This window comes from Serratia sp. TSA_198.1 (assembly GCF_052686505.1).
This window is the reverse complement of the sequence record NZ_JBQZFP010000007.1, coordinates 171441-229111: the sequence shown is the minus strand read 5'-3', so window position 1 is coordinate 229111 and position 57671 is coordinate 171441. Positions and strand designations below refer to the sequence as shown.

Below are 57671 nucleotides of genomic sequence, written 5' to 3'. Positions count from 1 at the left end.
TTGCCGCCAACGCGGCGGGTATCGCGCCGCTTACTCCCCGCAGAGCGCCGGAGAGCGCCAGCTCCCCGAGGAACTCATAGCGCGCCAGCTGATCGGCCGGCAACTGTTCGGAGGCGGCGAGGATTGCCAGGGCAATAGGCAGATCGTAACGGCCGCCCTCTTTGGGAAGATCGGCTGGAGCCAGGTTGACGGTGATGCGTCGGGCGGGAAAGGTGAAACCGTTGTTGATCAACGCGCTGCGTACTCGATCGCGGGCCTCTTTCACCGTGGTTTCCGGCAGGCCGACCATCGTCAGGCCGGGTAACCCGTTACTGATATGTACTTCGACCGTCACCGAAGGGGCCTGAACGCCCATCGTTGCCCGGGTATAGATAACCGCCAGTGACATATTGCTCTCCTTTCTGAAGGCAACATGATGCGGGATTCGCGCCCTCGGAGCGCGGCAACATTGAAGAGTTTACGTAAAGGTTCGCAAGTTAGATCTTTTATTTCAAACAGATATAAATATTTTGCGAAGCGCATCGCAAGTGATGGCAATACCCCTTAACAATTACGCGAACGCTGCAACACATTAGCGGGCTAGCCCTGTTGCAGACGGAGGTTGGATGGGTGTATTTAACAATTAGTTAAAATAAAAGCCCTTTAATTAACAAACCCAGACCGCCGACGCGTTCCGCCACGGCAGCCGCTAAATCTCACGACTTCGTAAGCTAGAGTAGGGATAACATTATGTTTGGTTGGACCCCGCAGCAACGCAATGCGGCTATCGCCAGCTTTTCAAGCTGGACGCTCGATGCGTTTGATTTCTTCGTGCTGGTGTTTTTGCTCAGCGATATCGCGCAATCTTTCCATGTCGGCATGGAAGAGGTGACGCTGGCGATCCTGCTGACGCTGGCAGTACGTCCGATCGGCGCGCTGATCTTTGGCCGCGCGGCGGAAAAATACGGCCGCAAACCGATTTTGATGCTGAACATCGTGTTCTTCTCGGTGTTTGAGCTGCTGTCTGCAGCGGCCCCGTCGCTGACGGTATTTTTGCTGTTACGGCTATTGTACGGCGTGGCGATGGGCGGGATCTGGGGCGTGGCGTCATCGCTGGCGATGGAAACCATCCCGGACCGTTCACGCGGCCTGATGTCGGGGATTTTCCAGGCGGGTTATCCGTTTGGTTATTTGTTGGCGGCAGTGGTGTACGGTCTGCTGTTTGAGGTGGTGGGGTGGCGTGGCATGTTTGTTATCGGCGCAGCGCCGATTTTGCTGTTGCCGTTTATTTACTATTGCGTACAGGAATCACCGGTGTGGCTGGCGGCGCGTGAACGCAAGGAAAGCAGCGCGTTGTTGCCGGTGCTGAAGAGCCATTGGAAACTGTGCGGCTATCTGGTGCTGCTGATGGCCGCGTTTAATTTCTTCTCGCACGGCACCCAGGATATGTATCCGGTGTTTCTGAAAGTTCAGCATGGTTTCGATGCTAAAACCGTCAGCATCATCGCTATTAGCTACAATATCGCGTCAATTATCGGCGGGGTTTTCTTCGGTGCGCTGTCGGAAAAAATCGGCCGCAGGAAAGCGATTATCATCGCTGCGCTGCTGGCCTTGCCGGTGATCCCGCTATGGGCGTTTTCCAGCGGTTCGCTGATGCTCGGGATTGGCGCATTTTTGATGCAATTCATGGTGCAGGGCGCCTGGGGCGTGGTTCCGAGCTATCTCACCGAGCTGGTACCGGCCAATACCCGTGCGGTGCTGCCGGGGTTCGTTTACCAGTTGGGCAATCTGATTGCGTCGGTGAACGCGACATTGCAGGCAACGATTGCCGCTCACAATGGCCACAACTATGGGCTGGCGATGGCGATCATTGCTGGCACGGTGGCGATTGTTATCGCACTGTTGGTGTTCTTCGGCAAGGATACGCGCGGCAAGGCAATCTCTGGTGAGGTGAAAACCCCAAGCCTGCATGCTAACGTTTGAAATCGCGGTAGTTTGCGTGAGGTATGACCAGATTGCGTCGAATAATAACGCAAAAAAAGTGTTGTCATGTCGAGCGTGACTATGGTACCTCTGTAGGCATTAGTTCGAAACGAGCACAGTGAACAAACCTATTATGAAAGCCTTTGCCCAAGTGATTAGCCTAGTCGTGATTAGCGTGGTGGTGATTATTATCCCACCGTGCGGGGCTGCACTTGGACGAAGAAAGGCTTAGAAAACAAGCCGGAATCGCAAGAGAACCCCCGCACCGTAAGGTCCGGGGGTTTTTTATTGGCATAAGAAAAGTGAAGCAAGGATAAGAGAATGAATAACAGAACAAAATTCTGTAGTTGTCGAAGTAAGGCGAGGAAATAACCATGAATGGGGCTCAGTGGGTAGTACAAGCGTTGCGTGCACAGGGAGTTGATACGGTATTCGGCTATCCGGGTGGCGCAATCATGCCGGTTTACGATGCATTGTATGACGGCGGGGTGGAACACCTGCTGTGCCGCCACGAACAAGGCGCCGCAATGGCCGCCATCGGCTATGCCCGTTCAACCGGCAAAGTCGGCGTTTGTATCGCTACCTCCGGCCCTGGCGCCACCAATCTGATCACCGGCCTGGCCGATGCGCTGCTGGACTCTGTGCCGGTCGTGGCTATCACCGGTCAGGTAGGTTCTGCGCTGATCGGCACCGATGCTTTTCAGGAGATCGATGTTCTCGGCCTGTCTCTGGCCTGCACCAAACACAGCTTCCTGGTGGAATCACTGGACGCGCTGCCGGGCATCATGGCGGAAGCCTTCGCCATCGCCGGCAGCGGTCGCCCAGGCCCGGTGCTGATCGATATCCCGAAAGACATCCAGCTGGCACAGGGTGATCTGCATCCTCACCTGATGCCGGTAGTGGAAGAACTGAATTACCCGGCGGCAGAGCTGGTGCAAGCCGCGGAGTTGTTGGCGCAGGCGCACAAACCGATGCTGTACGTTGGCGGTGGAGTTGGCATGGCGCAGGCGGTGCCGGCGTTGCGCGAGTTTATCGCCGTGACTCAGATGCCAAGCGTCGCCACGTTGAAAGGGCTGGGCGCGCCAGACGCGGAACATGCCTATTATCTCGGCATGCTGGGCATGCATGGAACCAAGGCCGCCAACCTGGCGGTGCAGGAATGCGATTTGCTGATCGCCGTCGGCGCGCGTTTTGACGATCGCGTGACCGGCAAACTGAACGCGTTCGCACCGCACGCCAAGGTGATCCACATGGATATCGACCCGGCGGAGATGAGCAAGCTGCGTCAGGCGCACGTGGCATTGCAGGGCGATTTGAAAGCTTTGCTGCCGGCTCTGCAACAGCCGTTGAATATCAGCGCCTGGCAGCAGCGGGTTGTGGAGCTGAAAGAAACCCATACCTGGCGTTACGATCACCCAGGCCAGCCGATCTATGCGCCGCTGCTGTTGAAACAGTTATCCGAGCGCAAACCGGCCAATACTGTGGTTACCACCGACGTGGGCCAGCACCAGATGTGGACCGCGCAGCACATGACCTTTGAACGTCCTGAAAATTTCATCACGTCCAGCGGCCTGGGCACCATGGGGTTCGGCGTGCCGGCCGCGGTGGGGGCCCAAATGGCGCGGCCGCAGGATACGGTGATCTGCGTGTCGGGCGACGGTTCCTTCATGATGAACGTGCAAGAGCTGGGTACCATAAAACGAAAACAGCTGCCGCTGAAAATCGTTTTACTGGATAACCAGCGTTTAGGCATGGTTCGACAGTGGCAGCAGCTGTTTTTTGACGGTCGTTACAGTGAAACCAACCTGTCCGATAACCCCGATTTCCTGATGTTGGCCAATGCCTTCGGTATTCCCGGCCAGCGCATTACCCGCAAAGACCAGGTGGCAGACGCTCTCGACGCCTTACTCAACAGCGAAGGGCCTTATCTGCTGCATGTGTCCATTGATGAACTCGAAAACGTCTGGCCGCTGGTACCGCCGGGCGCCGGCAACGAAACCATGTTGGAGAAAATGTCATGATGCAGCATCAACTCTCGATCCAGGCACGTTTTCGTCCTGAAATGTTAGAGCGCGTATTGCGCGTCGTGCGTCATCGCGGCTTTCAGGTTTGTGCTATGAATATGGTTTCAGCGGTGAATACCGACAACATCAATATTGAATTGACCGTTGCCAGCCAGCGCCCGGTGGATCTACTGTCATCACAGTTAAGCAAACTGATGGACGTCTCCTGCGTTGAGATCCAGCAACCAACATCACAACAAATACGCGCCTAAGGCGCGAGAAGGATAAAGAATAATGACGAAGAAAGCCGATTACATTTGGTTCAATGGTGAGATGGTTCCCTGGGCTGACGCCAAAGTGCACGTGATGTCGCATGCGTTGCACTACGGCACTTCGGTGTTTGAAGGAGTCCGCTGCTACGACTCCCATAAAGGCCCGGTGGTATTCCGCCACCGCGAACATATGCAGCGTCTGCACGACTCGGCAAAAATCTATCGCATGCCGGTATCGCACAGCGTCGATGAGCTGATGGAAGCCTGCCGTGCCACGCTGCGTAAAAACAATTTGGTCAGTGCTTATATTCGTCCGCTGGTGTTTGTTGGCGATGTCGGCATGGGGGTTAACCCGCCAGCCGGTTACAATACCGACGTGATTATCGCGGCGTTTCCTTGGGGCGCGTATCTGGGTGAAGAAGCGCTGGAGCAAGGCATCGATGCGATGGTTTCTTCCTGGCAGCGCGTAGCGCCCAACACCATTCCTACCGCGGCCAAGGCTGGCGGTAACTACCTTTCCTCCCTGCTGGTGGGCAGCGAAGCGCGCCGCCACGGTTATCAGGAAGGGATTGCGCTTGACGTGCACGGTTATATTTCCGAAGGGGCGGGCGAGAACCTGTTCGAAGTGAAAGACGGCGTGCTGTTTACCCCGCCGTTCACCTCTTCCGCGCTGCCGGGCATCACCCGTGACGCCATTATCAAACTGGCGAAAGACATGGGCTTCGAAGTGCGTGAGCAGGTATTGTCGCGCGAGTCGTTGTACCTGGCCGACGAAGTGTTCATGTCTGGCACCGCAGCGGAAATCACCCCGGTGCGCAGCGTTGACGGCATCCAGGTCGGTATCGGCAAATGCGGCCCGGTGACCAAACAGATCCAACAGGCATTCTTTGGCCTGTTTACCGGCAAGACCGAAGACAAGTACGGTTGGCTGGATCCGGTAAATCCATAATTTACCCGTCGCCTTTCAACCTGCAGCGTTGTTAGCTGCACTCGCTCACCCCAGTGACTTACTAAAGTAAGCGCCTGGGGATGAGTGAGCTGGCCGCCTGGCTGCAGATTGAAATTCATAGGGTAAATCGACAGACAGATAAGAATATCCAGGCGGTTCGTTCGCCGCCTGTAATAAATACATTTGGAGTGAAGAGCATGCCTAAGTACCGTTCCGCCACCACCACCCACGGCCGCAACATGGCGGGTGCCCGCGCATTATGGCGCGCGACCGGAATGACCGACGACGATTTTGGCAAACCGATTATTGCGGTGGTCAACTCATTTACCCAGTTCGTGCCGGGCCACGTGCACTTGCGCGATTTGGGCAAACTGGTTGCAGAGCAGATCGAAGCCTCCGGCGGCGTCGCCAAAGAGTTCAACACCATTGCGGTGGATGACGGTATCGCCATGGGCCACGGCGGTATGCTCTATTCCCTGCCGTCGCGCGAACTGATCGCCGATTCGGTTGAATACATGGTGAATGCCCACTGCGCCGATGCGATGGTGTGTATCTCCAACTGCGACAAAATCACCCCGGGGATGCTGATGGCGTCACTGCGCCTCAATATTCCGGTGATTTTCGTTTCAGGCGGCCCAATGGAAGCCGGCAAGACCAAGCTGTCCGACAAGATCATCAAGCTGGACCTGATCGATGCGATGATCCAGGGTGCCAACCCGAACGTCAGCGACGCCGACAGCGCGCAAATCGAACGTTCCGCCTGCCCGACCTGCGGCTCCTGTTCCGGCATGTTCACCGCCAACTCGATGAACTGCCTGACCGAAGCGCTGGGCCTGTCTCAGCCGGGTAACGGCTCGCTGCTGGCGACCCACGCGGACCGTAAGGATCTGTTCCTCAACGCCGGCAAGCGCATCGTTGCGCTGACCAAACGTTACTATGAGCAGGACGACGAAAGCGCGCTGCCGCGCAGCATCGCCAACAAGGCGGCATTCGAAAACGCCATGACGCTGGATATCGCCATGGGCGGCTCGACCAACACCGTACTTCACCTGCTGGCAGCGGCCCAGGAAGGCGAGATTGACTTCACCATGGCAGATATCGATCGCCTGTCGCGCAAGGTGCCTCACCTGTGCAAAGTGGCGCCAAGCACTCAGAAATACCATATGGAAGACGTGCACCGCGCCGGCGGCGTACTGGCTATTCTCGGCGAGTTGGACCGCGCGGGGCTGATGAACCGCGACGTCGATAACATCCTGGGCCTGAAGCTGCCGGAAACGCTGGAACAGTACGACATCATGCTGACCAAAGATGAAGCCGTGAAGAAAATGTTCCGCGCCGGCCCGGCGGGTATCCGCACCACTCAGGCGTTCTCGCAGGATTGCCGCTGGGATACGCTGGACGACGACCGCGCAGAAGGTTGTATCCGCTCGCTGGAAAATGCGTTCAGCCTGGAAGGCGGATTGGCCGTGCTGTACGGCAACATGGCGCTGGACGGCAGCATCGTTAAAACTGCCGGCGTCGACAAAGATAACCTGACCTTCCGTGGCCCGGCGAAAGTCTACGAAAGCCAGGATACGGCGGTGGAAGCGATTCTCGGCGGTAAAGTGGTTGCCGGCGACGTGGTGGTCATCCGCTACGAAGGGCCAAAAGGCGGGCCGGGCATGCAGGAAATGCTGTACCCGACGACCTACCTGAAATCCATGGGGCTGGGCAAAGCCTGTGCGCTGATTACCGATGGGCGCTTCTCCGGCGGCACCTCGGGCCTGTCTATCGGCCACGTTTCTCCGGAAGCGGGCAGTGGTGGCCTGATTGCGCTGATCGAAGATGGCGACATGATCGACATCGACATTCCAAAACGCAGCATGGTGCTGGACGTTACAGACAGCGAACTGGCGGCACGCCGCGAGGTTGAGCTGGCGCGTGGCGATCGCGCCTGGACACCGAAAAATCGTGAGCGTCAGGTTTCTTACGCCCTGCGCGCCTACGCCACGCTGGCGACCAGTGCCGACAAAGGCGCGGTGCGCGACAAGAGCAAGCTGGGAGGCTAAGCATCATGGCGGAATCACAACCCCTATCCGACGCCCCCGGCGGCGCGGAGTATCTGCGAGCGGTGCTCCGCTCGCCGGTTTACGAGGTGGCTCAGGTCACCCCGTTACAGGCCATGAGCAAAATCTCTTCGCGACTGGGTAATACCATTCTGGTGAAGCGTGAAGATCGTCAGCCGGTGCACAGCTTCAAGCTGCGCGGAGCCTATGCGATGATCGCCAGTCTGAACGAAGAACAAAAGGCGCGCGGCGTGGTGACGGCTTCCGCCGGTAACCATGCGCAGGGCGTAGCCTACTCCGGCAAACGGCTGGGGATCAAAACGTTGATCGTGATGCCGGTATCCACCGCAGACATCAAAGTGGATGCGGTGCGCGGTTTCGGTGGCGAAGTGCTGTTGCATGGCGCCAACTTTGATGAAGCCAAGGCGCGGGCGATTGAGCTGTCGCAGAAACAGGGCATGACCTTCGTACCGCCGTTCGATCATCCCACGGTGATTGCCGGGCAGGGCACGTTGGCGATGGAGCTGCTGCAGCAGGACGCGCATCTTGACCGGGTGTTCGTGCCGGTTGGCGGTGGTGGCCTGGCGGCCGGCGTGGCGGTGCTGATTAAGCAACTGATGCCGCAAATCAAAGTGATTGGCGTGGAGGCGGAAGATTCCGCCTGCCTGCGGGCGGCGCTGGATGCCGGGCACCCGGTGGATCTGGCACGCGTCGGGTTGTTCGCCGAGGGTGTGGCGGTGAAGCGCATCGGCGATGAAACCTTCCGCCTGTGCCGGGAATACCTGGACGATGTGATCACCGTCGACAGCGACGCTATCTGTGCGGCGGTAAAGGATTTGTTCGAAGACGTGCGTGCCATTGCCGAGCCTTCCGGCGCGCTGGCGCTGGCCGGGCTGAAAAAGTACGTGCAGCAGCACAATATTCAGGGCGAGCGCCTGGCGCACGTACTGTCTGGCGCTAACCTGAACTTCCACGGATTGCGTTACGTGTCCGAACGCTGCGAATTGGGTGAACAGCGTGAAGCCCTGCTGGCGGTGACTATTCCAGAGCAGAAAGGCAGCTTCCTGAAGTTTTGCCAACTGCTGGGCGGCCGTTCGGTGACCGAGTTCAACTACCGCTATGCCGATGCGGATAACGCCTGCATTTTCGTCGGTGTTCGTCTGACGCGCGGTCATGCGGAACGGCTGGAGATCATCGACGAGCTGAATGCCGACGGTTATCAGGTGGTAGATCTGTCCGATGACGAAATGGCCAAGCTGCACGTGCGTTACATGGTGGGCGGGCGTCCTTCGAAGCCGCTGCGCGAACGTCTGTACAGCTTTGAATTCCCGGAGTCGCCGGGTGCGCTGCTGAAGTTCCTGCAGACCTTGGGTACTCACTGGAATATCTCGCTGTTCCATTATCGCAGCCACGGCACCGATTTTGGCCGCGTGCTGGCGGGCTTCGAGCTGTCGCAGACCGAACCCGAGTTTGAGCAGCACTTGCAGGCGCTGGGCTACGATTGCCACGATGAAACCGATAACCCGGCGTTCCGCTTTTTCTTGCAGGGCTAAGGGAATCGACAAGGACGGCGTATGACAGACAGTTTTACCGGTTTCAGCCAACAGGGGCTGAATTTTCTCCAACAGGTGCGTATCGAGAACGACAAAGACTGGTTTGAAGCCAATCGTAACGTTTACGAGCGGGAGCTGTTGACGCCGTTCCGTACGCTGGTGGCCGAGCTGAGCCCGGCCATGCTGACGATCGATCCGCAGTTTGAAACCCGGCCGGCGATCGGTAAAACGCTGTCGCGGCTCCACCGCGATACGCGTTTCTCTCATGACAAATCGCGCTATCGCAGCCGCATGTGGCTGACGTTTAAACGGCCGAGTAAAGACTGGAAAGACGCGCCGGTGTATTTCTTTGAACTGGGGCCGGATATGTTGCGCTATGGGCTGGGCTATTACAGCGCCAACAAGCCGACGATGGACCTGTTCCGCCATACGCTGCTGCGCCGGCCGCAGCCGTTTTTAGAGGTGGCGGCCTGCTGTCGGCCACCGTTCGAGCTGGTGGGGGAAAGCTACAAACGCCCGCTGGTGAAAGAGCAGGTGGCGGAGCTCGCCACCTGGTACAACCGCAAATCTTTCGCGGTGATGGTCAGCGACAGCCAGGTAGAGAAGTTGTTCAGCGCCGGTTTGGTGCAGACGCTGACACAAGGTTTCCAACAGCTTGAGCCGCTGTATCACTGGCTGATGCAGGTGGAGACGATGAAGCAAATCGATCCGGCTGATTTATGAATACCCGCCGTCTTTCAAGCTGCAGCCTGTTGGCTGCAACTTGAAATCCATAGGGTATTTTGATTTTTATCTTTCACACGGCAACAAATCCGCTGTCGTTTAAAGTAAACGCCAAAAAGCTTCGATCAGTGGATCGCCGAGGCGCTTTTTCTGTACGCAAACGCCCAGTTCAAAGGGTTCGACCATCGAAATATTTTCCAGCTGCGAGATGCGGTTACGCACCGGTTCCGGGCTGTTGTCTACCACCACGCCGGGGATCAGCGCAATGCCGCAACCCAGCGCTACCATCGAAACGATGGCCTCGTGGCCGCCGACGGTGGCGTAAATCAGCGGGTTGGCGATGCGTTGGCGGCGGAACCACAGTTCGATGCGTTTTCGTGACGGCCCGTGCTCCGGCAGGATAAACGGAATGGTGGCCCAGTCGGGCTTCTCGGCAAACGCCTGGCTGCGGACCGCGCAGGGGAGTGCTGGCGCAATCAGCACCAGCGGGATTTCGCCGATTTTAGTGAACGCTACGCTGGTGGGCAGGGTTTCTGGCCGGCCGGCAATGCCGAGGTCAGCCTCGTTGGACTGCACCTTGTCGACCGCGTCGGCAGCGTCACCGGTGGTCAGTTTGATTTCCACCAGCGGATGCTGCGCTCGGAACCTGTCGAGGATTGGCGGCAGATGGCTGTAGGCGGCGGTAACCGAGCAAAACAGCCGCAATTCGCCGCTCAGCGAAGGGCCGTGCTGGCCCAGCGAATGTTTCAACTGCTGGTATTGCAACAGGGTATGCTGGGCAAACTCTTTCAGCTGTTCACCGGCATCGGTGAGCTGCACGGTGCGGTTATCGCGCAAAAACAGCGGTTGCCCGAGGATCTCCTCCAGCCGTTGGATCTGGCGGGATAGCGTCGACGGGCTGACGTGCATCGCTTTGGCGGTGCGGCCAAAATGCTGGCTTTCCGCCAGATGGAGGAACAGTTTTAAATCACGCAAATCCATATCGGTACGCTCGCAGCAAGAGTGTTGCATAAATTGCAATATCACATTCGTAATATATCAATTTAAGCAACGCGTTTCCTGTTATACATTGAGTTTAACGAATCTCCGCACAGACAGGGCGGGGAATGAAAATAACATCGATAAGCTAAATCGACACAACATCTAACTGGAGTACCACCATGGCTAACTATTTCAACACATTGAACCTGCGTCAGCAGTTGGCGCAATTGGGTAAGTGTCGTTTCATGGCACGCGACGAATTTGCGGATGAAGCCGGCTACCTGAAAGGCAAAAAAGTGGTGATCGTCGGCTGTGGCGCACAGGGCCTGAACCAGGGTCTGAACATGCGTGACTCGGGCCTGGACGTTGCCTATGCCCTGCGTAAAGAAGCCATCGACGAGAAGCGCCCTTCATGGCGTAAAGCGACCGAGAACGGCTTCAAAGTGGGCACCTACGAAGATCTGATCCCGCAGGCGGACCTGGTGGTTAACCTGACGCCGGACAAACAGCACACCTCAGTGGTTCGCGCAGTACAGCCGCTGATGAAAGACGGCGCGGCGCTGGGCTACTCCCATGGCTTCAATATCGTTGAAGTGGGCGAGCAGGTACGTAAAGACATCACCGTAGTGATGGTGGCGCCGAAATGCCCGGGCACTGAAGTGCGCGAAGAATACAAACGCGGTTTCGGCGTGCCGACCCTGATTGCGGTTCACCCGGAAAACGACCCGAAAGGCGAAGGCATGGCGATCGCCAAGGCCTGGGCAGCAGCGACTGGCGGTCACCGTGCCGGCGTCCTGGAGTCCTCCTTCGTTGCCGAAGTGAAATCCGACCTGATGGGTGAGCAAACCATTCTGTGCGGCATGTTGCAGGCGGGTTCGCTGCTGTGCTTCGACAAACTGGTTGCTGAAGGCACCGAGCCGGCGTACGCAGAGAAACTGATTCAGTTCGGCTGGGAAACCATCACCGAAGCGCTGAAGCAGGGCGGCATCACCCTGATGATGGATCGCCTGTCCAACCCGGCCAAGCTGCGTGCTTATGCGCTGTCCGAGCAACTGAAAGAGATCATGGCACCGCTGTTCCAAAAACACATGGACGACATCATCTCCGGCGCCTTCTCCAGCGGCATGATGGCCGACTGGGCAGAAGACGACGTAAAACTGCTGAACTGGCGTGAAGAGACCGGCAAATCGGCTTTCGAGAATGCGCCGCAGTTCGAAGGCAAAATCAGCGAGCAGGAATACTTTGATAACGGCGTGCTGATGGTCGCTATGGTGAAAGCAGGCGTTGAGCTGGCGTTCGAAACCATGGTTGACGCAGGCATCATCGAAGAGTCCGCTTACTACGAATCACTGCACGAACTGCCGCTGATCGCCAACACCATCGCGCGTAAGCGTCTGTATGAAATGAACGTGGTTATCTCTGATACCGCCGAATACGGTAACTACCTGTTCGCTAACGCCGCAGTGCCGTTGCTGAAAGAGTTTATGACAACTCTGCAGGCAGGTGATTTGGGTAAATCCGTGGCCGGTACTTCTGTAGACAACGCGCAACTGCGTGACGTGAACGAAGCGGTGCGCAATCACCCAATCGAATCCGTTGGCCGCAAACTGCGTGGTTATATGACTGATATGAAACGTATCGCGGTAGCAGGCTAAATACCCGTCGTCTTTCAAGCTGTAGCGTTGTTACCTGCACTATCACACCCCAGTCACTGACTAAAGTAAGTACCTGGGGATGAGATAGCTTGGTGCCTGGCTACAACTTGAAGTCTATAGGGTATTAAGATGGGTTTTCGAGTCCAATAAAAAGGCCAGCATCATTGCTGGCCTTTCGCATTTTTACGGTGACGGAATTATTGCGGCATGGCTGCGAGTGGAATAATCGCCCCGCGATATTGAATCACCGTGCTGGCAGTCAGGTGGCCACGCTGTGCCGCCTGTACCGCGTCGCCGCCGGTTAAACGTACCGCCAGGTAACCGGCGCTGAAGGAATCCCCTGCGGCGGTGGTATCCACCACCTTCTCTTTCGGCAGCTGCACCGCCGGAATCTCAAGCTCGGTGCCTTCGGCGCTGAATACCAGGCAGGCGTCTGCGCCGCGTTTGATCACAATCTCCGTCACGCCCAATGCCTGCGTGCGGCGGACCACCTGTTCCACCGGCTGGTTGCCCCACAGCAGGTCTTCATCGTCCAGGGTCAGGAAGGCGATGTCGGTACAGGCCAGCACATCGCGATAAACCTGTTGGGTTTCCTCACGGTTCTGCCACAGGCGCGGCCGATAGTTATTGTCGAAAATCACTTTCCCGCCGTTGGCGCGGCACTGGCGCAGCAACGCCAGCAATCGGGTGCGGCTGGCTGGGTTGAGAATGGCCACGCTGATGCCGCTGAGGTACAGATAATCGAAGTGGGCCAGGTGCTCGCACAGGCTCTCCGCTTGCGCCCCTTCCAGCCAGTAGCGTGCGGCGGCGTCGTTGCGCCAGTAATAGAAGGTGCGCTCGCCGGTATCATCGGTTTCGATCACATACAACCCCGGCAGCTTGTTTTCCAGTCGTTGGATCAGATCGGTTTTAACCTTTTCCTGTTGCCAGGCCTGCAGCATTTCCTGGCTGAAGCTGTCGGTGCCGAGGGCGGTGACGTAATGCACCTGCAGCGCGGTTTCCGACACCTGGCGGGCGATGTAAACGGCGGTATTTAAGGTATCGCCGCCAAATCCGCGGCTGAGCTCCGCGCCTTTTTGCGACAGTTCAATCATGCATTCGCCGATCACGGCAAGATTCTGGGTGGTCATAGTCAACGGCCCTGGCTGGAAGAAGAAAACGAAGGGATGCGCAACGCCTTCAGTCTCAACGCAAGGGCGGGGGGAGTCAATAAAAATAAAACATCGTTTTAATTAATTTATGATCGCTATCGGGAAATGGAAAAGTTTCCCGATGCGACGCGAGCTGCCGGCCGTTATTTAGCGGCTGCGCGCAGGTCGGTGACGCTGTGGCCGCCGATGCCCCAATTGTCGGTTTCTACTTCATCAATGACCACCACGGTGGTCGCCGGGTTTTTCCCCAGCGTATCCACCAACAGTTGCGTCACGCCGGCGATCAGCTGTTTCTTTTGCTCCGGCGTCGCGCCTTCGCGGGTAATTTTGATATTTACGTAGGGCATGTCTTTTCCTCTGTTATTGATCTGTTATCAATGTAAAAGGCTTTCGCTATCGCTTAAAGCTTTATCGCATCTTGCCGATAAACTAAGAGCAGCACTACCGCAGCCTGAGCGTTTTCATTCTCCTTCGATGGCGATAGTACCCATGACAACCAAGACGAACTCTGGTCTGCTGGCGCCATTCCTTGCCGTCTGCATGCGCGTAAAAACGCAACGTTACTGGCGACAATGTCAGCGCTTGTACACCTTTCAGCCTATCTACCGCACCTCCGGCGCTTTGCTGGCGATAGAGCTGTTAACGGTGGTGTATCACCCCAGCGCGCCGGATAAGCCGCAGTCGCCGGAGCGCTATTTCGCCGCCCTCGACGTTCGCTCGCGCCTGCGGATCATTCAGGAACAACTCAGCTTCCTGCAAGGCTGGCAGCCGCATTTTATCCGCCATGCGTTGATGGTGTCGGTCAATATCGACGGTATTGCGCTGCAGGCGTTGCAGCGACATGCTGAGTTGCAAAGGCAGATTACCGCGATGCCCTATCTGCGCTTTGAGCTGGTGGAGCACGCCGGGATGGCGCTGGGCTGTCCGTTGCAGCAAATTACGGGTGCGGAGCGGTTGTGGCTGGATGATTTCGGCAGCGGCTTGGCGAACTTCTGTGCCATCAGCACCTGGCGTTACCAATACATTAAAGTGGCGCGTGAGTTATTCACCCTGCTGAAGCAGACGGAAGACGGCATCGAGTTGCTTTTCACCCTGATCAAAATAATGAACCAGCTCAGCGAAGGGGTGATCGTCGAAGGGGTGGAAACCGAGCAGGAATGGTTGCTGGTGCAGCGTTCCGGCGCATTGGCTGCGCAAGGTTACTACCTTTCCCGCCCGGCCCGTTTTGAAACGCTGCAAACCTTGCCTGTGTTGTTTTCCTCGCCGCCCGCCTGACTCTCTGCCCGCCTAAAGCGTGAACTCTTGCCTATCCTCGGCTAGGCTTGGTAAAGCCTGCTTATCAATTTTACTGGCAGATTACCGTGTTCAGGGAGCCGATATGACAAGAACGGGAAAAGCTTTCAGCTGGGTTGGCGGCATCGTGCTGCTGGTGATTGCCGTGCTGGTGATCTTTGTGATGACCTTCGACTGGAACCGCCTTAAACCGACCATCAATGACAAGGTGTCTGCCGAGTTGCAGCGGCCGTTCGCGATCCGCGGCGAGCTGGGCGTGGACTGGGCGCGTGAGAAAGATGAGGGTGGCTGGCGTGCCTGGGTGCCGTGGCCGCACATTCATGCCGAAGACATTGTGTTGGGCAATCCCAAAAATATTCCCGGCGACAGCATGGCCCAACTGCAACGCGTCGATGCCAGCATCGCGCCGCTGGCGCTGCTCGGCAAAGAGGTGTTGATTCCGCGTATCTGGCTGAAACAACCGAACGCCACCTTGCAACGGCTGGCGAACGGCGACAATAACTGGACCTTCAACCTGGCCGGCGATCCCAAACAACCGACGTCCAACTGGTCGGTGAATATTCATGACGTCGTCTTCGATCGCGGTCAGATTGATGTTAAAGACGCTACGCTGAAGGCAGATTTCCGTGCGCTGATTGACCCGCTTGGCAAGCCGCTGCCGTTCAGCGAGGTCACAGGAAAAAAAGACGCCGGCAGTGCGATCACCCCCGACTATGTTTTTGGCTGGAAGGTGAAGGGCAAATACAACGGCGAGCCGCTGTCGGGCAGCGGCAAGATGGGCGGCATGCTGTCGCTGCAGAATGCCGAGGTGCCTTTCCCGCTGCAAGCCGACGTGCGCTCTGGCGCAGCCCGGGTGGTGGTGGTTGGCACGCTGTCCGATCCGATGAACCTCGGCGGGTTGGATCTGCGGGTAAAATTATCCGGCGATAGCCTGGGCAATCTGTATGGCCTGACTGGCGTTCTGCTGCCGAATACCCCGCCGTACTCTACCGATGGGCACCTGATCGCCCGGTTGCACGAGAAAGGCGGCGCGATGTTCCAGTACCAGAAGTTCGACGGCAAAATCGGCGACAGCGATATCCACGGCAATTTGAAATATGTCGCCAGTAAACCGCGGCCCAAACTGAGCGGTGAAGTGCTGTCGAAACAGCTGCGCCTGGCCGATTTGGCGCCGTTGATTGGTGCGGATTCCAATACGGAAAAAGCCGGTCGTGGGGAGAAGAGCCGTCAGCCTGCCGACAAGGTGTTACCGGTTGAGAAATTTGACACCAAAAGCTGGAACCTGATGGATGCGGACGTGAAATTTACCGCGAAACGCATCGAGCGCGGCAATTCGCTGCCGCTGAGCGATCTCTCTACCCATTTGCAGTTGGATAACGGTGTGATCCTGATGGACCCGCTGCGATTCGGCGTGGCCGGCGGCAACCTCAACGCCACCCTTCGTCTGGACGGCGGTAAAAACCCGATGCAGGGCCGGGTGGATATGCATGCGCGTAAATTCCAGCTTCAGCAGCTGTTGCCTAACGTGGCGTCGATGAAGCGCAGCCTGGGGCAGATGAACGGGGATGCCAAACTGACCGGCAGCGGTAATTCGGTGGCCGATCTGTTGGCAACCAGCAGCGGTGAACTGCGCATGGTGGTTAACAACGGCGTGATCAGCCGCGGACTGATGGAGATCCTCGGTCTGAATGTGGGCAACTATCTGGTGGCGAAGCTGTTTGGTGACGACGTCGTGGGCATCAACTGTGCGGCGGCGGATGTCGGTATTCGCAATGGCGTCGCCGCGCCGCGGCTGTTCGTGTTTGACACCGAGAACGCCATTATCAATATCAGCGGCAACACCAATTTGGCTACCGAGCGGCTGGATCTGTCCATCGATCCGGAAAGTAAGGGCATGCGCGTGCTGACGCTGCGTTCACCCTTGTATGTGAAAGGGACCTTCAAGAACCCGGATGCCGGCGTTAAAGCCGGCCCGCTGATTGCGCGCGGTGCGGCTGCGGTGGCGCTGGGCGTGGTGCTGACGCCGGCGGCAGCCTTGCTGGCGTTGGTTTCTCCGAGCGAAGGCGGCGATGAAAACCAATGCGGGCAAATCCTGCAAAAGATGAAGCAAAAGAAATGATCTGTATGGCCCGCCGAGCGGGCCATCTTTAATTCAACACCCGGCAGTCGTGATCCTGAATTTCTTCCGCCGAGGCCAGAGTAAAGGGCAGCAGGCTGCGTTCGGTGGCCAGCAGCAGGAAGTCGCCACCTGGGAGTGCGGTCATCGCCAGGCCAAAGCTGCCCATGCGGCCATTGGCGCGTGGGATGCCCTCGGCCAGCAGGCGGAAAGCACCTTGTCTGGCCAATTCGTCAGGAGCGACCCGGCGCACCAGATAATCATGACCCAGCAGGCCACCGGGCAGCGGTTGCCATTGTTCGGTGTAATCCGCCGCAAACTGCGCCAACTGCGTTTTTACCGCCGGCAGCAGGCAGGAAATATGAATGTGCAGCTGATTCTGGCTGCGGCCATACTCGGAATTAATCGCCAGCGAAATATCAGCGTCATCAATCTCTTTGCCATATTTATCCGCCATAAAATGGCGCGCCGCCCAGGCCTGCGCAAAGAAGTTCGGGGTGGTGGCTTCCAGCACCGTCGGGCTTTCAATACCGGTAATTTTAGCGCTTGGCATCAACAGATATTGCAACGGCCCGTTGCGATCCTTAAACACGACAAAACCGGCCTGTGTGTCAACCTGTGCGCAGGGCGCCGGGTTATTGTGCGCCTGCTGGTTGGGCAAACACTGTTGGCTGACGATGCGCCAAAGCGCGTCCGGGTGGGATGATTTCAGCCCGAACCAGGCACCCAATGCAAGGGCGGCAACGATCAGGGGAACAAGGTACCAATACAGCCTGCGGCGCAGAGACATCATCGATTTCCGTTCAACGGGAGGAGCGCACAGCATAGTCTGAATTTATGACAGGAGACAAAGCGGGAAGTGCGGCCCCGCCGGGGGGCCGCAAAACAAGGGTTACAGCGACATATCCCGGGTCTCTTTCATCAGCAGCAAGGCGATCAGCGTGAGGCTGGCCATCGCTGCCAGATACAGACCGACGTAGAACAGACCGTAGTGGGTTGCCAGCCAGGTGGCGATATAAGGCGCCACGGCGGCCCCGAGGATTGACGCCACGTTGTAGGAGAAGGACGCGCCGGTATAACGCACTTCGGTCGGGAACAGCTCCGGCAGCAGCGCCCCCATCGGGCCGAAGGTCAGGCCCATGATGCTCAGACCGCACAGCAGGAAGCCCATCACCAGCACCTGATTGCCGGAGCCCAACAGGCTTGGGAACAGGAAGGCGAAAGCGATCATCAGCAGGGTAATGGCGATCATGGTCTTGCGGCGGCCAAAGGCATCCGCCAACAGGCCGGCAATCGGCACCATCACGCCAAAACCGATTACCGCCACCATCAGCATCCACAGGAAGGTATTGCGTGAGTAGCCTAACCCCAGCGGCTGCGCCGTGGTGCCGTAGGTCATCGAGTAAACCGTCATCAGGTAGAACAGGGTATAGGTCGCCAGCATGATGAAGGTACCGAGTATGGTCGCCTTCCAATGCTTGCTCAGCAGGGTGCCGAGCGGGATTTTTACCTGTTTGCCGGCTTTCGCCACCTTGGCGAACACCGGAGTTTCATGCAGTGATACGCGGACATACAGGCCGATCAGCACCAGAGCTGCGGACAGGATAAACGGCACGCGCCAGCCCCATTCCATAAACTGCTGGTCTGTCAGCAGCCAGGAGAGCAGCAGGAAGGTCCCGTTGGCGAAGAAGAAGCCGATAGGCGCACCCAATTGTGGGAACGAGCCGTACAGCGCGCGCTTTCTAGCAGGAGCATTCTCGGTAGCCAGTAAAGCCGCGCCGCCCCATTCACCGCCCAGACCAAGCCCCTGGCCAAAACGCGCCAGCGCCAGCAGGAGCGGCGCAAAGATGCCAATGGTGTCATAGCTCGGCAGCAGGCCGATCAGCACGGTAGAAATCCCCATGGTGAGCAGCGAGGCGACCAGCGTCACCTTGCGGCCCACGCGATCGCCGAAGTGACCGAACAGCGCCGAACCAATCGGGCGTGCAATAAAGGCGACGGCGAAGGTGGCCAGTGATTGCAACGTGGCCGTGGTCGGGTCGCCCTGCGGGAAGAAGATATGCGGGAATACGATCACCGCGGCGGTGGCGTAAATATAGAAATCGAAAAACTCGATGGCGGTACCGACCAGCGAGGCGACAATCACTTTTCCGCGTGAGTTTACCGGTGTTGACGCCTCGTCGGCGTCCAGAGTTGGTGCGATGGATGCTTGCATAGTGTTTCTTATTTTTTGAATTTGTAAAAATCCATCTTAGTCATAGCAAAATGCCTTTTCAATGATGAAACTTTGTACAATGCCGTCATTAACCGGTTAAAAAGCTTAATGTTTCAGTACTGTAACTCCCTTTAGGTTTTAACGTTGCAAAATGAATAATATACAGATTTAATTGCTGTAAAAATCGTAAAGAAAAGTTAGTCGGTAGTTTGTTATGCTGGTTTTGAGACAGCGAAAGGTTTGATTTTGGTGGTGTGTGCTGGGTTTTTAGTATTATCTCAGAATAAAACGCCGGCCATCGAATGATGGCCGGTATGATTGCATTGCTTCAGGGGGCAGGCTGCTCGGACGTCGGCAGGGTTTTATCTTCTTTATACTGCGCGGTGGCGATCCAGGCGGCGCAGAACAGCGTCAGGCGGGCAAAGAAATAGAAGAACGCCATCAGCCCAATCACCGAGCCAAAGGCGGCGCCGGAAGGGGACTTGGCCACCTGCGGCAGCGTCATGGTCATCACAAACTTAATCACTTCGAAGCCGATGGCGGCGAGCAGCGTCCCGCGCAGCAACGCCTTTTTCTTTGGCTTATGGCGTGGCAGCATCCAGAAGATCCACAGGAACAGCAGGTAGTTGGCGAGAATGGAGATCGACAACGCAATCAGCGTCATCGCAGGCCGCAGCCATTCTATGCCTTCCAGGCCCAACGCGCTGACGATGGCCGCCTGTGCCGAACCGGCGATGGAGGTCAGCGTCAGGGTAATAATCAGCGCCACCACCAGGCCGGTTAGCGAGATAAAGTCGCGGGTATATTTGAAATAGAGCTTTTCCTGATCCTGCGGATTACGTTCCCACACGTCACGCGACTGCGCCCGGATCGCCTCACGCAGGTTGCCCATCCAACTGATCCCCGAATACAGCGCCAGCGCCAGGCCTGTCAGCCCCACCGTAGTGCGCTGCTGAATGGCGGTATTAACGGTATTTTTCAGCGTGCTGGCCAGCGTAGGATCGCTGATGCTGCCGACAATTTTATTGATCAACCCGGCCAGCAGGTCAGGATTGGACGCCAGTACAAAGCCGACGGCGGCGAACGACACCATCAGAATCGGAATCAGTGAGAGAAACGAAAAATAGGTGATGGCGGCGCCAAACTGGCTGCCCAGACGATCGTTAAAGCGCTCGGTGGCGCGCAGCAGATGAGCGATGCTAGGCCAGGCCTGAATGCGCTCGACCAGCCGTGAAAAACCGGAAATGTGCCGGTCAATTTTTCCGTGGCCGGTTTTGATACCGATCAGGGGTTTTTGCGGCATTTCATTGTGGGGCTGACGGGGTTCTTTATCTGATCCTGTAGGCATTACGTCACGATTTCCTTAACGATAAATAGGCTGTCTCAGTCTTGATTATAGCCAAAATGCTCGCCGATTGGCCGTCGGGGGCGGCAACCGGGCAATTTGTGAGCTTATCGGCGCTGGACCGGTGGCCAACGGCGTGAGGTATGGAGAACCCGGAGAATCTGCAGATGGCTGTGGGTAAGACGGTAAATCAGCAGGTAGCGGTGTCTGATAACGATTTCATGCGTTGACGCAATTCGGCCCCTTTTGTATAGCTTTGGATGTTGGCAGGCACGCTCCGCCGCCGCCTCAAACTCATCATCCAGTGCTATTGCAGCGGTCGGATTATCCTTTGCAATGTATTCCATAATTGCCTCACGATCTTCCAACGCCATTGGTTTCCATTCCAACTGCATGGCATATCCTTAATTTATTTGCGTAATGCAGCCTTCTTTTTGGCGAATAACGCCTGAGCATCGTCGTGAGAGAGGGCTGGCCGTGAGTCGTCCATCGAGGCCTGAACCTGTTCGCGCAGCCACTCTTCATAAGCGGCAGCCTGATGCGCTCGTTTCAAGGCCACAGAGCGGTCCGGGCGCAGGGTCGCGTCTGTACTATGGGGATCGTAATTTTCGGCATTGACCTCGAAGCGGGCAATCCCGATCTCCTGCAGATAAGTGACCAGTGTTTCCAACCGTTTGAATACCCTTATTTGTTTGCTGCGTTGTGCTGCCAATGGGCGCTCTGCCTGGCCAAAGGACACTTTTAACGCCCACCCACCCGGTTGCCCGATAACCTGAGCACCGTTGATTTCGCCTGCCGCTGCCAACCGGCACAGAGCGGCATGTTCAATAGTATCGGCCATCATTCCGTTTCCTTTTTTCATCGTTCCTTGAGTATTGCAATTAACTATTAATTGCACAACAGGTTCTCTCTGGATACGGCTCTGTTATCGCTAACCCGATAGGTAAAATTCTTATGTCAACCGCGCAGCCAGAGCGGCTTTTTTCATTCGCCGACCGCCAATTTTTATCTATTTCATCACCAAGAAAGCGTTTACTCATGAGGTGGCGCTGCGGTGGTTCAACCGCAGCGTTACTGCAGCCGTAGGGGCTGGAACGGTTTCACCTGTTATCAATAGATAAAATGGAAGGTCATATGAAATTACTTAATCATCCCACCTGTCGTCCGTTTACCGAAGCGGGCACTTTGACACAGATTTCCGCCTACTATGAGGAAGAGCGGCACATCATGTGGATGCTGCTGCGCGCCGAGCCGCGGCCTTGCTTCAATCAGGCGCTGATCGAGGACATCATGACGTTGGCGCAGGCGGCGAAAGAGTCGTCGCTGCAGTTTGATTTTTGGGTGACCGGTTCGCTGGTGCCGAACATGTTCAACGTCGGCGGCGATCTGCAATTCTTTGCCGAAGCGATTAAAAACCGCAAACGTGAAGCAATGATGGCTTACGCGCGCGCCTGCATTGATTGTGTGCACGCGGCGGCGCGCGGGTTCGATACCGGAGCGGTTAGCATTGCGATGGTGGAGGGCAGCGCGCTGGGCGGGGGGTTTGAAGCGGCGCTGGCGCACCATTTCGTTCTGGCGCAGAACAATGCGCGCATGGGCTTCCCGGAAATTGCCTTTAATCTGTTCCCCGGCATGGGCGGTTATTCGCTGGTGGCGCGCAAAGCGGGCATGCGCTTGGCCGAGGAGCTTATCTGGAGCGGCGAGTCGCACACCGCCGAATGGTTTGAAAGCCGCGGCCTGGTCGATCAACTTTTCCAGCCCGGTGACGCCTATATAGCCACCCGTACCTTTATCGATACCATCCGGCCCAAGCTGAACGGCATGCGCGCCATGCTGCGCGCTCGCCAGAGGGTATTGCAGCTTACGCGTTCGGAGTTGATGGACATCACCGAAGATTGGGTGCATTCGGCTTTCACTATCGAGGAGAAAGACCGTGCCTATATTGAACGTTTGGTCATGCTGCAGGATCGTCATACGCTGAACCTGCGCCGTGCCGGCTAATGTAAACCTGCCCGCATCACGCTGAGGGTGGTGACGGGCAATAAGACCGCAGCCAATGTTCCAGCTGTTCCGGGAGCATTGGCCGCGCAAACAGGAACCCCTGTTTCTCGTCCACGCCAACCTCATCCAGGAACCTGTTCTCGCTTTCTGTCTCAACGCCTTCGGCGATCACCCGGAATTTCAGCGCCTCGGCCGCCGCGACGATGGCGCGCACCAGCGATTGCGAAACCGGATTGAAATTCACGCCGCGCACAAAGCTTTTATCCAACTTAATGGCATCCAGCGGGATACGCGCCAGTTGCGCCAGCGAGGAGTAGCCGGTGCCAAAATCATCGAGATGAACTTGCGCGCCCAGTTCACGCAGCCGGGTGATGACCGCGCGTGCGCGTCTCTCATCCTCAATCAGGCTGCTTTCCGTCAGTTCGAAGTCCAGCAGGCACGGCGTCAACTGGTTGTGCTGCAACACGTCGATAAGATCTTCCACGATGGAATCATCGACCAACTGCCGAGCGGAAAGATTTACGGCGACCCGCAGCGCCAGCCCTTGCAGCTGCCACTGGGCGGCCTGTTTGGCCGCAGTCTGCAGCACCCATCGACCGAGCGGGCCGATCAGCCCGGATTCTTCAGCGTAAGAGATAAACTGTAACGGCGGGATCAGACCGCGTTCGGGCGAGTCCCAACGTACCAGGGCTTCCACGCTGTGCACCATGCCGCTGAGCGCATCGATTTTCGGTTGGTAATAAACCACCAGTTGATTCTGCTCCAGACCCTTGCGCAGGTTGGTGTCCAGCCACATATATTCAGCGACGCGTTTGTTCATTTCCGGCGAGAATACGGTAAAGGTGCGTTTGCCGCGCTCTTTGGCGACGTACATGGCGGTATCGGCGCTGCGGATCAGGCCGTCGAGATCGTTACCGTGTTCCGGGCACAGCGCGATGCCAATCGAACAACCGGTATAGACTTCGATAAGGCCGATGCGGAAGGGCGTTTTCAATCGGTCGATAATACGCTGGGCCAGCTGTTGCAGCACCTCGCGGTCGGCCTGTTGGGCCAGCACCAGGAATTCATCGCCCCCAAGACGGGCCAGAACCTGATCGGGCTCCAGACAGCCGAGCACCGCCAGCGACACCTCAACCAGCAAACGGTCACCGAACATATGCCCGTAGGCGTCGTTCACCTTTTTGAAATTATCGAGATCGAGGTACACCAGCCCAACGTTGCTGTCACCGCGTTCCGCGATCGCCTGGATGATTTTGTCCTGAATGGCGTTGCGGTTGGGCAGGCCAGTGATGATATCGGTATTGGCCAGCACCCGCAGGCGTTCCTGGGCGCGGCGTTCTTCGGTGATGTCCGTACCGGAACAAATCAGGAAGACTTCGTTTTTCCCGCTACCGCTGTGGACGAATTTGTTGCGGAACAAAAACAGCCGCTCGCCTTTTACCGTTTTGACCCAACGTTCCACCTCGTAGGACGAACCATTACGGAAAAAACCGGCGATATTTCGCCGCGAGGCCGCCGCTTCTTCCGGGCTCATAAACAGCTGAAAGACGTTTTTGCCAATGACATCATGTTCATGCAGACCGGTGTATTCTTCGCTCAGACGGTTGAAACGCTGGATGCGGCCATGCTGATCGACAATCACAATCACCGAATTGGCTTCCGATACCACCTGCTCGGCAAAGGAAAGCCCATGCACCAGGTCACGGGCGACCGACTTGGTGTCGCTGAAAGCGGAGGCGGTGCCGGCCCATTCCAGCTTGTTGATCCGGCGGCCCACCAGATGCAAATGTATCGGCTCGCCGACCAGCGAAATAGAGATATCCAGGCTGGCGGTAATGCCGCTCAGACGCCGTATTTTTGCTGCCTGTATGGCGCTGAGTGCCACGGCCATATGGGCTTTGCCTTTGACTGCGGACAGCTCCAGGGCATTGCTGTCGAATGCCAGCCGCCAGTAGGGGCTGCTGGTGCCAAAGTGGGCGTTCAGGAGCATAGGACCTTGGTCTGCGAACATGATGATTCCTCAAAAGGGCACGACAGCCAGGTTTCCGCAATGAGCGTAGCCGCAGTTTTCAGGCTCGGTAGCGGCCGCAGTGCACGTATCTCCATCATATAACACGTTTTTCACGGGCGGGCATGGGTGATGAAACTATTATATAAGCAATAATTAGTTTTGCTGTGTAAATGTCCCACTGTTGCCGGTTGCTTTGAGTGTAAGAGAAAAATCTTCAATCAAGGGAAAATCGTACGATTTCTGCGCAGTGGGTGCCGCCATATTGTTGAAGGGCGGTTGTACTGGATGAGGCTAAATTATAATAAAGGCGGTGGGCGGCAGGAATAACCCCATTGGGGTGAATTTTAATTTTCTCAGGCAATCAAAATTTCCGGACCCTAGACACTATCTCCATAATTTACTCAAAGTTGTCGAATAAACCTGTTTTGGGTTTTAAAAAATTTACACAGCATCGCATTACTCTATGTTTAACGGCCTACTATTATCCCCGACGAACGAAAGAAGAGCCTGTTCACGTACAGCGCTCCTGATGAAGAATAATTTTAAGGAAATCATTATGCGTAAACTGACCGCTTTATTTGTAGCTTCTACTCTGGCGCTGGGCTCTGCTTCCATGGCCTTCGCTGCGGACACCACGGCGGCACCGGCGGCACCGGCGTCTGCTGCGGATGCTGCCCCGATGAAAATGATGCACCATAAAGGCGAAGGTAAAGGCGGGCCGTTTGCCGGCCTGAACCTGACAGAACAGCAGCGCCAGCAAATGCGCGACATCATGAAAGAATCACACCAGAATCGCGGTGCGGGCGTAAAAGAGGAGCGTCAGGCGTTGCACAACCTGGTGGCTAGCGACAGCTTCGATGAAGCAAAAGCAAAATCCCAAATTGATGCCATCAGCAAAGCGCAGTCCGAACATATGTTGGAACGCGCCAAAGCGGAAAATAAAATGTATAACCTGCTGACCCCTGAGCAGAAAAAACAATACAATGAGAATTATCAGAAACGCGAACAGAAAATGATGGACCACATGAATAAAATGAAATCGAAAATGGCGACCGAGCAGTAATAGCGTCATGGGGTAAATAAAAAGGGCCAGATTATTCATCTGGCCCTTTTGCTTTTGGTCAGCTATTGCTGGCCAGAAAGTCGTTAGCCCATCGGGCAATGAGAATAAAAATCATCCGGCGTATAAGTAATCTGCTGAAATTGTTCGGCAATGACCTGCGCAAAACGCGGATCGTTAATATGATAAGGCGTTTTTATCAGCCGACGTCTGTTTGTTTGCTGCAGTGTGCCTTCCAGCGCTTGCACAAAAGCAACCAGTGCGAGCGGATCCCAAAACGGCTGGCCCGGTGCATCCAGGGCTGACACGCCACCTTCCGGAATGACGAATCTCACTTCGCCTTCGCAGGCATTCATTTTTTCCCCGATCCAGCGTCCGATAAGGGAATTCTCCTGTGCGGTGGTGCGCACCAGAGTGACCTGCGGGTTATGGTGATGCAACAGACGCCCGGCATAGCGATCCGGCACGGTTTTTGGCGAGCCGAAGTTGATCATATCCAATGCGCCACAGGAGAGTACGCAAGGGATACCGGTGCGCGCGATGGCACCGAAGCGATCCTCATTACAGGGCAAAACGCCGCCGAACAGATAATCTGCCACCTCGGTAGTTGTAAGAGCCAGCGCGGCGTTCAGTAAGCAGTTGCCAGCGCTCTGCGAGCTGCTCTGCAACTGTCATTGCAGCAGTGGGCGAATGCGACGCCGGGTGAAAAATTCGTACGCGGCAACCGCAAACGTCTGCTGAAGCTGGCGGTAGAACCGTTACAGGATAAACTGCCACCAGAGGCGTTGCAGATGGTGATTCATTCTTTTTCACTGATTTATGGTTCGGAAGTTTTTCTGGTACTGAAAGATATTTGGGGTTTGGATCTCGGCGGCATTCAGGATGTGACGCAGTGGATGGCGAAGGCCATTATTCGGCAGGCCGAAGAAGATGCGATGAACAGCAGAAAACCGTTAGCATGATAATCCAATTTTCAACGTTCTTCTCGGTCAAAACCAGCACATTTCACTGAGTAAATATCGGCAATTCTTATAATTTAAAGTGATAAGAGGGGCCGGAAAGCTATTTTTAATAGGCCTAAGGGAAAATAGCCCTCGGCCTTTTTGTTTTTATATTATACATATTTATCATTGTGTTATATTTTTATCCACCGCAATTAAAACGCTCTCTCCGGCCATTTATGGTCATTTGAAATCCTTATGCATCCCCTCTCCTTTACATCACGTTTATCGGTCCCAATCAGGCTGTCTCGCTATTGACCCATTAGGCGTGCTTGAGATTGTTGTGCTTTATTTATTTGGTGTTACGAAACTGTTACACAAAAAAACCAATAAAACATTTGCAAACAACAATGGATGGTATCTGGGATGGAAAATAAACGTAGAGGACCCAAGCCTGTTCAGGCGGCCTTTGGCTGGCCTGAAATTGGCGTGAATCGCGCACAATGGAGCGCAGTGCTTTTATGTCTGGCGGCGATCGGCGGAGCGCAGGCCGCACCCTATGTCGAGAGCGGCAGGCAGGGCGATCCGGCCAGTTGGCGCAGCAATGAATTCAACGCTGAATGGGGCCTGGGGGCGATCCATGCTGAGCAGGCCTACGCCGCCGGTTATACTGGAAAAGGCGTTAAGCTCGGTATTTTCGATCAGCCGGTGTATGCCCAACATCCGGAGTTTGCCAGCCCGGGCAAGGTGATCAACCTGGTCACGACCGGCATCCGCGAGTACACCGATCCTTACATCCCGGTGAAGAAAGGCGACGCATTCCGTTATGACGGCACGCCGAGCGTGGATTCAGACGGCACGCTCGGCTCACATGGCACCCATGTGGGCGGTATCGCAGCCGGCAACCGCGATGGCGGCGAAATGCACGGCGTGGCGTTCAATGCGCAAATCATCAGCGCGGAAAACGGTGACCCGGGGCCGGAAGACGGCATCATTCTCGGCAACGACGGCGCGGTATACCAAGCCGGTTGGGATGCGCTGATCGCCAGCGGTGCGCGCATCATCAATAACAGCTGGGGTATCGGCATCACCGAGAAGTTCGATGAAGGTGGCAAGGATCCGGCTTACCCTCACTTCACGCTCGCCGACGCGCAGAAACAGTTCGATCAAATCAAACAGATATTGGGCACCAAAGCCGGTGGTGCCTATCAGGGCGCTATCGATGCGGCGCGCAGCGGCATCGTCACCATTTTTGCCGCGGGCAATGACTACAACCTGAATAACCCGGATGCGATGGCCGGCCTGGCCTATTTCGTGCCGGAGATTGCCCCCAACTGGCTTTCCGTCGCCAGCCTGCAAGATCCGAACAATAGCGGCGATTACAGCATCAGCACCTTCTCTTCACGCTGCGGTTATACCGCCAGCTTCTGCGTTGCCGCGCCGGGCAGCAAAGTCTACAGCTCGATCATCGAAGGCAACAGCCTGGAGAATCTGACCACGGGTTACGCCAAATACAGCGGCACCTCGATGGCGGCTCCGCACGTGGCTGGCAGCATTGCGGTGCTGATGGAGCGCTTCCCGTACATGACCGGCGCGCAGGTCGCTTCGGTACTGAAGACCACCACCGTCGATATGGGCGCGCCGGGTATCGATGCGCTGTTTGGCTGGGGGATGATCGATCTGGGCAAAGCGATTCGCGGTCCGGGCATGTTCGTCACTGAACAGGACATTCCGGAGGAATTTCGCGTCAGTGGTGCCTATGGTCCCGAGCAGTTTGTGGTGAATTTGCCGGGCATCGGCGCGGTACTGGACAAAGGCAAACCGACTGAGCGGGTATGCGACGATGTTCACTGCGGGCTGGACGTCTGGAGCAATGCTATCTCCGGCCACGGTGGCCTGACCAAGCAGGGTATTGGCACCCTGGTGCTGACCGGGGCCAACACCTACGCCGGCCCGACGCGGGTTAACGAGGGTCTGCTGGCGATCAACGGTTCGGTCACCTCGGCGGTGACGGTGCAAAACGCCGGTATTCTGGGCGGCTCCGGCAGCGTCGGTTCGTTGACCGCTCGCCGTGGCGGTACCGTGGCGCCGGGCAATTCGATCGGCACGCTCAACGTGGCAAACAACGTCAGCTTCGAACCGGGTTCGCGCTATGCGGTGGAAGTGGCACCGAATGGCCAGAGCGATCGGATCCACAGTGGCGGATCGGCGACGATCGGCGGTGGCGAGGTGGCGGTCTCGCTGGAGAACAGCCCTAACCTGTTATCGCAAAGCGAAGTACGCAGCCTGCTCGGCCAGCAGTACAACATTCTGACGGCGGATCAGGGCGTCAGCGGGCAGTTTTCTTCAACGTCAAGCTTCTCCCCCTTCCTGGACTCCGGGCTGAGCTATCAGCCTAATCAGGTGACTCTGAGCATCGAACGCAACGACATCCGCTTTGCCAGCGTGGCGCAAACGCAGAACGAGCGTGCGGTGGCGGTGGCGGCGGATGCGCTGGCGGCGGGCAACCCGGTGTACGAGAGCATCCTCAACGCCGGTTCGGCAGGGGAAGCGCGGCAGGCGTTCCGGCAGCTGTCCGGGCAGATCCACGCGGATATCGCGTCGGCGCAGGTCAACGACAGCCGCTACCTGCGTGAGGCGCTCAACGGCCGCCTGCGGCAGGCGGAAGGGCTGGCGACTGCGCCGGACATCAAGTCTGACGAAGGCGGTGCCTGGGCGCAACTGCTGGGCGCCTGGGATCATGCATCGGGCGATGCCAACGCCACCGGCTACCAGGCATCCACCTACGGCGTGCTGCTGGGGCTGGACTCGGCATTGGCTGACGACGGGCGATTGGGGGTCGCGACCGGCTATACCCGCACTTCGCTGGACGGTGGCTACGGTTCGAACGCCGACAGCGACAACTACCACCTGGCAGTGTACGGCGGCAAACAGTTCGGTGAGCTGGCGTTGCGCGCCGGCGGCGCCTACACCTGGCACCGCATCGATACCTCACGCTCGGTCAATTACGGCGCGCAGTCGGATCGCGAAACCGCGAAGTACAGCGCGCGCACTGAGCAGGTATTCGCCGAAGCGGGTTACAGCGTGAAGGCCGGTTGGGTGAACCTGGAGCCGTTCGCCAACCTGGCGTACATCAACTTCCAGAACAACGGCATCTCTGAAGACGGCGGCGCCGCAGCACTGCATGGCGACAAGCAGCACACCGACGCCACCGTCTCGACGTTGGGGTTGCGCGCCGATACCGAGTGGCAGGCGAGCAAAACGACATCGGTAGCGCTGCGCAGCGAACTGGGCTGGCAGCATCAGTACGGCGATCTGGATCGCGGCACCGGGCTGCGGTTCAACGGCGGCAGCTCGCCGTTCGTGGTGAACAGCGTGTCGGCATCGCGTGACGGTGCAGTGCTGAAGGCCAGCGCGGAAGTGGCGGTGAACAAAAACGCCACGCTGTCGCTGGGCTACGGCGGCCTGCTGTCGCAAAACCATCAGGACAACAGCGTCAACGCCGGTTTTACCTGGCATTTCTGATCTTAAAAAAACCAACGGAACAGCCGCCCCGCCTGGGGCGGTTTTACGCAAAATAAAAAGGATAAGGGAATGAAGCAATCTGCAGGAAACAATAAATCGGCATTGGCGCCAACCTGGAAACTAAACGCCTTGCTGTGTGCAATGCTGGCGGCGGGAGGGGCGCAGGCGGCCCCGCATGATGTGGGCGGCAACCCAGGCGATCCGGCCAGTTGGCGTAGCGATGAATTCAAGGCTGACTGGGGGCTGGGCGCGATCCACGCCGATGAGGCCTATGCGGCGGGCTATACCGGCAAAGGGCAAAAAGTGGGGATCTTCGATACCCCGGTGAACAAGCATCCTGAATTTGCCGGCGACGGCAAGCTGACCAACGTGGTGACCGAAGGCTATCGCGCCTATACCGATCCACATCGGCCGGGAATTAATGCCGGCGATCGTTTTTACTTCGACGGGACCTTCCATTTTTACAGCGGTTCACAAGGTTTGCTGAGTAATCACGGGGTCCATGTGGCGGGTATCACTGCCGCCAATCGCGACGGTACCGGCATGCACGGCGTTGCCTTTGATTCGCAGATCGTCAGCGTGGACAACGACAATGATGGCCCGGCTTACGGGGAGTTTCTCGGGTTGGACGGCAGCGTGACCAACGCAGGTTGGCAGGCGATGATCAACAACGGCGTACGGGTGATCAACAACAGTTGGGGTGTCAGTATCCCTGACTTCCTTTCGGATAATGGCGGTAAACCCGAGGCCCTGCATTTCGAGTTAAAAGATGCGCAGGAACAGTTTGATCAGGTCAAACCGCTGCTCGGTAGCCTGGCCGGTGCGGGGTATCAGGGGGCGATCGACGCTGCCCGTAACAACATTCTGGTGCTGTTTGCTGCCGGGAACGACGGGAACTACAACCAACCGGATGTGATCAGCGGCCTGGCCTATTTTGTGCCGGATATTGCGCCTAACTGGTTGTCGGTTGCCAGTATTCAGGATCCGACGAAAACCGGCGACTACAGCATCAGCACCTTCTCTTCGCGCTGCGGCTATACCGCCAGTTTCTGCGTTGCTGCCCCGGGCAGTAAAATCTATAGCACCGTGGCTAACGGTTCAGATCCAAATCAATTGGTCTCGGACTACGGCATTAAAAGCGGCACCTCAATGGCGACGCCGCACGTGACCGGCGCGGTAGCTGTGCTGTTGCAGCGTTTTCCGTACATGACGTCGGCGCAGATTGCCGACGTGTTAAAGACTACCGCCACCGATATGGGTGCGCCGGGCATCGATGCGCTGTACGGCTGGGGGATGATCAACCTGGGCAAAGCGATTAACGGGCCGGGGATGTTCTATACCGTTGAAGATATTCCGCAGGAGTTCCGTATTCCCGATCCGGCCGGCGTGGCTTACGGTTCAACGCAGTTTGTCGCCAATATTCCAGGTTTGGGGGCGGAGGTCGATCAAGGCACGCTGCATGCGCGCATTTGTGATGACTTCCACTGTGGGTGGGAAGTGTACTCAAATAACATTTCCGGCCACGGCGGCCTGACCAAAGAGGGGGCGGGCGCGCTGGTGCTGACCGGGGCTAATACTTACGCCGGCCCGACGTTGGTCAATCATGGTCTGCTGGCGATCAACGGTTCGGTCACCTCGGCGGTGACGGTGCAGAACGCCGGTATTCTGGGCGGCTCCGGCAGCGTCGGTTCGCTGACCGCCCGCCGTGGCGGCACCGTGGCGCCGGGCAACTCGATCGGCACGCTCAATGTGGCCAACAACGTCAGCTTCGAGCCGGGTTCGCGCTATGCGGTGGAAGTGGCGCCGAACGGCCAGAGCGATCGGATCCACAGCGGCGGATCGGCGTCGATCACCGGCGGCGAGGTGGTGGTCTCGCTGGAGAACAGCCCTAACCTGTTATCGCAAAGCGAAGTGCGCAGCCTGCTCGGCCAGCAGTACAACATTCTGACGGCGGATCAGGGCGTCAGCGGGCAGTTTGACGCGGTGGCACCGAATTATCTGTTCCTGGGCACCGGGCTGAGCTATCAGCCGAATCAGGTGACGCTGAACGTCGGTCGTAATGACACCGCCTTCGCCAGCGTGGCGCAAACGCAGAACGAGCGTTCGGTCGCGGCGGCGGCGGATGCGCTGGCGGCGGGCAACCCGGTGTACGAGAGCATCCTCAACGCCGGTTCGGCGGGGGAAGCGCGGCAGGCGTTCCGTCAGTTGTCCGGGCAGATCCACGCGGATATCGCGTCGGCGCAGGTCAACGACAGCCGCTACCTGCGTGAGGCGCTCAACGGCCGCCTGCGGCAGGCGGAAGGGCTGGCGACCTCACCGGACATCAAGTCCGACGAAGGCGGTGCCTGGGCGCAGCTGCTGGGTGCCTGGGATCATGCATCGGGCGATGCCAACGCCACCGGCTATCAGGCCTCGACCTACGGGGTGCTGCTGGGACTGGACTCGGCGCTGGCTGACGACGGGCGGTTAGGGGTCGCGACCGGCTATACCCGCACTTCGCTGGACGGCGGCTACGGTTCGAACGCCGACAGCGACAACTACCACCTGGCGGTGTACGGCGGCAAACAGTTCGGTGAGCTGGCGCTGCGCGCCGGTGGTGCCTACACCTGGCACCGTATCGATACCTCGCGCTCGGTCAACTATGGTGCGCAGTCGGATCGCGAAACCGCGAAGTACAGCGCGCGTACCGAGCAGGTGTTCGCCGAAGCGGGTTACAGCGTGAAAGCCGGTTGGGTGAACCTGGAGCCGTTCGCCAACCTGGCGTACATCAACTTCCAGAACAACGGCATCTCTGAAGACGGCGGCGCGGCGGCGCTGCATGGCGACAAGCAGCACACCGACGCCACCGTCTCGACGCTGGGGTTGCGCGCCGATACCGAGTGGCAGGCGAGCAAAACGACGGCGGTCGCGTTGCGCAGCGAACTGGGCTGGCAGCATCAGTACGGCGATCTGGATCGCGGCACCGGGCTGCGGTTCAACGGCGGCAGTTCGCCGTTCGTGGTGAACAGCGTGTCGGCATCGCGTGACGGTGCAGTGCTGAAGGCCAGCGCGGAAGTGGCGGTGAACAAAAACGCCACGCTGTCGCTGGGCTACGGTGGCCTGCTGTCGCAAAACCATCAGGACAACAGCGTCAACGCCGGTTTTACCTGGCGTTTTTAACGCTTCTTGCCTGAAAGACACGGGGTCAGCTTGCTGGCCCCGTTTTTATTGGGGCCGGGTAACAGTGACGACAAGGGGAGCTACCCGTATGATGCCTCGCCCGGTTTGGCGAAAAAACGGCAATAAAAAACCGGGACCCTTGCGGATCCCGGCTCAAAAGTGGGTAAAACAGATTAGCGCTACGGCTCAAATCCCGGTTTGCTCACAGACTGAGTGAATGCATACATCCTTCAGCAGCGGCAATCGGAACTAATTTTCCCTGGTGTTATTATGGTTATTATCAAAAGTGGTTCTAGTATTATTTTTTATAGTGTATTGCTGTATGTGTCTTTTGATACCATGTTTGACCATAGAACATGGTATGTCAAGCAACGTTTTTAAATTAAGATTGCATGGTATGCAATGTTTTGAGCGTGCTTTTTCATAATTCATAATTAAAACAACTAATAAATAAGCAGAAAAATCGAAGGGAAAAATGGATAACAATCACCACAAATTCGATTCGTTGTCGATTGCAAACCGGGTCAGGGAACTGTTTTTGCATTACGGCATTGGTAAGCGGCAGCATGCAAAAGAGCTTAGCCGTATTCTGGATCTGAGTTTTTCACATGCGCATCGAAAACTGAAAGGGCAAAGCCCCTGGACGCTGGAGCAGATCAACAGCGTAGCTGCTGCGTTGGGCGAAACGCCGGCGGCTATCGCGGACATGGGTGCGGAACAGGAGGCGTCGGCGCAAACTATGGCGCAGGATGCCATCTTTTTTGTGGCGGGTGCGGAAATTGCCTGCGTCGGTCATATCGGCGATGAACTGCCGGCCGGGCGACAGGCGGAGTTCGTGGCGCTGAAGCCGGACCAGCAATGGCATATTTATCGTGCGGACGATGCGCCGTTGGGTAAACGCTTTTGGGTTGAATTGATCGAGATCCGCCCGAGCCATACCGATGATGAGCGTTTGAGCATTGCGGTGCTGGATGATTCGCATCAGGCGGCGGATGAACTGGCAAAATACCTCGATGGCCGCGGTTTCACGGCGGTGGCATTCTACGACGTCGGCAGTTTTTGCCAGGCGCTGCAACAAAGCCTGTTCGACGGTTATGTGGTCGACTGGCTGATCGGCGAGGAAACGGCGGATAAATGCATTGAAGCCATCCGCAGCTCCGACAACCCGGATGCACCGGTGCTGGTGCTGACCGGCCAGTTGGGCACCGATCAGCGCGAGTCGGAAATCGCCAAAGCGATGCGTGACTATGACGTGCTCGGCCCCTATGAAAAGCCGGTGCGGCTTCACGTCATCGAAGCCGCCTTGTTGCGGTGCTTTAATCTTTAGCGGTGAACAGCGAAGCCAACGCGGTGGACAGCGAGTCTAACCGCACCGGCTTCATTAAATAGTTATCGAACAGCGCCCGCTGTTCGGCAGACAGTTGTTCCGGGGGGTAGGCGCTGATGCCGATAATCGGCACCTGGCGGTTGGGGCCGCGGCGGCTGCGCAGCTGTTTGGCCAGCGCGGCGCCATCGATGCCGGGCATTTGCAGATCCAGCAGCAGCGCGTCGTAAGGCCGCCGGAACAGTTTTTGCAGCGCCCGTTCAGGCGAGTTGCACAGCTCGTGCCGGTAACCCAGTTTGTCCAACAGCGCCGCAAAGGCGTCGCTTACCGACTTATTGTCATCCACCACCAGAATATGCTGCTGTTTCTGCGCCAGGCCGTGGTGCTGCGTCGGTGTTGCACCCAATTCCTCTTCATCGCCGATCTCGACAGGGATGCTGACGATAAAGGTGCTGCCTTTTTTGATTTCGCTGTAGACGGTAATGGTGCCGTTGAGCAGCGTCACCAGCCCGTGCACAATCGCCAACCCCATGCCGACGCCGCCATACTGCCGGGTGTGCGACTGATCAAGTTGGGTAAAGGGCCTGAATATTTGGTCGAGCATCTCTTTTTCGATGCCGATACCGGTGTCGGTGACCTCGATAATCAACGCGCTGCCGGTTGGCTGCCGCCGCAGGCAACTGTGCAGCGTGATGGTGCCGCTTTCGGTGTATTTGTAGGCGTTGGTCAGCAGGTTGACGATGATCTGCCTGATACGCAACGGATCTGAATGTATTTGCTGGTGGCCGCACTCAACCTCGCACAACAGCGTAACCCGATCTTTCTGGCTCAGCGTGGTGATTTCATTCGCCGTTTCCTCGATCAACCGTTGGGCGTCGAACGGCACTATGCGCAATTCCATCATGCCGCTGTCCAGATGGGCATAATCGGTCAGGTCCTTCATCTGGCTTTCAACCTGCTGCGCGGCGGTTTCCAGCCGCTGGAAGGTATCCGCATGTTCGGCCGACACTTTAGTATTCACCAACACGTCAATGGCGGACATGATGCTTTGCAACGAGGTACGCAACTCGTGGCCGATGGCCCCGAGAAAGGCATTTTTGGTGCGCGTGGCTTTCTCCGCCTCAATCGCTTTGGCCTGTTGCCGGATGGTCAGGCGCTGCTGGCGCAACACAATCAGGGTGATGGCAATCAGGGCGATCACCGAGAACATCACGATCACCAGACCATAAAAAATGATGTGCCGCTTTTCGATATAGTCTTCATAGGCGGCGGTACGCTGCTTCACTTCGGCGTGATCGGTCAGGTTGGCCATCTCAATCGAGTAAGGCTTGATTTGTTTCATGGCCTGCGAAATGCGGGTGAAATCAATCGACGGGCTATTCAGCAAAGTATCAATCCGATCCATTTGCCGACGCATTTGGGTGACCACTTCAGGGTAACCCGGTTCGGCATACAGCGGCTGCGTGGATTCGGATACTGTTTCCAGCACGTAAAAGCGGGAATAAAGGATTTCAAATTTAAGCCTGAGATCTTCGCTATCCACCTGCTGCGCGTTTTTCTGCTGTTCGACCAGGGTTTCAAATTCGGCCAGCTTGATGGCGAATTTGGCGATCGACCAGGAGTAATTTTCCTGAGTGCCGGCAATGGCATACAGCCCTTTTTTTGACAGGGTGGCGCTGTAGTAATACAGCGTTACCGTGGAGGCAACCAAAAAAAGCGCGGCAAAAATCGCTGGGATCGCCAACCTGCTGCCGCTTTTAAATCCTTTAAGCTTCATTTAATTACAATCCTGTCCACTTGCCAGATAAAGCGCGAGTTGTAGAGCGGGGAATTTAACTCAGGCCCTGCGTCATCCCTTGGATAAACCAAAAACAGCGGTCCGAAGTTTCGGATCTTCAGCATTTCGCCGTCCATCTTGTAGGCCAAAATTATATGGTATTTCTCGACGTCGGACAGCGGCACGTCGATGTAATAATCGTTCAGCGCATAAAACGTCAGCGTGCTGCCTTTGGCCCCCACGCGCGCCAAAATATCCGCCACGGCCACCCCTTCGAACTTTCTTTGCGGCGTCCAGGAGGTTGAGGTGGTGATGCTGTGCACCGGCATCGCCAACAGTTGTTTATCGGTAAACAGATGACTTTTTTTTGCCGGGTCGGTGGCGTTTTCGATATTGCCCGTCACTTCCAGAGTGAAACTTAGCGCGCTGGATTGAACGATGACCAGCGCAAAAAATGCCCACGCGGCGTTTTTAAAAAAAGTGAACAGCATCGGTGTTCTCCAGAAGTAGCGGAAGTCTGCATAGGGCCTGCTAATTTAACAGGCAAAATAATGGCAGAAAATACAGGGTTGTGCCGGAGGAAAGGGTAAATGAAGTGAAATTAAGCAGGCCGGGGCATGACCCCGGTCTGATAGAGGAACGGGGTCGGGTTTAGTCGGCAGAGGTGGCCTGGAGAATATTCAATGCGGCCGACAGGCTTACCGGGGCGCTGGACAGGGGAACTCGATCGGTTGCGATCGTGGCTAGCGCCCCTTCCATCCACGGGTGCATCAGCACCACCTCGGTGGCACCTTGTTGGCTGGCCTGTTCGGCGGCCAGTGCGGTAAGCCGCAGGGCCGCTTGGGTATTACCGCGTTGCAACTGCAAGCCACAGTCCGGCACAACCCGGGCTTCAACTCTCTGGGCGGCGCGCTTGCCTGCTTCTTCAAACAACCGTTGCGTATACAGCGCCGAGGCTTCTGTGGCGCACAGAGCCACGATCGAATCACTTGCCTGCAGCGCCCTTTGCGCCAGCACATAGTCCGCTCTGAGTATCGGGACTGGCGAGGTTGCGGCGAGCGCTCTGGCGGCGCCGGAGAGCGTGGAACAGGTCAGCACCACCACATCGGCAGTGTGGCTTAGTGTTTCAAGTGCGGCGCAGACCTGTTGTTCCAGGTCTGGTGCTCTCGTTTCCGCTGCGGCACGCAGATCGGCGCGAACGGCGTGCACCAGTGAATCTGCGGGCAAGCCGAGCCGAGCCGCAGTCTGAGTAAATATCGCAATATTGGTTTCAAAGGTATGCAGTAACGCGATACGCATGTGAAGGGCTCCATGAGGTTTTGACGGTTGCCTGCAAACTAGCGTACTTTCTGACGGACAATGTCCAAATTTCATGATGAATAGTACAAATATGCACAGGCATGACCGGCTGGCCGCCTTTCTCAGGGCCTTTGATCTGAAAGCCAGAGTGTTTTCCGACCCGACAGACCCTGCCAACCTCTACGTCGCCGCGCGTGCGGCGGGAGAAGGGGCATCACATATCCGTTTTAACGTCGCAGGCGGGCCGCCGCCGGAAGGTGAGTTTGCAGTCATCGTCAGCGCCGGCGTCGATTTTTCCGGCGAGCTGAACCCGCTGGTCGGTACCTTGCCCGACAGAATGGATTTTTTGCTGGCGGATACGCCGGCGCTGCAGGGCGTTGCCGATTTGTTTATTGACGAAGCGCAATCCCCCCGTTGTGGCACGGTGTCGGTGCAGGATCGGTTGTGCGAAGTCATCATTGTGCTGGTCATCCGGCGCGCTATCGCCGCCGGTGCGGTGAAAGCCGGCATGTTGGCCGGGCTGGCCCATCCTGCCCTTCACCGCAGCTTGGTTGCCATGCATGACGAGCCGGCCTGCAAATGGTCGGTTGAAAGGCTGGCGCAGATCGCCGGCATGTCGCGCAGCCATTTTATCGAGCGATTCGGCACGGTTGTGGGGGAAACGCCGGGTGCCTATCTCACGGCATGGCGTTTAACGCTGGGCAGAAAAGCGCTGATGTCGGGGCGAAGCGTCAAGCAGGTGGCCTATCAGGTTGGGTTTGGCAGCGTGGAGGCATTTTCGCGGGCATTTTCCGCCAAATATGGCGTGCCCCCGAGCTCGGTGAAAAAGGGTGTGGGATGACAGTGATGAAATAAAAAAGCCAGGTGCCGATGCAACCTGGTTTTTTTAATGCACAATCAGGTGACTGATGCAGAGTAATCAACGCTTTTTAAAAACGTTAAATGTTGAAATCAGGAGTTCACAGCATGTCAGTAGTGACGAATAACTCGCTTCTCAGTGAAACTGCCGTTCAGACAGCGCCGACGGCCTCGGCCCTCAATACCTTGAAAATGCTGGTGCGTTACAAAGCCTGGGCGGATGCATTGACGTTCAGCAACGTCAGATCCTTGCCGGAGGGCGAAGCCCTGAAACAGCGCCCGACGCGGTTTGGCAATATGGTGCATACGTTAAACCATACCTACGTGGTGGACGATATCTTCAGGCACCATCTGCAGGGGAAAAAGCACGGCTATACCGCGCGCAATACCGAACATACGCCGGCGTTTGAGGATTTGTGGCAAGCGGTGCAGGAAATGGACCGCTGGTATATCGATCTGGTGGACAGCTGGTCAAACGAGGATCTGACGAAAGCCGTTCATTTCGAGTTTGTCGGCGGGGGTGAAGGCGTGATGACGCAGGAGGAAATTGTGCTGCACCTCGTGAATCACGCCACCTATCACCGGGGCTTTGTCGGCGACATGATGTACCAGGTGCCCTTTACGCCGCCATCGAATGACCTGCCGGTGTTTATCAGGGATCATTTCAACCAGGCCCGTTAAGCTGGGAGCTAGCTGCCGAGCATTCGGTTTTTTGAAACCTCCGCATCGATATAAACAGGTCAGGATGTTGAAGATCCTGACCTTATCTCTCTCCTTAATATCGCCATACCAGTGAAAAACCGATATTCATTGAGCTGGTAGCGAAACCCTGGGGTTTATAGAGCGGTGTGCCGATGAAGGTATCGAGGCTGGTATTCCACTTTTCAATTCTTACGCCCGCGATACCGCCTGCCAATTTATGCCCAATAGCGTTCTCGCTCTGCATGACATAGCCATAATCCATGCCAACATAGGGTTGTACCGGGAATGAACTTAAGTTCCAGGCTATCGTATTTTGCCAGTAGATACCTTTATTGCCGAACAAGTTGAGCTCGCCATCAAATCCTCTCACGGTATTACGACTCCCAATGCCTAACTTGTCCTGTATTGGCAAGTCGTAATTGGCGAGTTGTAACGTTAACCCGCCCCTATAATCCATGGAAAGGTCGGATAGCATGAAGGGGTTAAATACGCTGGCTTCGGCTTTAATAATGTGGCTGCTTAAGTTATAGGCACCATCGAGACGATCGGCCTGGAACCATCGCATATTTTTCAAAAGATCCAGCGACAACGAAATCCTTGCATCATCAATGTAGTGCAGGTGTTTGGCACCAATTTTTATAGTGGTTAAGCGTTTACGCTGAAGGTCTATTTCCGTGTCATTAATAAAATAATGATAATCCCGCTCCAATAACTGCGCATTGAGCGTGGTTTTGTACCGGGCACCGCGTGATACCGTTCGGCCAATTTGCAGGCTGAGGCTTTCTGCTTTGCCTTTATATTGGTAGTCAATAGCATAGCCGGGAATACCCTGATGGTATTTGCTCTTACCTGCAAACAGGTCTAATGACCAGAACCCATACGGAAGGGAGTAAGATATTGCGTGTGAACTATTGCCACGGGTGTCAGATCTTTCAATATTCTGTGAGCGTGATGCGTAGAGGGTATCGTTAAGCGAGGTCAGGTTATAGAGGAAAAGCGCGGCGCCGCCCTGATAGCGACCAGTGGCTTTGGTACCAGAGTCATCCACCCAGGATGCTACCTGCCAGTATTTCTCTTGTCTGCGCAGCACTTCAATTTTACTTTCTCCCGGTGTTTGGCTGGGCATAATGCGGATATCGGACTGGGTGCCGGGGATGGCATTGATGTTTTCCAGCCCTTGTTCAACGTTGCGGATATTGAGTATGTCACCGGTTTTCAGTGGAAAAGCGCTGGCCAGATTGAAATGCCCGCTGCTGTCGTCACTCAGCCTTAGGATGCCGACACGGCCATAACTGAGAGAAAGGGTGATAGCCTCTTCTTTTGCATGATAGGCGGTCAACGTCGCGCGAGAGGTGATAAACCCTTCGCCAATGAGCTGATTTTGTATGGCATTTTGCAGGTTGCTTATTCCTGTTGTACCCAGGCACTGCTGCTCCGCGCTACCGGCCAATTGTTTAATGGCGAGGGTTGGGCGTATTCCATCACTTTCAATTTGCACCGTGCGGATCTTCAGGCAGGGGGTTTCCTGCGGGTAGAAGAGAGCCTCTTGCCGCGTGTCGCTCGGTTGGGTGAAGACGGTATGGCCTCCAGACTGCAGCTTATTCTGGATATTTCGCTCTTTATTTTCCTGGCTGACACTCTGTTGTTCCAATGTGGATAATAGATTACCGGCATGGGCAACCCCTGTAAGCAGGAGGCTCAGCAGCAATGGAATATTTTTTTTCATATTAATTTTTTATATCGGGGGAAAAACCTCCGCCAAGCGGCGGAGGAATAATATTACCAGCGTGGGTACCACCATGGGTATTGCTGTGGTGGGGAGACAACGACAGGCTTATTGATGTCTCTGCCATTGTTGAACACAGAACCTTGGGTCGATGTTATCTTGCCTTGATTATAAAAAGAGGTGCCTTTCCAGTTGATATTCTTGTCGGCTTGGATATTCCCGGTGTTATAGAAAGAAGTACCTGAGCTAGTAATGGCGCCTTTACTGGCTACCAGGCTCCCCGTGTTGGAGAAAGACGTGCCTGAGCTGGTAATATCTCCCTGGCTGGATATCAGCGTGCCGCTATTGGCGAAGGATGTACCCGAGTTAGTAATTTCATGGCGGGCCTGGATGTTACCACTATTAGAGAAAGCGGTATTTTTTAAAGCGATTCCACCATTACGTGCAATAACTTGGCCGTTGCGACTGTTTTCGACCGAAGTTGTACTAATGGTGACGTTATTTTCTGCACTTATGACATTGTCATTTTTAAGCAGGGTTGTTCTAAAATGAGCGGAGTCGTTAGCTTTTATCTCACCCGTATTCTCCAGAGATGTGGTTTGAATAAAGGAATTGGCACCAGAGAGTAGCGTACCCTTGTTTACGATAGAGGTGGTTGAAAGCATCAAGTCACCGCCATCAGTAACCAACTCACCCTGGTTTTTCAGGCTGATTGGGCTTTTGGCAGAGCCGTTATTGCCGCCAATGTTAACGTTGTTATTACCGTTGTTATTGCCAGTGTTGTTGCCGACGTTGTTATTGCCATTGTTACTGCTATTGACGCCAACGCCCTTCTCATCGGCGATTAAGGTGATTTTTCCTGCATACATGCCGCCGAGTTGGGAAACATCAACCAAAACCTCTGGCGCCCGATCTTTGCTTTCCAGGTTGGTATAACCGGTCAAATCTGCCTTGACGTTTTTCTTGCCGGCCAGCACCAGCAGGGTTTTGGCTCGCACTGCGGCATTGATATTTTCTGCACGGGCGATCACGGCTGTGTAATCAACGTCACCTTTTTGCAGCCCTTTTCCTTCAAACGCTACCGTACCACCCGTAACATTATAACCCGTGAACTGTTTATCCTTGAATTGCAACTCGCCGGTTGTCAGCACGCCGGTGCCCGTATTGATAAACCCGCAGCCGTTACAGGTTATGCCGGATCGGTTAGCGACGATAACGTCTGCCTTTTGGCCTGCGACTTCAATCATCCCATTCAGCAGGGTTCTGTCGCTAGAGTTGATTTCGTTCAGGATCACTTTGGCCGCGCCCGCACCCAGGTTCGGGTTAGCATTGACGGCACCAGCCAGTTGGCTTTGAACGGCGCTTTGCGCATTATTCAATACAACGCCCTGGCTACCCACGTCAAACTGGCTGTATTGGTTATGAGATACGCCATCCCGACCCGGCTGATTGATATTCACTACCGGCACATTATTGGCGGCGAGGTTGATATTGCCGTTGACCGGCTGAATAGTGGTGTCTGCAAAAGCGGCTCCGCCACTGAGGCAAAACATTATCATTGCCGAAAGGCAGGAAATTTTCCTTGGGAATTCCATTTTATCACTCCATAGATATAAAAGCTTTATAATACTGATTAGACAGTTGGCCTGGTTTCAGCTGTGCGCCTGTACACCTAAAATTAAGTGGCGCAAATAAATGACTGAGCCCAGAGGAAGTAAAGTACCATGCAGTATTATCTGATGAAATCTTATGGCGGCTATTCTATTGCAATTGAAGTATTGTTCTGGGTTGGCGGTTTTTTTTGGTGTTTGTTTTGTTTCCTCTACAGAGAAAACCAAGTAATTATAAGTTTATTTCACCTTATGTATAAAATAGGTGCCTCTTTATATTGCTTTTTTTTGCTGCCGGTAAAAACATCCAGAGTAAGGCAGTGTTTTTTAAAGGAAATGGGCGTTTCTCTGCGTGCCAGGTTGCTTAAGCTTATCGGTGTCACTTTTCGGTTGTTGTAAACGTGATGCTGTTAGTGACAGAAATATATGATTTATTGACCTGTATGACGTTTTTGATAACAAAAGTTCTTGCTATTTATAAGGGTATTTCTCACAGGATAATGCCATTACATACACTTTGTATTGAAGAATGTTTTGCTTATGGAAGCTTGAACAACGAAAAGTTGCTTCTTTTATGCAGCGATCAGACAGGCACTGATCGAGGTGGAGAACATGTTTAATTTATCGTAAGAAAGCAGAGAAGCATCGATGGCCTGATGTGCGGCTGGTGATGATGAACTCCCGCACCCTGCCGGCAGGCAACGCGAGCCGTTCTCTCGAAACCCGGCATTGGCACTGGTGTGGAATTCAGGTGGGACCCGCAACAATGTGGAAACAACGAACGCTAACAGAGAATAACATAAGCAGCACCTTGCCTTTAGCTATCAGTGGCCAGCTTGTTTACTCTTAAAAGAGTAGTCTGAAAGAGAAAGTCTTTTTAATTCATAGAGTAATGTTTATTTTGTTAACGGGCAGTTTTTGACACGCGTAGGTTGATCCAGGTTGCTTCATCAATACCCTTGGACACCCTTTATTCTTTTGTTGTAGTATTGTGATATAAGAATTTTCCTAGTTAATTTTTTAACGGTGAGGCTAGGGCAATATTTTTACTTATTTACCGATCTTTTGATGGAATATAAGTGGATAAATGAAATTTATAATTAATAAAAGAATTGTCTTTCATGAAGATAAATCTACGATAGAGTTACTGGATGACACTATCGAACCCGTTATGCTCACAGCCACTCTTTGCAGGGTATTATCTTTGTTGGTTAAGAATAATAATTTGCTGCTGACACGGGAATTTATTTTATCGAGTGCCTGGGATGAGTATGGCAAGTCGTCTACCCACAGCAACCTGAATAACTATATCTCAATGATCAGGAAGATATTCAATTCATTTGGTGAGAGTGATATTATTGTCACTGTGCCTCGGCAAGGCTTTATGTTTTCTGCCGATGAAGTTAATACTATGGGGGTTGAGAGCACGGTGTCCTCTGCCATCGATACTATGCCTGTCACCACGGTAGAGAAAAAGTGGAAACCGTTGGGGTTGCTTGCGTTGGCGTTACTGGCTATGGCGCTCATTATGGTAACGACGTATTCTTTCTTTGATAAATATGATCCTGCTGACTATCGCCCAATAGGTAAGGTAGGTAGCTGCACCATAGATGTTTTGACAGTGTCACATTATGTCAAGCATGACAGCGATGAGTTGGATGCAATCAAACCCTTGATCGAGTCAGCAAAATTCAACTGCAATGTACCCGCAACTGTCTATTATTTTAACACCAAGATGTTGGTCAGCAGAACCGGCATGAAAAACGCAATATCTTTTCTGGCTTACTGCCCTTATTCAAGGCCGCAGGGAGTAGAAACTCAGTGTGAGAACATTCATGAAATTGTTAATAAAAAGTAATTATAAAAAATACATAAGCATTATCATTGCTGTGTTGTCAGTATTTGTTATTGTTGGAATAACTTGGTTATTCTATGATTTCCATAACGTCCCTGCGTGTAAATCAGTAATAAAAATTATCCGGCCGATTAACGGCGAGAAAGAGGAGAGCCTGCTGCTGCTTAGTGTGGTGCCCTCGGGATTTCGTGAGACAACGTTTGTCATCAATGGGCATGCTTCCGCTGGAAACGGAGGTTATACGATATCAAGAGTGATTGAAGCCGATTACACCTATAAAAGCGGTTATTACCACTTTACCGTCAAGGACGTCAAAAAACAGCCGGCGGATAACATCGAGCAGGATGAAGTGAGCAAAACGATACCCATATTAAATAGCAAATATTTTTTGCTAAAAATTGAACGGCTGAGCAACAACAGTTTTGTTTTTACCGGTAACCGGGCACCTGCATTTATTTGTACCAAGACCACCAGGTAAACCACGCCCCCATAATAGCACTTCGGGGGCAGAGTGCTATTATGGGATTGTTAGGGATTAACTAACCTGGCTGAAGGAAAAATTTTTCATGGGCTTATCTTGTTACGGCGATTTTTATGCGTTTTTATTGTTTGTTCTCACTGACGTACTCCACTGCACCTTCCTCCCCTCTAACTTTTTACATAGCTGAATTCGCAAGCGGCGGAAACATCCAATGGGCAGTAAGCGAGTACTGATGCGTGGGATGCTAGCCCTTTTTGCTGAATATTGAAGTAATAATAAATATTAGCTTTTTCCTCGCAGGTATAGTGTGTGGAAATGATATTTTCAAGCTGCTTGGGTTGCATTCCATTGTACTTGATTGAGTAGATATCACAGTTCTTGTATTGCCCCAGATTGGTAATGTTGCTGACCGGGATTTGTTTATAAGCCATGCTTAAAAAAAACGGTAGCAGTAATATAACTATAATGATAGCCATTTTCTGTAACATGGTTTTTTTTAACCATGAATTAGCGCGTTTTCGCTCTTCTTTGGAGCCATCAGGCCTAATGTCCTCTTTTTGTTCGAGCTCAATCATGATATCCGTTTCTGACAGTATTGCATTGGCCTCTTGCCTGACTATCTTTTTTGCGGTGAATTTAAACCCCTGCCGTGGGTAGGTGATTATAAGTTCTTCCTCATCAAACTTTGCTAATGACCTTCTCAAACCAGAAATATAATTGTTCAGGTTACTGTCTGTCGCCTTAAGCCCATAATCCTCCCATACCTCATCAAGCAGCTGTTTACGTTTAATGAGCATGTCATTATTTCTCACGAAGATAGACAAAAGCCTGCACGCAGGCTTGACCAACAAGATCGTGTTACCTGGATCGTCAATGTTTTCCAGTGTTCCTTCATATTCATTGTATTTAATCTGCTTGTTTATAACGAAAATCATTTTAGTAAAGCCTCGTCTTTTCCTTGAGAGGCCTGATTCTGCTATTCCCGATTCCTTTTTTCAATAACTCCACTGGGTTGGATGTAGGATTAATCTGCTTTTTTGTCACGTATTAATTAAAACCCCCTCCATAAATATTTACGTTCTTATATATAACTATAATTGTTAAATAATTTTTGGAATTTAAATATATATTTTTGGTATATTTGTTTATTAAATTCCGTAATTTTGTATATTAACACTATAATATTCCAAACGGTTGGTGGGTTAGGTACATTGTAGTGGCTGGCGATGAGCTGGTCGAAAATAGAGTTGATAGGATAAAGCTTAGGCTAAACGGGTTTTCTCTACTCTCTTCAACACATTTGAAAATTGACTATCGATGTCTTCTTCTTATAAAGGAATGTAAGGGCTTTTTATGAAACTGAACAAAATTATGTTGGCAGCAGTACTGGCTTTGGGCGCAACTTCCATGATGGCGCAAGCTGATATTAAAAACCAGGGTCGCGGCACCGTAACCTTTAAAGGCGCAATTATCGACGCACCTTGCTCTATTACCCCGGAAACCGTAGACCAGACCGTTAACCTGGGCCAGGTTTCCAACGTGGCGCTGAAAGACGGTGGTAAGTCCACGCCGAAAAACTTCCAGATCAAACTGGAAAACTGTGATTTGAACCCAGGTGGTACAGGGGGCGTCGGTAAAAATAACGCCGTTTCTATTACCTTTAGCGGTGCGGCGTCTTCATCTGATTCCAATTTACTGGGTATTACCGGCGTTGCCAAAGGCGCCAGCATCGCAATTACCGATGGTTCCGGTGAGGTTATCAAGCTGGGTAAAGCAACCAACGCACAGACTCTGCAAAATGGCAATAACACCCTGAGCTTCGCCGCTTACCTGCAGGGCAACAAAGCCTCTGGCGCAGTTGTGACTCCGGGCGAATTCCAGTCCGTGGCTGACTTCACCCTGGCTTACCAATAAGCCCGGCGGTGGTGAAATGAATTCAGCATGCGGGTTTGCCCGCATGCTTTATTACCGGAAGACACATTTTTGAATAGGGAATATTCAATGAATCATTTTCCTGGGAAAGTAATGACCCCCTGCATATTGACTCTGTTGTTATATATCAGCAGCGCTCAGGCCGCCCACCCGACACAGGGCTGGGGACGCGTCAATATGCAAGGGGCCATTATTGATACCGCCTGCGCCATTGCCGCCGGCAGTAGGGAACAGGTTATTGATATGGAAACAGTTCCGGTTGCGAATATTATTCGTGATGGACAGGGAATGACTAAACCTTTCTCTATTGAGTTAATAAACTGCGTGTTAACCCGGCCCAATAATAATTTACCGGACTGGAAGCACTTTCAGGTGACCTTTGATGGTGAAGCGGATGGCGTATTGTTTGGTGTGCGAGGTGAAGCAAAGGGCATTGCCCTGCAAATTGCCGACGGGCAGGGAAATATTGCCATGCCAGGGAAACCTCTGCCGCTCGGTAATATCTCATTAGGGACTATGCAACTGAATTATGCCATGCGGCTGGTAAGCAATAGCCAGTCATTACGGGTCGGGGCTTATTCCTCTGCGGTACGTTTCAAGCTGGATTATTACTGACACGGATAAAAATTATTAAATAACAGGGTAGATGGCTATGGTGTTTTTTCCTGCAGGGACGCGGTTTCGTATTCAGTTATTAAGGGCCTGTATTTGTCTGGCGATAAGTTCTGCCGCGCCGCTGGCTTTTGCCGATGACGGCATACAGTTTAATACCGACGTGCTGGATGTGAACGACCGGAAAAATATCGACCTGAGCCAGTTCTCCCGTAGCGGCTACATGATGCCGGGGACCTACAGCCTGACGGTGAACATCAATAAAAATGAGCTGCCGGAGCAGAGCGTTCCTTTTTATCCGCCTGACGATGATCCGAAAGGCAGCCAGGCCTGTCTTTCACCGGCATTGGTGGACCAACTGGGGCTAAAGGCGGATGCGATGAAAGGGTTGCGCTGGTGGCACCAGAACGAATGTCTGGACATTACCAGCTTGAAGGGCATGGAAGCTCGGGGCGATCTGGCCACTGCGGCACTGTACTTGAGCATTCCCCAGGCTTATCTGGAGTACGCCTCGGCGGATTGGGATCCGCCTTCGCGCTGGGATGAAGGCATTCCGGGGCTGTTGTTTGACTACAACCTCAATGGCCAGACTCAGCGCCAGCAGAGGGACGGCTCACAGCGCTATAGCCTGAGCGGTAACGGCACTACCGGCGCCAACCTGGGGGCCTGGCGGCTGCGCGCCGACTGGCAGGGGCAGTTTAACCGCCAGACCGGTAGCGGCCAGGGCACCGACCAGCAACTGGACTGGAGCCGCTATTATGCCTACCGGGCGCTGCCGGCACTGCGTTCGCGGTTGACGCTGGGGGAGGATTACCTCAACTCCGGCCTGTTCGACAGCTTCCGCTTCAGCGGGGCCAGCCTGGTGTCGGACGACAACATGCTGCCACCGAATCTGCGCGGTTATGCGCCGGAGGTTGTGGGGGTGGCGAAGACCAACGCCAAGGTGACCATCAGCCAGCAGGGCCGGGTGATTTACGAGACTCAGGTGGCGGCTGGGCCGTTCCGCATACAGGACATCAACGATGCAGTGTCAGGTGAGCTGGATGTGCGGGTGGAAGAGCAGGACGGCAGCGTGCAGGCATTCAAGATGAACACTGCCAGCATTCCGTACCTGACCCGGCCCGGCTCGGTGCGCTACAAGTTTGCCGCCGGGCGTCCGTCGGATTGGCAGCATCATACTGACGGCCCGCTGTTCGGTACCGGCGAGTTTTCCTGGGGGGTGAGCAACGGTTGGTCACTGTACGGCGGTGCGCTGGGCGGTGGAGATTATAACGCGGCGTCGTTGGGTATCGGGCGTGACCTGATGGCGCTGGGCGCGCTGTCGTTTGACGCCACCCAGTCGCGGGCGCGTTTGCCGCAGCAGGACGGCACGCTGAGCGGCGGCTCGTACCGCCTGAGCTACTCGAAGAGCTTTGACGAACTGGACAGCCAGGTGACCTTCGCCGGTTACCGCTTCTCGGAACAGGACTTCATGAGCATGAGCGAGTATCTGGATGCTCGCCATGAGGGCCGCCGGATGGGCAATAACAAGGAGATGTACACCATCACCTTTAACAAACAGTTCCGGGATGCGGGGATCAGTTTGTACCTGAACTACGACCACCAGACCTACTGGGATCGGCCGGTCAATGACCGTTATAACCTGACGATGTCGCGCTACTTCGATATCGGGCGGTTCAAGAACCTGAGCCTGTCGCTGTCTGGTTACCGCAACAAGTACAACGGCAGCAATGATGATGGCATGTATCTGTCGCTGTCTATGCCGTGGGGTAACGGTGCCAACCTCAGCTACAACACCACGGTAAACGGGCGTGATACCACCCACAGGGTGGGGGTTTACGACCGGGTTGACGAACATAATAACTATCAACTGAGCGCAGGCAGCTCACGCTCTGGCGCCAACCTGAGCGGTTATTACAACCACGAGGGTGATATGACCCAGATGAGTGCCAACGCCAGCTACCAGGAAGGCAGCTACAGCGCGTTGGGCTTCTCCGCACAGGGCGGGGCCACATTAACACCACAGGGCGGCGCATTACACCGTATTGGCATGCCGGGCGGCACGCGTTTGCTGCTGGATACCGGCGGCGTGGCCGGGGTGCCGGTGCGTGGTTACGGCAGCACCAGCAACACCAACATGTTCGGCAAGGCGGTGGTGACGGACGTGAGCAACTACTACCGCAACCAGGCCAGTATTGATCTGAACAAGCTGGGCGACAACGCCGAGGCGACCAAATCGGTGGTGCAGGCCACCCTGACCGAGGGCGCGATCGGTTACCGCAAATTTGACGTGATCGCCGGGGAGAAGGCGATGGCGGTGATCACCCTGGCAGATGGCAGTACGCCGCCGTTCGGCGCCACGGTGATGAACGCCAACAAACAAGAAACAGGGATAGTGAACGACGGCGGCAGCGTTTATCTGAGCGGCATTCAGGCCGGTGACCGTATGACGGTGCACTGGAGCGGCGCGGCGCAATGCGCCATCAGCCTGCCGAAGGTGCTGCCGGACAGCACGCTGAGCAACCTGCTGTTGCCGTGCCAGGCGCTGCCGGCCGACGAGTCAGACGCAACCTAAGCGCAGACACCCTATTTGAATCAGCAAGAGAGACTTTTTATGAAAACGCATTTTGTCATCAACAAACAATGCCTGACCACCGCCGCCCTGCTGGGCGTATTGCTGGCTCCGCAGGCGCAGGCAGCGATCGCGCTGGACCGCACCCGCGTGATTTTTGACGGTGGCCAGAATTCGGTCAGCCTGAACATCAGCAACCAGAACAAACAGTTGCCGTACCTGGCGCAAGCCTGGTTGGAAGATGGAGAGGGCAATAAAGTTCAGAGCCCGCTGGTGGTCCTGCCACCGGTACAGCGCGTGGAGCCGGGCAAACCGAGCCAGGTGAAAATCCAGGCGCTGCCGGCGGCCAAACAACTGCCGCAGGACCGCGAGACGTTGTACTACTTCAACCTGCGGGAGATTCCGCCGAAGAGCGACAAGCCGAACACCCTGCAGATAGCGCTGCAGACGCGCATCAAGCTGTTCTATCGCCCGGCGGCGATCGCGCCGCAGCAGAACGCAGCGCCATGGCAGGAGCAACTGACGCTGACAAAACAGGGTGATAAGTACCAGGTAAATAACCCGACGCCGTACTACATCACACTGGTGGATGCCGCCAGCAAAAAAGGTGTGGAAGGGGCGAAGGGGTTTGAGCCGTTGATGGTGCCGCCGAAGGGCAATATCTCCGTGGGCGTCAGCGCCGCAGCACTGGGCGGTGCGCCAGTCCTGACCTACATCAACGATTATGGCGGCCGTCCGCAGTTGACCTTTAACTGCAGCGGCAGCACTTGCCAGGTGGTGCCGGAGAAAGACAAGTCATAAAGCCGTAAGTCGGGGCAGGTGAACAGGAGGAAAGACTATGCAACGGATAAGCAAAAAATGGAGTCAACACCTGCCGGGTTACCGCGACTGGCAGTACTACGGCACCCTGGGCGCATTGGCGCTGATGGCGCCGATCACGCTTGGTGCGGTGTTGTTACTGTTGCCGAATGCCCACGGGCAGGCGGTGGATAATTGGTATACCGATGGTGCCAACGGCGTGTTGCAGGTGCACGGTGCATTGACCGAAAGCGCCTGCCGGCTGGAGATGAGCAGTGCTCGTCAGGATATTCAGCTAGGTGAAACCGGCACCGGCAGGCTGCAACAGGTGGGTGACCGGGGTACGCCGGTGGGCTTTGAGCTGCGTTTGCAGGACTGCCTGCGCAGCCCGGCGGGCAGCCGCGATAGCCGCACTGGGGCACTGACCTGGGCAGCGCATCAGCCGGCGGTGACAGTAAGCTTCAGCGCGCCGGCGGACGTTAACAATCCGCACCTGGTGAAGGCGCAGGGCGTCTCCGGGCTGGCATTACGCCTGACCGATCCCTTGGGGCAGGACGTGCGGTTGGGTAGCCGCGGGCAACCGCTGCTGCTGACGCCGGGGCAGAACACGCTGGCGTATATCATAGCGCCGGAGCGCACCCGCGCGCCGCTGGTAGCGGGTGCCTATTCGGCATCGGTGGATTTTCGGCTGAGCTATGACTGATAAGGAGTGGAGCATGCGGCAGGCAAAATGTGCAGTGAGCAAGCCAGCATGGCGATCTGTGTTTGTTTCTGTGCTGCTGCTTTCGACAGCGGCGTTCAGTACCGGTAGCGATGCGGTCACCAACCTTAATATTTCCGGCACTATTATCGCCCCGCTATCCTGCGTGATTAATGGTAGCCAGGCAATTTTTGTGGACTTCGGCAACGATCTGGTGACGACGCGTGTTGATGGAAGTAATTATATGAAGACAGTGGATTACATACTGACATGTAAAAACAATGCTTTCAACGCAATCAAAATGAAGATCGAGGGCAGCGTTACGGCGTTTAATAACAGCGCGTTGCAGACCGAGCAGACCGATCTGGGGATTGAGCTGCGCGCCAATGGGTTACCGTTGCCAATCAACAGTTGGCTGAATTTCACCTACCCGAACAAGCCGTTATTGCAGGCGGTACCCGTTAAGCGGGCTGGTGGTACTCTCAGAGCGGGTGACTTCAGTGCAGCGGCAACCCTGATGGTGGCTTACCAGTGAACAGAGAAAGGAGCAAGAAAATGACATTGCTACGCTGTTTCTCCGTTGTGCTGTTGCTGGGAGGAGGGCCGGCCCAGGCTTATCCGAACATGGCGTTTTTCGGCACTTTAAATGCACCGCCGCCCTGCATCATTAATAACGGTGAGCAGGTAGACGTGGATTTTGGCGATCGGGTTGGGGTGAACAAGGTTGATGGTCAGAATTATATACAAACGGTGAACTACCGCATCAGCTGTGAGCCGGGCACCAGCGGTCTGGTGATGGGGCTGAAAGTGACCGGTAGCCCCACCGGCTTTGATGCCGCTGCGTTGCAAACCAATATCACCGATCTGGGGATCCGCTTGTTGCAGAATGGTCAGGTTTTTACGCTGAATAAGCGCATGGATATCGACGCGACTAACCCACCTGTACTGCAGGCGGTACCGGTAAAAAAACCTGGCGTTGAGTTGAAGGCCGGTATCTTTACGGTGACGGCGACGCTGTTGGCGGATTACCAATAGGAGAGCGTTATGCATATAACAAAAATCATGCTTATCGTCCTGCTGACGAGTACAGTCATCATGCCGGTGGTAGCTGCGGATAATATGCGGTTGCATGGTGCATTGGTGGAGGAGCCTTGTACCCTGCAGCCGGGCGATGAAAGCGTGGAACTAGATTTTGGCACTATAGTGGACAAATACCTGTACCAGTATCAGCGCACGCTTAGCAAGCCGTTTCAATTGCACTTAGTGGATTGTGACACCAGCTTGGGTAAAACGGTGAAGATCAGTTTCGGCGGTACTGAAAGTGCAGCATTGCCTGGCCTGCTGGCGCTGGATGCTGGCAATCAGGCACAGGGTGTTGCTATCGGCTTGGAAACAATAGAAGGACAATCGTTGTCGTTAAATATATGGGGCCAGAACAGATTATTGAGTAACGGAAATAATATTATTGCTATGCAAGCCTATGTGCAGGGCGAACCTGCTGCTATAGTAAATAAAACTATTCGATTGGGGGCGTTTTCAGCAGTAGCGATTTTTACGTTACTTTATGAGTAGTTAATGGCATATTTAATTTACATTCATTGAATAAGTGTTTTGTTTTTTGGTGGGGTATTTTAAATTCATTAAGATCTATTTAAAATGTTGCTCATCATGAGTTGCAGTCTATTTGATTTTTTTGTGTAAAATGAAATTAATCTAAGGATTGTGAGGGTATGTTTTTTAATATTATATTGTTTTTTTTGTCTTTGATTTTCACTTCTACATATGCACTTGCAGATCTTACTTCTAACGTTATGATTTCAATAACAGTAAGAGAGTCTTCGTGTGTTGTAAATGATGGTGGAGTGATGAATGTAAGCTTTGGTAATAATTTGCTTGAGTCTAAAATTGATGGGAGTAATTATTTGAAGAATATAGACTATAAATATAAATGTAGTGGGTCAGAGAGGCGAGCTATGAGAATGAAAATACATGGCGTGGAGAGCGGATTTGATCAACGGGCGTTGCAGACTAGTAAAACCGATCTCGGTGTGGTCTTTTTTGCGAAAAATGAACCACTAGCAATCAATGAGTGGTTTTACTTTGATGGTTTCGATAATATTAATTTACAGGCGGTACCTGTAAAGAAGTTAGGGGCTAAATTGGATGAAGGGTATTTTTCTTCGGGATCAACCCTGATAGTGGACTATCAATAATAGGATGGGATAATGAGGCTTATTTCACTTTTATTAGGTTGTGTTTTTTTTGTTTTTTTTATTGTATGTAATAATGCCCAGGCTGGGGCATATGTTAATTTAATTTCCATGCTTCCAGGGCGGGTCGTTTTAGAAATAACTGCTTGGGATGAGCCTGAAGGGATCCCAAATCCTTGCTATGGGTATCAACAATGTTATGTTGGACCGGATGTGATGTATAAATCTTGGAATCCTGGTTTAGATGGTTCATGTCGAGTGGCGAAGGCATGCTTGGAGGGGGCACAAAAATATAGAACCACTGCGGATGTAAGACGCGCCTACCTCGCAATTAAAAAATTACCATATAGAGCAGAGTTTCCTATAGATTATGAGGCTACTTGCGTGGGGTTAATGTATGCTGGCTGGTTAACCTCCGGTAGGAATGGTGATGGAAAACCATTTCCAAACTCTTTTTGTGGGAAATTACCACCGCCAAATCAAGTTTGCTCTGTAACTATGAACTCTGCGATAATAGAACATGGGACATTACTTAACTCAGAATTAAATGGCTCAAGGAAGGATATTTCAGGTTCTGTGAGCTGTGCTATTCCTGAAAAAGTGAAAATAACGGCTTTCTCTGCTGATTCTGGCTCGAATGATGTCAGGTTAGGCTCGCAAGGTTTATATGCAAAACTTTTTGTTAATGGTAAGCCGGCTGCTGGAGGTGATGAGGTATCGATAAATGAAAGTAATGGTACATCTTCTTTTATGTTTTCATCTGTTTTAAATGACTCGGGGAGTAATATACGCGCCGGAAAATATGTTGGAAATGCTATAGTTGTGGTTAATTTTATGTAACGTTAATTCCTCTCTGAGGGTGGTATAAGATATTCATCTTGAGGCTCGTAAGTGATTTACTAATGAATACGTTTGGTTTTATACGGTTTTTAGAGCTCAGTTAGATAAATTCTGTATATTTCGACATTGGTCAATTATGCATTGCCTATAAGATACATAATGGTGACATAGTAGTATATAAATGTCGGTACTGATCTAATGGATGTGGTGGAGTTCTCACACAGTATCCGCATTGACGTTAATTACGGCGTGCAGAACTTATGATAATCCATCGAAATTACTCTGTGAGCATGTTTACGTTGTAACGCTAACATTATTATATGATGCGGAATCATGCTAAATACCGAGGGGTTATGTGCTACTAACTGTAATTATAATATTGAGTTGGAAAGTTGAAGGTTTCCAATATGGCGTCCGATAAAATTATTTTTTTGGTGGTTTTTTATGAGTGAAATACCAGAGGTGAGGCGTTATTTACTGCTTGGCGTCGCTTTTCTTTGGGCTGGATTTTTAATGCATCTCCATATCAAAAATATGGGCGGATGGGTTTAGTCCTGCCGCAAAATATTCTCAGCTGGAGCATGATGGCACTGCTTGTCATGATTATCTGGCTGGGTGTGGGTTTTAGAAAATGCAACATCATAATTACCCCAACAGCTAAGCTATTTTTTGTCGCCTTAGTGCTGTTGGTTATTCCGTTGTTTTATACCCGACCCGAATGGCGAGCGGCGTAGCTATCGGCATGGAAACCCCGCAAGGGCAGCCCTTGCCGCTGAACCAGCAATCCGGGGCCTATGCGCTGACCGACGGCAGCAACGTGATTAATTTGCAGGCTTATGCGCGCGGTGAGCCAGCTGCGATAACCCATAAAACGATTGGTCGCGGGGTCTTTGCCACTTTTACACTGGACTATGAGTGAATTGATATGTGCAACAAGATGAATATTGGCAGAGGTATATTGGGTCTGCTGTTCATATTTTCTTTGATGCTTTTTTCAAAGAATTCTAAAGCATACGACACCAATATTGAATGGGATTTACGGGGTAACGATTTATACTACGTCATTACTTCTGCGAATGACATGAGAAATCCAGGTAACCTCAACTGTGGGTGGGGGGGGTAAATTTTATGTGATGTTAACATTAGACGGCACCGGTAATCCTGCTAAAGTGCAATGGAAGGACTATGTATACAACTTGAGGGGAACGCAGACCACTAGCAAAATTATTAGAGAGTGGAGTTACGCTCTGCCGAGAAGCGGCGTTATTGTCAACTGGCTCGACCAGGAGCAGGTTGCCAATGAGAACAGATGTATACTTTTATACGCTGCCAGCGACTCCGGCGGTCTGTCTATGTTCGGCGACTCTTGTTCGGGAACTATAACTCCACCACCCACTGAACCGCCTTTGCAGCCGGTATCCTGTTCGATTGGCGGCGATATTAATTTGGCGCACGGCGTGCTAAATCAAGATAACGTAAATGGCAACACCAAGAGCGTTTATGCGCAGGTAAGCTGCAACCGTGAGGCCACCGTAAAAATAACCGCACGGGCAAACAATGGCGGTGACGTAGTGACATTACGCTCGGACGGCAGCTTGAAATCAAAACTGCAGGTCAATAATATTGCAGGCGCAACCGGTACGACGGTGCGGGTACCCGGCGGAAATGGCGTCTCAGTGCTTTTTTCATCGACGTTAAGCAGTAACGGTAATGTTTCCGCAGGTGATTTTTCTGCTTCTGCAGTAGCCGTGTTGGCGATACTGTAATTATAAATTTTATTTCACGTGCATTTATAATGCGGTAATTACCGTTCTGATGCTGTTTGTAATATATATTGAAAATAAAATTACAAGTTAAATATACTTTTCTGGTTATATTTATGCGAATATTTCGAACGACGGGTGATTATTTTATAATTATTGTTTCTGGGCTATGGTTCGGATTGGCAATGCATCGTTATCTCCCCAATATGGGGGGAGGGAGTTTAGCTCTGCCGCAAAATATTCTCAGTTGGATCATGATAGCACTACTTGTCATGATTATCTGGCTGGGCGTGGGTTTTAGAAAACGCAACATCATAATAACACCCACGGCTAAGTTATTTTTTGTCGCCTTAGTGCTGTTGGCGATTCCGTTGTTTTATACCCGGCCCGAATGGCGGGAGGCGGCATTGTGGCGCTGGGCGGGATTATTCGGCGGATGGGTTTTCTATTTTTCCTGGCTGCAAACGGAGATATCAAAACGAACGCATCATTGGCCGTTCTACGCCATTTTACTGGCTGTGGTGGTGCAGGCATTTATCGCATTGCTGCAACTGTTTGGGCTGGGGAACGGGATCCCGTACCCGTTCATCGGTGGCCGCCCTTATGGGGTATTCCAGCAGGTCAATCTGCTGGCCAGTTTCACCGCTACCGGTCTGGTTTTGGCATTAATGCTGTTTCTCTTGCCCGATTTTAGCCTGCGGGCAAAGCGGTATGAAAAGCTGCGCCTGATGCTATTGGCTCTGCTATTGGCGGTATTCCCCGCTTTACTGGTGTGGCTGCAATCGCGCATTGGCTGGTTGGGCGGCGGTGCGGCCGCACTGTTATTTATTGTCGCTCACGCAAAAAAATACCCGTGGCGCAGCGTTGTTGTGACGGTAACGATGTTACTGGGTGTGGCAATTGGCGTTGCGGTGCTGAGTTGGGGCGGCCCGATTGGCGCCGTCAGCCATGCGGGCTCAGACAGCGCACGTGGCGTCATGCTGAACACCTCGCTGGCGATGATTGCAGGCAAGCCATTGATCGGTTGGGGTTATGGCGGTTTTGAGTACAGTTTCCAGCATTTTCGCGCTGCATTAGGAGAGTCGACGCTGGGGGTTGGGGTGGCTGTACACCCTCATAATGAGCTGCTGTTCTGGTGGGTTGAAGGCGGGGTGTCGGGCTTGCTGGGCATGTTGCTGCTTTTGTTTGCCGGGTGGCGTTTGGCAGGTAAGGCCTGGCACCAAGCCTGTTCGTCGGGAAAGGGTATCGCGCTGGCGCTCTGTTTTGCCTTGTTGCCCATGGCCATGCATACCCAGACGGAGTACCCGTTTTATTTATCGACGCTGCATTGGGCCGTTTTCCTGCTGTTGTTGGCGATGTTGGATCGTCAGGTTACGCCAACCCATGAGCGTAGTGCGCTAAGCGCGGTTGGCCGGCGAGTTCTCGTTATTCTGCTACCGATAGGCGCTCTGCTCGCCCTGATCGTGATGTTGGCCGGTTTGCAGGGCGGTATGGCCCTGACGCGGGCCGAACAGAATAAATTTACCGATATGCGTGAAGTCGCCGTCATGCCCCCTTTAGCCAGCTGGGTGCAAAGTGAACGCCGGCAGTTTGATCAACAGGTCTATGCATTGCTGTTATTCAACCAAACACAGGATGAGGCATTGCTATCC

The 57671-nt window shown here is 54.2% G+C and carries 50 protein-coding genes and 2 pseudogenes (2 of these 52 cut by a window edge); 35 read left to right on the top strand and 17 right to left on the bottom strand.

Going from position 1 to position 57671, the window contains the following annotated elements; translation table 11 throughout:
* Nucleotides 1-388, bottom strand: the 5' portion of a protein-coding gene (locus tag ACUTSW_RS22570) for a YifB family Mg chelatase-like AAA ATPase (RefSeq protein WP_445585420.1). Its footprint begins 1136 nt before the window's first position; the window shows 388 of its 1524 coding nt (coding positions 1-388); it begins with the start codon at nucleotides 386-388; its stop codon lies beyond the left edge, outside the window.
* 341 nt (nucleotides 389-729) lie between these two features.
* On the opposite strand from ACUTSW_RS22570, the gene ACUTSW_RS22565 reads away from it, so the two are divergent.
* The 8 genes from ACUTSW_RS22565 to ACUTSW_RS22530 all read left to right on the top strand — a co-directional run bounded on the left by ACUTSW_RS22565 (nucleotide 730) and on the right by ACUTSW_RS22530 (nucleotide 9507).
* Entirely contained in the window at nucleotides 730-1962 is a 1233-nt protein-coding gene (locus ACUTSW_RS22565) for an MFS transporter (protein WP_166729173.1), read from the top strand.
* A 133-nt stretch (nucleotides 1963-2095) separates the two neighbouring features.
* Entirely contained in the window at nucleotides 2096-2194 is a 99-nt protein-coding gene (gene ilvL / locus ACUTSW_RS22560; protein WP_013814970.1) for an ilv operon leader peptide, read from the top strand.
* A gap of 142 nt (nucleotides 2195-2336) precedes the next feature.
* Nucleotides 2337-3983 carry an acetolactate synthase 2 catalytic subunit gene (gene ilvG / locus ACUTSW_RS22555; RefSeq protein ID WP_445585419.1) on the top strand — a complete coding sequence of 549 codons (1647 nt, stop codon included), beginning with the start codon at nucleotides 2337-2339 and terminating at the stop codon, nucleotides 3981-3983.
* A complete protein-coding gene (gene ilvM / locus ACUTSW_RS22550) occupies nucleotides 3980-4237 on the top strand; it encodes an acetolactate synthase 2 small subunit (RefSeq protein WP_004951714.1) in 258 nt (85 codons plus the stop codon). The genes ilvG and ilvM overlap by 4 nt, the downstream gene beginning before the upstream one ends.
* Nucleotides 4238-4259: 22 nt before the next feature.
* Complete coding sequence (ilvE, locus tag ACUTSW_RS22545) at nucleotides 4260-5186, top strand: branched-chain-amino-acid transaminase (RefSeq protein ID WP_013814968.1); 927 nt, start codon at nucleotides 4260-4262, stop codon at nucleotides 5184-5186.
* A gap of 197 nt (nucleotides 5187-5383) precedes the next feature.
* Nucleotides 5384-7234, top strand: coding sequence for a dihydroxy-acid dehydratase (ilvD, locus tag ACUTSW_RS22540; protein WP_062869032.1), 1851 nt, complete (start codon nucleotides 5384-5386; stop codon nucleotides 7232-7234).
* Between the two features lie 5 nt (nucleotides 7235-7239).
* A complete protein-coding gene (gene ilvA / locus ACUTSW_RS22535; protein WP_013814966.1) occupies nucleotides 7240-8784 on the top strand; it encodes a threonine ammonia-lyase, biosynthetic in 1545 nt (514 codons plus the stop codon).
* A 21-nt stretch (nucleotides 8785-8805) separates the two neighbouring features.
* Entirely contained in the window at nucleotides 8806-9507 is a 702-nt protein-coding gene (locus tag ACUTSW_RS22530; RefSeq protein ID WP_445585418.1) for a DUF2461 domain-containing protein, read from the top strand.
* Between the two features lie 99 nt (nucleotides 9508-9606).
* Here the strand turns inward: ACUTSW_RS22530 and ilvY are convergent, their stop codons facing one another.
* Nucleotides 9607-10488 (bottom strand): HTH-type transcriptional activator IlvY, encoded by an 882-nt coding sequence (gene ilvY, locus ACUTSW_RS22525; RefSeq protein WP_445585428.1) that lies wholly within the window; start codon nucleotides 10486-10488, stop codon nucleotides 9607-9609.
* 179 nt (nucleotides 10489-10667) lie between these two features.
* Here ilvY and ilvC point away from each other — a divergent pair, with 179 nt between their 5' ends.
* Nucleotides 10668-12143 carry a ketol-acid reductoisomerase gene (gene ilvC / locus ACUTSW_RS22520; protein WP_004951700.1) on the top strand — a complete coding sequence of 492 codons (1476 nt, stop codon included), beginning with the start codon at nucleotides 10668-10670 and terminating at the stop codon, nucleotides 12141-12143.
* A gap of 197 nt (nucleotides 12144-12340) precedes the next feature.
* Here the strand turns inward: ilvC and ACUTSW_RS22515 are convergent, their stop codons facing one another.
* Both ACUTSW_RS22515 and ACUTSW_RS22510 read right to left on the bottom strand, forming a co-directional pair.
* A complete protein-coding gene (locus ACUTSW_RS22515; protein ID WP_445585417.1) occupies nucleotides 12341-13273 on the bottom strand; it encodes a sugar kinase in 933 nt (310 codons plus the stop codon).
* A gap of 164 nt (nucleotides 13274-13437) precedes the next feature.
* Complete coding sequence (locus ACUTSW_RS22510; protein ID WP_004951695.1) at nucleotides 13438-13641, bottom strand: 2-hydroxymuconate tautomerase family protein; 204 nt, start codon at nucleotides 13639-13641, stop codon at nucleotides 13438-13440.
* 142 nt (nucleotides 13642-13783) lie between these two features.
* Between ACUTSW_RS22510 and pdeH the strand changes: the two genes are divergently transcribed.
* Together pdeH and ACUTSW_RS22500 are read left to right on the top strand one after the other, a co-directional pair.
* A complete protein-coding gene (gene pdeH / locus ACUTSW_RS22505; protein ID WP_445585416.1) occupies nucleotides 13784-14569 on the top strand; it encodes a cyclic-guanylate-specific phosphodiesterase in 786 nt (261 codons plus the stop codon).
* 103 nt (nucleotides 14570-14672) lie between these two features.
* A complete protein-coding gene (locus ACUTSW_RS22500) occupies nucleotides 14673-16706 on the top strand; it encodes an AsmA family protein (protein ID WP_445585415.1) in 2034 nt (677 codons plus the stop codon).
* A 28-nt stretch (nucleotides 16707-16734) separates the two neighbouring features.
* Here the strand turns inward: ACUTSW_RS22500 and ACUTSW_RS22495 are convergent, their stop codons facing one another.
* The 5 genes from ACUTSW_RS22495 to ACUTSW_RS22475 form a co-directional block, all read right to left on the bottom strand.
* Complete coding sequence (locus ACUTSW_RS22495) at nucleotides 16735-17496, bottom strand: CDP-diacylglycerol diphosphatase (protein WP_006328771.1); 762 nt, start codon at nucleotides 17494-17496, stop codon at nucleotides 16735-16737.
* Nucleotides 17497-17595: 99 nt separating this feature from the next.
* Nucleotides 17596-18918, bottom strand: a complete 1323-nt coding sequence (locus ACUTSW_RS22490; RefSeq protein ID WP_020439981.1) for an MFS transporter — start codon at nucleotides 18916-18918, stop codon at nucleotides 17596-17598.
* 328 nt (nucleotides 18919-19246) lie between these two features.
* Complete coding sequence (yhjD, locus tag ACUTSW_RS22485; RefSeq protein WP_062869026.1) at nucleotides 19247-20266, bottom strand: inner membrane protein YhjD; 1020 nt, start codon at nucleotides 20264-20266, stop codon at nucleotides 19247-19249.
* Between the two features lie 104 nt (nucleotides 20267-20370).
* Nucleotides 20371-20658, bottom strand: a complete 288-nt coding sequence (locus ACUTSW_RS22480) for a type II toxin-antitoxin system RelE/ParE family toxin (protein WP_445585414.1) — start codon at nucleotides 20656-20658, stop codon at nucleotides 20371-20373.
* Between the two features lie 14 nt (nucleotides 20659-20672).
* Nucleotides 20673-21125, bottom strand: a complete 453-nt coding sequence (locus ACUTSW_RS22475; protein WP_241921536.1) for an antitoxin PaaA2 family protein — start codon at nucleotides 21123-21125, stop codon at nucleotides 20673-20675.
* A 272-nt stretch (nucleotides 21126-21397) separates the two neighbouring features.
* Between ACUTSW_RS22475 and ACUTSW_RS22470 the strand changes: the two genes are divergently transcribed.
* On the top strand, nucleotides 21398-22264 hold the full coding sequence (locus tag ACUTSW_RS22470; protein ID WP_006328758.1) for a crotonase/enoyl-CoA hydratase family protein: 867 nt from the start codon (nucleotides 21398-21400) through the stop codon (nucleotides 22262-22264).
* A 16-nt stretch (nucleotides 22265-22280) separates the two neighbouring features.
* On the opposite strand, the gene pdeR is transcribed toward ACUTSW_RS22470, so the two are convergent.
* Nucleotides 22281-24275, bottom strand: coding sequence for a cyclic di-GMP phosphodiesterase (gene pdeR / locus ACUTSW_RS22465; protein ID WP_445585413.1), 1995 nt, complete (start codon nucleotides 24273-24275; stop codon nucleotides 22281-22283).
* 556 nt (nucleotides 24276-24831) lie between these two features.
* Between pdeR and spy the strand changes: the two genes are divergently transcribed.
* Nucleotides 24832-25338, top strand: coding sequence for an ATP-independent periplasmic protein-refolding chaperone Spy (spy, locus tag ACUTSW_RS22460; RefSeq protein WP_445585427.1), 507 nt, complete (start codon nucleotides 24832-24834; stop codon nucleotides 25336-25338).
* 83 nt (nucleotides 25339-25421) lie between these two features.
* Here spy and ACUTSW_RS22455 read toward each other — a convergent pair.
* Nucleotides 25422-25970 (bottom strand): annotated as a pseudogene (locus ACUTSW_RS22455) (Tm-1-like ATP-binding domain-containing protein); the annotation flags it as partial.
* 12 nt (nucleotides 25971-25982) lie between these two features.
* Here ACUTSW_RS22455 and ACUTSW_RS22450 point away from each other — a divergent pair.
* The 4 genes and pseudogenes from ACUTSW_RS22450 to ACUTSW_RS22435 form a co-directional block, all read left to right on the top strand.
* Nucleotides 25983-26297 (top strand): annotated as a pseudogene (locus ACUTSW_RS22450) (TetR/AcrR family transcriptional regulator); the annotation flags it as partial.
* Nucleotides 26298-26702: 405 nt separating this feature from the next.
* Nucleotides 26703-29801 (top strand): autotransporter outer membrane beta-barrel domain-containing protein, encoded by a 3099-nt coding sequence (locus ACUTSW_RS22445; RefSeq protein WP_445585412.1) that lies wholly within the window; start codon nucleotides 26703-26705, stop codon nucleotides 29799-29801.
* A 69-nt stretch (nucleotides 29802-29870) separates the two neighbouring features.
* Nucleotides 29871-32960, top strand: a complete 3090-nt coding sequence (locus tag ACUTSW_RS22440; RefSeq protein WP_445585411.1) for an autotransporter outer membrane beta-barrel domain-containing protein — start codon at nucleotides 29871-29873, stop codon at nucleotides 32958-32960.
* 475 nt (nucleotides 32961-33435) lie between these two features.
* Nucleotides 33436-34287 (top strand): helix-turn-helix domain-containing protein, encoded by an 852-nt coding sequence (locus ACUTSW_RS22435; protein ID WP_445585410.1) that lies wholly within the window; start codon nucleotides 33436-33438, stop codon nucleotides 34285-34287.
* On the opposite strand, the gene ACUTSW_RS22430 is transcribed toward ACUTSW_RS22435, so the two are convergent.
* The 3 genes from ACUTSW_RS22430 to ACUTSW_RS22420 form a co-directional block, all read right to left on the bottom strand.
* A complete protein-coding gene (locus ACUTSW_RS22430; protein ID WP_445585409.1) occupies nucleotides 34277-36061 on the bottom strand; it encodes an ATP-binding response regulator in 1785 nt (594 codons plus the stop codon). The two genes, ACUTSW_RS22435 and ACUTSW_RS22430, sit on opposite strands and share 11 nt — an antisense overlap.
* Nucleotides 36058-36552, bottom strand: coding sequence for a molybdopterin-dependent oxidoreductase (locus ACUTSW_RS22425; protein WP_445585408.1), 495 nt, complete (start codon nucleotides 36550-36552; stop codon nucleotides 36058-36060). The genes ACUTSW_RS22430 and ACUTSW_RS22425 overlap by 4 nt, the downstream gene beginning before the upstream one ends.
* Nucleotides 36553-36712: 160 nt before the next feature.
* Nucleotides 36713-37360: a hypothetical protein gene (locus ACUTSW_RS22420; RefSeq protein ID WP_445585407.1), complete on the bottom strand. Its 648-nt coding sequence runs from the start codon at nucleotides 37358-37360 to the stop codon at nucleotides 36713-36715.
* Nucleotides 37361-37433: 73 nt separating this feature from the next.
* Here ACUTSW_RS22420 and ACUTSW_RS22415 point away from each other — a divergent pair, with 73 nt between their 5' ends.
* Together ACUTSW_RS22415 and ACUTSW_RS22410 are read left to right on the top strand one after the other, a co-directional pair.
* Nucleotides 37434-38201 (top strand): AraC family transcriptional regulator, encoded by a 768-nt coding sequence (locus tag ACUTSW_RS22415; protein ID WP_445585406.1) that lies wholly within the window; start codon nucleotides 37434-37436, stop codon nucleotides 38199-38201.
* 125 nt (nucleotides 38202-38326) lie between these two features.
* On the top strand, nucleotides 38327-38899 hold the full coding sequence (locus ACUTSW_RS22410) for a DinB family protein (RefSeq protein WP_445585405.1): 573 nt from the start codon (nucleotides 38327-38329) through the stop codon (nucleotides 38897-38899).
* A 94-nt stretch (nucleotides 38900-38993) separates the two neighbouring features.
* Here ACUTSW_RS22410 and ACUTSW_RS22405 read toward each other — a convergent pair whose 3' ends face one another.
* Together ACUTSW_RS22405 and ACUTSW_RS22400 are read right to left on the bottom strand one after the other, a co-directional pair.
* Nucleotides 38994-40646, bottom strand: a complete 1653-nt coding sequence (locus ACUTSW_RS22405; protein ID WP_445585404.1) for a ShlB/FhaC/HecB family hemolysin secretion/activation protein — start codon at nucleotides 40644-40646, stop codon at nucleotides 38994-38996.
* A gap of 53 nt (nucleotides 40647-40699) precedes the next feature.
* Nucleotides 40700-42241: a filamentous hemagglutinin N-terminal domain-containing protein gene (locus ACUTSW_RS22400; RefSeq protein ID WP_445585403.1), complete on the bottom strand. Its 1542-nt coding sequence runs from the start codon at nucleotides 42239-42241 to the stop codon at nucleotides 40700-40702.
* A gap of 129 nt (nucleotides 42242-42370) precedes the next feature.
* Here ACUTSW_RS22400 and ACUTSW_RS22395 point away from each other — a divergent pair, with 129 nt between their 5' ends.
* The 3 genes from ACUTSW_RS22395 (at nucleotide 42371) to ACUTSW_RS22385 (ending at nucleotide 44589) form a co-directional block, all read left to right on the top strand.
* Nucleotides 42371-42655, top strand: coding sequence for a hypothetical protein (locus ACUTSW_RS22395; RefSeq protein WP_445585402.1), 285 nt, complete (start codon nucleotides 42371-42373; stop codon nucleotides 42653-42655).
* Between the two features lie 688 nt (nucleotides 42656-43343).
* Nucleotides 43344-44114, top strand: coding sequence for a winged helix-turn-helix domain-containing protein (locus ACUTSW_RS22390; RefSeq protein WP_445585401.1), 771 nt, complete (start codon nucleotides 43344-43346; stop codon nucleotides 44112-44114).
* Entirely contained in the window at nucleotides 44092-44589 is a 498-nt protein-coding gene (locus ACUTSW_RS22385; protein WP_445585400.1) for a hypothetical protein, read from the top strand. Before ACUTSW_RS22390 ends, ACUTSW_RS22385 begins: the two co-directional genes overlap by 23 nt.
* Nucleotides 44590-44759: 170 nt before the next feature.
* Here the strand turns inward: ACUTSW_RS22385 and ACUTSW_RS22380 are convergent, their stop codons facing one another.
* Nucleotides 44760-45527 carry a winged helix-turn-helix domain-containing protein gene (locus ACUTSW_RS22380; RefSeq protein WP_445585399.1) on the bottom strand — a complete coding sequence of 256 codons (768 nt, stop codon included), beginning with the start codon at nucleotides 45525-45527 and terminating at the stop codon, nucleotides 44760-44762.
* A gap of 418 nt (nucleotides 45528-45945) precedes the next feature.
* Here ACUTSW_RS22380 and ACUTSW_RS22375 point away from each other — a divergent pair, with 418 nt between their 5' ends.
* From ACUTSW_RS22375 to ACUTSW_RS22315, 13 genes are all read left to right on the top strand, one after another.
* Entirely contained in the window at nucleotides 45946-46506 is a 561-nt protein-coding gene (locus ACUTSW_RS22375; RefSeq protein WP_445585398.1) for a fimbrial protein, read from the top strand.
* An 87-nt stretch (nucleotides 46507-46593) separates the two neighbouring features.
* A complete protein-coding gene (locus tag ACUTSW_RS22370) occupies nucleotides 46594-47139 on the top strand; it encodes a fimbrial protein (protein WP_445585397.1) in 546 nt (181 codons plus the stop codon).
* A gap of 37 nt (nucleotides 47140-47176) precedes the next feature.
* The gene (locus tag ACUTSW_RS22365; RefSeq protein ID WP_445585396.1) at nucleotides 47177-49711 is read left to right on the top strand and encodes an outer membrane usher protein; all 2535 of its coding nucleotides are present in this window, start codon (nucleotides 47177-47179) and stop codon (nucleotides 49709-49711) included.
* A 39-nt stretch (nucleotides 49712-49750) separates the two neighbouring features.
* Nucleotides 49751-50509, top strand: coding sequence for a fimbria/pilus periplasmic chaperone (locus ACUTSW_RS22360; protein WP_445585395.1), 759 nt, complete (start codon nucleotides 49751-49753; stop codon nucleotides 50507-50509).
* 37 nt (nucleotides 50510-50546) lie between these two features.
* Entirely contained in the window at nucleotides 50547-51209 is a 663-nt protein-coding gene (locus ACUTSW_RS22355; protein ID WP_445585394.1) for a fimbrial protein, read from the top strand.
* Nucleotides 51210-51222: 13 nt separating this feature from the next.
* On the top strand, nucleotides 51223-51741 hold the full coding sequence (locus ACUTSW_RS22350) for a fimbrial protein (protein WP_445585393.1): 519 nt from the start codon (nucleotides 51223-51225) through the stop codon (nucleotides 51739-51741).
* Between the two features lie 20 nt (nucleotides 51742-51761).
* Complete coding sequence (locus ACUTSW_RS22345) at nucleotides 51762-52241, top strand: fimbrial protein (RefSeq protein ID WP_445585392.1); 480 nt, start codon at nucleotides 51762-51764, stop codon at nucleotides 52239-52241.
* A gap of 9 nt (nucleotides 52242-52250) precedes the next feature.
* A complete protein-coding gene (locus ACUTSW_RS22340) occupies nucleotides 52251-52778 on the top strand; it encodes a fimbrial protein (protein ID WP_445585391.1) in 528 nt (175 codons plus the stop codon).
* 158 nt (nucleotides 52779-52936) lie between these two features.
* A complete protein-coding gene (locus ACUTSW_RS22335; RefSeq protein ID WP_445585390.1) occupies nucleotides 52937-53419 on the top strand; it encodes a fimbrial protein in 483 nt (160 codons plus the stop codon).
* A gap of 12 nt (nucleotides 53420-53431) precedes the next feature.
* The gene (locus ACUTSW_RS22330; protein ID WP_445585389.1) at nucleotides 53432-54256 is read left to right on the top strand and encodes an MrpH family fimbial adhesin; all 825 of its coding nucleotides are present in this window, start codon (nucleotides 53432-53434) and stop codon (nucleotides 54254-54256) included.
* A gap of 718 nt (nucleotides 54257-54974) precedes the next feature.
* The gene (locus tag ACUTSW_RS22325; protein WP_445585388.1) at nucleotides 54975-55175 is read left to right on the top strand and encodes a fimbrial protein; all 201 of its coding nucleotides are present in this window, start codon (nucleotides 54975-54977) and stop codon (nucleotides 55173-55175) included.
* A gap of 214 nt (nucleotides 55176-55389) precedes the next feature.
* Nucleotides 55390-56022: an MrpH family fimbial adhesin gene (locus tag ACUTSW_RS22320; RefSeq protein ID WP_445585387.1), complete on the top strand. Its 633-nt coding sequence runs from the start codon at nucleotides 55390-55392 to the stop codon at nucleotides 56020-56022.
* A 113-nt stretch (nucleotides 56023-56135) separates the two neighbouring features.
* On the top strand, nucleotides 56136-57671 hold the 5' portion of the coding sequence (locus ACUTSW_RS22315) for a Wzy polymerase domain-containing protein (protein ID WP_445585386.1). The gene runs 162 nt beyond the window's last position; only the first 1536 of its 1698 coding nucleotides appear in the window; it begins with the start codon at nucleotides 56136-56138; its stop codon lies beyond the right edge, outside the window.

Bases quoted from the DNA above. Each gene is read 5' to 3' on its own strand.
- yhjD (WP_062869026.1), bottom strand. From the start codon at position 20,266: ATGCCTACAGGATCAGATAAAGAACCCCGTCAGCCCCACAATGAAATG.
- ACUTSW_RS22440 (WP_445585411.1), top strand. From the start codon at position 29,871: ATGAAGCAATCTGCAGGAAACAATAAATCGGCATTGGCGCCAACCTGG.
- ilvD (WP_062869032.1), top strand. From the start codon at position 5,384: ATGCCTAAGTACCGTTCCGCCACCACCACCCACGGCCGCAACATGGCG.
- pdeR (WP_445585413.1), bottom strand. From the start codon at position 24,275: ATGTTCGCAGACCAAGGTCCTATGCTCCTGAACGCCCACTTTGGCACC.
- ACUTSW_RS22365 (WP_445585396.1), top strand. From the start codon at position 47,177: ATGGTGTTTTTTCCTGCAGGGACGCGGTTTCGTATTCAGTTATTAAGG.
- ACUTSW_RS22490 (WP_020439981.1), bottom strand. From the start codon at position 18,918: ATGCAAGCATCCATCGCACCAACTCTGGACGCCGACGAGGCGTCAACA.
- ACUTSW_RS22500 (WP_445585415.1), top strand. From the start codon at position 14,673: ATGACAAGAACGGGAAAAGCTTTCAGCTGGGTTGGCGGCATCGTGCTG.
- ilvL (WP_013814970.1), top strand. From the start codon at position 2,096: ATGAAAGCCTTTGCCCAAGTGATTAGCCTAGTCGTGATTAGCGTGGTG.
- ACUTSW_RS22475 (WP_241921536.1), bottom strand. From the start codon at position 21,125: ATGAAAAAAGGAAACGGAATGATGGCCGATACTATTGAACATGCCGCT.
- ACUTSW_RS22435 (WP_445585410.1), top strand. From the start codon at position 33,436: ATGGATAACAATCACCACAAATTCGATTCGTTGTCGATTGCAAACCGG.
- ACUTSW_RS22445 (WP_445585412.1), top strand. From the start codon at position 26,703: ATGGAAAATAAACGTAGAGGACCCAAGCCTGTTCAGGCGGCCTTTGGC.
- ACUTSW_RS22390 (WP_445585401.1), top strand. From the start codon at position 43,344: ATGAAATTTATAATTAATAAAAGAATTGTCTTTCATGAAGATAAATCT.
- spy (WP_445585427.1), top strand. From the start codon at position 24,832: ATGCGTAAACTGACCGCTTTATTTGTAGCTTCTACTCTGGCGCTGGGC.
- ACUTSW_RS22345 (WP_445585392.1), top strand. From the start codon at position 51,762: ATGACATTGCTACGCTGTTTCTCCGTTGTGCTGTTGCTGGGAGGAGGG.
- ACUTSW_RS22530 (WP_445585418.1), top strand. From the start codon at position 8,806: ATGACAGACAGTTTTACCGGTTTCAGCCAACAGGGGCTGAATTTTCTC.
- ACUTSW_RS22425 (WP_445585408.1), bottom strand. From the start codon at position 36,552: ATGCTGTTCACTTTTTTTAAAAACGCCGCGTGGGCATTTTTTGCGCTG.
- ACUTSW_RS22385 (WP_445585400.1), top strand. From the start codon at position 44,092: ATGAAATTGTTAATAAAAAGTAATTATAAAAAATACATAAGCATTATC.
- ilvA (WP_013814966.1), top strand. From the start codon at position 7,240: ATGGCGGAATCACAACCCCTATCCGACGCCCCCGGCGGCGCGGAGTAT.
- ACUTSW_RS22375 (WP_445585398.1), top strand. From the start codon at position 45,946: ATGAAACTGAACAAAATTATGTTGGCAGCAGTACTGGCTTTGGGCGCA.
- ACUTSW_RS22410 (WP_445585405.1), top strand. From the start codon at position 38,327: ATGTCAGTAGTGACGAATAACTCGCTTCTCAGTGAAACTGCCGTTCAG.
- ACUTSW_RS22515 (WP_445585417.1), bottom strand. From the start codon at position 13,273: ATGACCACCCAGAATCTTGCCGTGATCGGCGAATGCATGATTGAACTG.
- ACUTSW_RS22565 (WP_166729173.1), top strand. From the start codon at position 730: ATGTTTGGTTGGACCCCGCAGCAACGCAATGCGGCTATCGCCAGCTTT.
- ilvY (WP_445585428.1), bottom strand. From the start codon at position 10,488: ATGGATTTGCGTGATTTAAAACTGTTCCTCCATCTGGCGGAAAGCCAG.
- ACUTSW_RS22495 (WP_006328771.1), bottom strand. From the start codon at position 17,496: ATGATGTCTCTGCGCCGCAGGCTGTATTGGTACCTTGTTCCCCTGATC.
- ACUTSW_RS22395 (WP_445585402.1), top strand. From the start codon at position 42,371: ATGCAGTATTATCTGATGAAATCTTATGGCGGCTATTCTATTGCAATT.
- ACUTSW_RS22355 (WP_445585394.1), top strand. From the start codon at position 50,547: ATGCAACGGATAAGCAAAAAATGGAGTCAACACCTGCCGGGTTACCGC.
- ACUTSW_RS22405 (WP_445585404.1), bottom strand. From the start codon at position 40,646: ATGAAAAAAAATATTCCATTGCTGCTGAGCCTCCTGCTTACAGGGGTT.
- ACUTSW_RS22330 (WP_445585389.1), top strand. From the start codon at position 53,432: ATGAGGCTTATTTCACTTTTATTAGGTTGTGTTTTTTTTGTTTTTTTT.
- ACUTSW_RS22320 (WP_445585387.1), top strand. From the start codon at position 55,390: ATGTTAACATTAGACGGCACCGGTAATCCTGCTAAAGTGCAATGGAAG.
- ACUTSW_RS22415 (WP_445585406.1), top strand. From the start codon at position 37,434: ATGATGAATAGTACAAATATGCACAGGCATGACCGGCTGGCCGCCTTT.
- ACUTSW_RS22480 (WP_445585414.1), bottom strand. From the start codon at position 20,658: ATGCAGTTGGAATGGAAACCAATGGCGTTGGAAGATCGTGAGGCAATT.
- ACUTSW_RS22370 (WP_445585397.1), top strand. From the start codon at position 46,594: ATGAATCATTTTCCTGGGAAAGTAATGACCCCCTGCATATTGACTCTG.
- ACUTSW_RS22510 (WP_004951695.1), bottom strand. From the start codon at position 13,641: ATGCCCTACGTAAATATCAAAATTACCCGCGAAGGCGCGACGCCGGAG.
- ACUTSW_RS22340 (WP_445585391.1), top strand. From the start codon at position 52,251: ATGCATATAACAAAAATCATGCTTATCGTCCTGCTGACGAGTACAGTC.
- ACUTSW_RS22400 (WP_445585403.1), bottom strand. From the start codon at position 42,241: ATGGAATTCCCAAGGAAAATTTCCTGCCTTTCGGCAATGATAATGTTT.
- ACUTSW_RS22325 (WP_445585388.1), top strand. From the start codon at position 54,975: ATGGCGAGCGGCGTAGCTATCGGCATGGAAACCCCGCAAGGGCAGCCC.
- ACUTSW_RS22470 (WP_006328758.1), top strand. From the start codon at position 21,398: ATGAAATTACTTAATCATCCCACCTGTCGTCCGTTTACCGAAGCGGGC.
- ACUTSW_RS22335 (WP_445585390.1), top strand. From the start codon at position 52,937: ATGTTTTTTAATATTATATTGTTTTTTTTGTCTTTGATTTTCACTTCT.
- ilvE (WP_013814968.1), top strand. From the start codon at position 4,260: ATGACGAAGAAAGCCGATTACATTTGGTTCAATGGTGAGATGGTTCCC.
- ACUTSW_RS22350 (WP_445585393.1), top strand. From the start codon at position 51,223: ATGCGGCAGGCAAAATGTGCAGTGAGCAAGCCAGCATGGCGATCTGTG.
- ACUTSW_RS22430 (WP_445585409.1), bottom strand. From the start codon at position 36,061: ATGAAGCTTAAAGGATTTAAAAGCGGCAGCAGGTTGGCGATCCCAGCG.
- ilvC (WP_004951700.1), top strand. From the start codon at position 10,668: ATGGCTAACTATTTCAACACATTGAACCTGCGTCAGCAGTTGGCGCAA.
- pdeH (WP_445585416.1), top strand. From the start codon at position 13,784: ATGACAACCAAGACGAACTCTGGTCTGCTGGCGCCATTCCTTGCCGTC.
- ACUTSW_RS22420 (WP_445585407.1), bottom strand. From the start codon at position 37,360: ATGCGTATCGCGTTACTGCATACCTTTGAAACCAATATTGCGATATTT.
- ACUTSW_RS22380 (WP_445585399.1), bottom strand. From the start codon at position 45,527: ATGATTTTCGTTATAAACAAGCAGATTAAATACAATGAATATGAAGGA.
- ACUTSW_RS22360 (WP_445585395.1), top strand. From the start codon at position 49,751: ATGAAAACGCATTTTGTCATCAACAAACAATGCCTGACCACCGCCGCC.
- ilvM (WP_004951714.1), top strand. From the start codon at position 3,980: ATGATGCAGCATCAACTCTCGATCCAGGCACGTTTTCGTCCTGAAATG.
- ilvG (WP_445585419.1), top strand. From the start codon at position 2,337: ATGAATGGGGCTCAGTGGGTAGTACAAGCGTTGCGTGCACAGGGAGTT.